Origin of the sequence: Bradyrhizobium sp. CCBAU 45384 (assembly GCF_028128665.1) — a bacterium.
Taxonomy (GTDB): domain Bacteria; phylum Pseudomonadota; class Alphaproteobacteria; order Rhizobiales; family Xanthobacteraceae; genus Bradyrhizobium; species Bradyrhizobium manausense.
Genome location: NZ_LBIZ01000100.1, coordinates 55,448 through 113,118, shown reverse-complemented (window position 1 = coordinate 113,118; position 57,671 = coordinate 55,448). Strand labels below are relative to the sequence as shown.

Genomic DNA, 57,671 nt, shown 5'->3' with positions numbered 1-57,671 from the left:
CCTTGTCGATCCACATCAGCGGCGTGTGCAGCTCGAAGGCACGCGCCATGCCGAGCGAGAGCGCTGATTGCATGGCCCGAATGGTCTCGTCGCGGCAGTCGGGATAGCCGGAATAGTCTGTCTCGCACATGCCGCCGACGATGTGGGTGATGCCGCGCCGATAGGCCAGCGCCGCGGCGAAGGTCAGAAACACCAGATTGCGGCCGGGCACAAAGGTGTTGGGCAGGCCGTCGGCGCCCATCGCGATCGCAACGTCCCGGGTCAGCGCGGTCTCGGACACGGCCGCCAGCGTCGGGATCGACAGGGTGTGGCTCTCGCCCAGTTTTGCCGCCCAATCGGCGCGAAGGTCCTTGATGCCCTCGAACAGCCGGTCACGGCAGTCGAGCTCGACGGCGTGGCGCTGACCGTACTCGAACCCCAGCGTCTCCACGCGCGCAAAGCGGCTCAGCGCCCAGGCAAGGCAGGTGGTGGAATCCTGGCCGCCGGAGAACAGCACGAGGGCGGTTTGGGATGAAAATGTGTCGCTCATGGGCCGCGCTTTAGCACTTGCGGGGCGTGTCAGCCAATCGGTGGAAATCGGCCTGTTCCGCCCCGCCGCGCTGGGAACGGCGGCGCGCTTTTGGCATAAGGATTTGGACCCAGGAGACTGCCCCCGCAATGACCCCTTCCCGCGACATTTCCCGCCTGATCGAGATCATGGCGGCGCTGCGCACGCCGGTGACCGGCTGCCCCTGGGACCTCGAGCAGGATTTTTCGACGATCGCGCCCTACACGATCGAGGAAGCCTATGAGGTGGTCGACGCCATCGAGCGCAACGATCTCGACGATCTCCGCGAGGAGCTCGGCGACCTCCTGTTGCAGGTGGTGTTCCACGCCCAGATGGCCTCTGAGCAGAACGCGTTCTCCTTTGGAGACGTCGTCGAGGCCATCACGCGAAAAATGATCCGGCGCCATCCCCATGTGTTCGCCGACAAGGACGGCAATCTCGCCCCGCATCACGTCAAGGAAGTCTGGGACCGCATCAAGGCCGAGGAGAAAGCCGAGCGCGCCGCGCGCCGGCCGCCGGAAGCTGCGCCGAAACACAAATCGCTGCTTTCGGGCGTGAAAGCCGGCCAGCCGGCCTTGACCCGCGCCATGGAGCTGCAGCGCAAGGCCTCCACGGTCGGCTTCGACTGGAACGATCCGCGCGCGGTGCTGCAAAAGATTCGCGAGGAAGCGGACGAGATCGAGGCCGCTCTCGATCGCAACGACAAGCAGGAGATCGCGGAAGAGACCGGCGACCTCATGTTCGCCCTCGTCAACCTCGCCCGCCACGTCGACGCCGATCCGGAAGCCGCGCTGCGCGCGACCAATGCGAAATTCGAAAAGCGCTTTGCCTATATCGAGCGGGCGCTGGAAGCGCAGGGGCGCACGCTGGAGCAGGCATCGCTGGCGGAGATGGATGCGCTGTGGAATGCGGCGAAGATGGCTACCTGACGCGAGGACATCAAGTGGAGATCAGACAGGACAATCCGAAGGCACCTCACGTTGCTGACTTGTTGGCGCATCATCTGGAAGAGCTGCGCAGCGTCATGGGCGAGCATGCGCAGGCGCTCGACGCGAGCGGTCTCTCGGCTCCATCAGTGACGTTCTGGACGGCCTGGCAAGGCGACGTGCTGGCCGGCTTCGGGGCTCTGAAGCAGCTGGACGCGAGGCACGGCGAAGTGAAGTCGATGCGTGCCGCGCCTGCCGCACGCCGGACCGGAGCCGGGCGCTCGATTCTGAACCACATCATTGCCGAAGCCCGCAAGCGCGGATATGCGCGTCTCAGCCTGGAGACGGGCACGGCGCCGCTGCACGCGCCCGCCGTCGCGCTTTACCGCAGCGCCGGCTTCGTCTCGTGTGCGCCGTTCGCCGACTATCAGGCGAGCCCGCACAACCAGTTCATGAGCCTCGACCTGTCGAGGTGATGTTCGGTGCGTAGCCCGGATGGAGCGCAGCGCAATCCGGGGTCTCTCCGTGTCGTGATATCCCGGATTTCGCTGCGCTCCATCCGGGCTACGTCCGACTCACGCCGACAGGCGTGGCACCGCATCAAACCTGTTCACCACGATGTCGCGCTTCGTCTCATCCACGCGCACGGTCATGTCGAAGCGGCCGTCGTGCAGCTCCTTGGCCAGCACCTCGGAATTGCGGTGCAGCCAGCTGATTCCGGCGCCGTCGGCGGCGTCGATGGAGAGATCGAGCGTGGTGCGCTTGGCGGCGAGCCGTTCTTCGATCGCGGCGAGCAGCGCGTCGATCCCCTCGCCTGACACGGCCGAGACCAGCATCGCGGGATGATCTTCCGGCCGGCGCGCGGCGATATTCAGAAGCTCTTCCCGCTGCTCTGCGTCGTAGCGGTCGATCTTGTTCCAGACCTCGATGATGCGGCCTGAGTCATCAGGATTGATGCCGAGCTGGCGCAGCACCGCGTCGACGTCGCTCTGCTGGGCCTCGGCGTCTTCATGCGAGATGTCGCGGACGTGCAGGATGACATCGGCCTCCAGCACCTCCTCCAGCGTGGCGCGGAAGGCGGCGACGAGCTGCGTCGGCAAATTGGAGATGAAGCCGACCGTGTCCGACAGCATGGCCTTGCCGCCATGCGGCAGGTTGAGCGCACGCAGGGTCGGATCGAGCGTGGCGAACAGCATGTCGGCAGCCTGCACGTCGGCACGCGTCAGGCGGTTGAACAGCGTCGACTTGCCGGCATTGGTGTAGCCGACCAGCGCAACGACCCGATACGGCACGCGCTGGCGGCCGGCGCGATGCAGGCGGCGCGTCGCCTGCACCTTCTTCAGCTCGTTTTCGAGCTTGGTGATGCGCTCCTGGATCAGGCGGCGGTCGGCCTCGATCTGGGTCTCGCCGGGGCCGCCCATGAAGCCGAAGCCGCCACGCTGGCGTTCGAGATGGGTCCAGGATCGCACCAGGCGCGAGCGCTGATAATTGAGATGGGCGAGCTCGACCTGGAGCGCGCCCTCCTTGGTCTTGGCGCGGCGGCCGAAGATTTCGAGAATGAGCCCGGTGCGGTCGAGCACCTTGGCGTGCAATTCCTTCTCGAGATTGCGCTGCTGGATCGGTGCCAGCGCGCAATCCATCACCACGAGCTCGATGTCGAGGCTCTTGGCGAGCGCGGCGATCTCCTCGACCTTGCCCTTGCCGATATAGGTCGCAGGCCGGATCTGGCTGATCGGCGCGATGATGGCATCGGCAATGACGAGGTCGATCGCACGCGCGAGGCCTGCGGCTTCATCGAGCCGGGCCTCCGCGTCACGCTGAACATGACTCTCCGATTGCGCGTCGGCACTTCCCGCGCGCGCTCGCAAATAGGGGCCGACGACAAGCACCCGCCCCGTTTGTTTAGCCCCGGCCGACCGCGGACGGTCGGCCTCCCCGTCAAAATTGCGGGGTTCCAATCAGATCACTCTCAAGCCGGCTGATCCTCGCCGCCTTCGAACAGCTGGATCGGAGCGCCTGGCATGATGGTCGAGATCGCGTGCTTGTAGACCAGCTGCGAATGACCGTCGCGCCGAAGCAGCAAACAGAAATTGTCGAACCAGGTCACGATGCCCTGGAGCTTCACTCCGTTGACCAGAAAGATCGTCAGTGGCGTTTTGGTTTTGCGAACGTGATTGAGGAAGGTGTCCTGTAGGTTTTGTGCGCGGTCTGCCGCCATTGTTTTTTTCTCGCTTTGAGTTTCTTTTTATTGCACCGGAAGCGACCCTGTTTTCAAATTGGGCCTTCCTCCGGTTGCCGCTCCTCATGAGATCCCCCTCGGAGGAACGGCTGGTCGATTAGAGGACAGGTGGACATTTTAGGCAAGCCGCTTCACGCGGCACGACGCGCCCTATTTCTCCGAAAAACTACGGAAATAGATGATTTTTCCCAGATATCGGCCGCGGCGTCGAGCTTAGCCGACCCCGAGCGCCTTCAACTTCCGGTGTAGCGCCGACCGTTCCATGCCAACAAACTCGGCCGTGCGAGAAATATTTCCTGAGAAACGGCTGATCTGGGCAATCAAATAGTCGCGCTCGAACACTTCACGTGCCTCGCGCAGCGGCAGGCCCATGATGTGCTCGCCATTGTTGCTGGTCGGCATCGCCGGCACCATCGAGCCAACGTCCTGGGGCAGCATGTCGGCGGTGATGATCACCTCCGGCCCGCCCGCGGCCAGAATCATGACTCGCTCAACGTTGTTGCGGAGCTGACGCACATTGCCCGGCCAGACATGCGATTGCAGCACCGCCATCGCGTCCTGACCGATCTGCCGCTTCGGCAGGCCGCTGCCGGCCGAGATCTGCTCCATGAAATAGTCGATCAATTCAGGAATGTCCTCGCGCCGTTCCGACAGCGCGGGCACGCGAATCGGCACCACCGAGAGCCGGTGATAGAGGTCCTCGCGGAAATGGCCGGCCGCGATCTCCTCTTCGAGGTTGCGCGCAGTCGAGGAGATGATGCGGACGTCGACCTGCACCTTGGCGGTGCCGCCGACGCGCTGGAACGACTGCTCGACCAGCACGCGCAGAATCTTGTTCTGGGTCTCGCGCGGCATGTCCGCGATCTCGTCGATGAACAGCGTGCCGCCATGGGCCTCTTCCAGCGCACCGGGCTTGCGCGGATGCTCGCCGTTGGACTGTTCGACGCCGAACAGCTCGTGCTCCATGCGCTCCGGCGTGATCGCCGCGGCGTTGATGACCACGAAGGGGCCGTCGGCGCGGCCCGAGGCCATATGCAGCGTGCGCGCGGTCAATTCCTTGCCGGCGCCGGCGGGGCCGACGATCAGGATGCGGCTGTTGGCCTTGGCGGCGCGCTCGATGGTCTGGCGCAGCTGGTTCATGCTCGGCGAGCGGCCGACCAGCGAGCTTGCGCTCGGCGCGAGCTGCTTCAGCTCCTTGACCTCGCGCTTGAGGCGCGAGTTTTCCAGCGCCCTGGTGGCGACCAGAATGAGACGGTCGGCCTTGAAAGGCTTCTCGATGAAATCATAGGCGCCGCGCTTGATTGCGGCGACGGCGGTCTCGATGTTGCCGTGACCGGAGATCATCACCACTGGCAGATCGGCATTGTCCTTCTTGACCTGCTCCAGGAGCTGCAAGCCGTCGAGCTTGGAGCCCTGCAGCCAGATGTCGAGGAACACCAGATGCGGCCGCCGGTTGGCGATCTCGGCCAGCGCCGAGTCGCTGTCGCGCGCGGTCCGCGTGACAAAACCCTCGTCTTCGAGGATTCCCGCAACGAGATCCCGAATATCGGCCTCATCATCGACAATCAGAATTTCACTTGCCATGGGTCGCGCCTGTCTTCTCAGCTGCCTGTTGAGGCTTCGATTTTCGTTGAATCATTGGTCTTTTCAGCCGGCTCTTTGGTTTCGGCCGCCGGCTCTTTTGTTGCCTGCGCCGTAGCAGAGTCCTTGGCGGAATTTGGGGCCGTTTCCCTGATTTCGGGCGTGGTTGCGCCCTTGGCGGTGTCCGTCACCGCTGCCCCGGGCTCGGCACCTTCGGCCTTCTTGGCCTGTCCGGAGATCGCAAAGCGCATGCGCATCCAGGCGCCGCGCTGGCCTTCGCGGAAGTCGGAGGCGTCCTTCAGCTCGATGCGGCCGCCATGGTCTTCCAGCACGCGGCCGACGATGGCAAGGCCAAGGCCGGTGCCCTTGGCGCGCGTCGTCACATAGGGCTCGAGCAGCCGCGAGCGCGCAACCTTGGGCAGGCCGATGCCGTTGTCGATGACGTCGATCAAGACGTCGTCGCCCTCGCGCGACACCACGACGTCGATGCGGCCTTTGCCGAGCTCTTCCGGCGGGACCTGCTCGATCGCCTCGGTGGCGTTTTTGACGATGTTGGTGACCGCCTGCGAGATCAGCCGGCGGTCGAACTGGGCGCGCAGCGGATCTTCTTTGAACTCGGCCTCGATATCGAGCTCGGGATGGGCGACCTTCATCAGGAACACGGCCTGCCGCACGGTGTCGGCGACATCCTCGCCTTCCATCACGGGTTTTGGCATCCGCGCAAAGCGCGAGAATTCGTCGACCATGCGCCTGATGTCGTCGACCTGGCGCACGATGGTGTCGGTGCATTGGTCGAAGATCTGCTTGTCCTTGGCCTCGGTGATGTCCTTGCCGAACTTGCGGCGGATGCGCTCGGCCGAGAGCTGGATCGGTGTCAGCGGGTTCTTGATCTCGTGGGCGATGCGGCGGGCGACATCGCCCCAGGCCGAGGTGCGCTGCGCCGAGACCAGCTCGGTGATGTCGTCGAGCGTGATGATGTAGCTGTCGTGCGGCTGGTTCTTCTCGGCGCTGACTCGGACCGAGAGATTGCGCTCGGTGCCGTCGCGCGTGATCGTGATCTGGCCCTGCACCAGGCGCTGGGTGCCTTCCCGCGACGCCTTCATCATCTCGTCGAGCTCGGGCAGCACGTCGGAGAGCGGATGGCCGAGCGTCTCGGCCTCGGAATGCCCGATCAGCTTCTCGGCGGAGCGGTTGAGGATGCCGACGCTGCCCGAGGTGTCGACGCCGATGATGCCGGCGCTGGCCGAGGACAGCACCGCCTCGATGAAGCGGCGGCGGCTGTCGATGAGGTCGCTGGCATTGACGAGCTCGTCGCGCTGGCTGCGCAATTCCTGCGTCATCTTGTTGAACGTCTCACCAAGCTGGGCGAGATCGCCTTCCGATTGATGCACGGGCACCTTCACATGGAGATCGCCGGTCGACACGGTGTGAGCCGCATTCATCAGCCGCCTGATCGGTGCCACCAGCGAGTTGGCGAAGTTGAGGCCGATCAGCACGGAAGCCATCAGGATGGTCAGCGCGATCACCGCGAACATCAGCGCGAACGCGACTTGGATGCCGAGCCGGCGCGACTCGATCTGGGCATATTCGGCGACGCTGATCTCCGTCTGGTTGACCTGACTGACCACGTTCGGGTCGAGCGGACGGGCGACATACAGGAACGTATCGTTGAAGGCGCGCAGGCGGATCACGGCAGCGACGGAGCTCGCGTCCGGAAGGATCGCGATTTCCGGCTCGGTCTCTTTGACGTTGCTGAGGAATTCCGGCGCGGGCGGCGAATAGGTCAGCCGCATGCCGGTGTCGGCGGACTCCAGGATGTTGGTGCTCTTGTCGATGATCATCGCGCCCGGCAAGTTGCGGGACGCGGCGCTGGCCGTCAGAATTTCGCGGAACGACCGCCGATCCTGATCATAGAGCGGCCGCGCGTGAGCTATGTCGTTGGCCATTCCAAGAATGTCGCCCTGGATCAGCTGGGCATGGTCGTTCATGTAGGCCCGCGCGATCGTCAGCGAGTTCTGGATCACTTCCTTGGTGGGCCCCGAGAACAGCCGGTCGAGACCGCGCTCGATGGTGACGTTGGCGACGACGGCGACCAGCACCGCCGGCAGCACGGCAACGATCGAGAACAGGCTGACGATCTGGACATGAAGGCGCGCCGCCGCCCGTCCCCGCCGCCGGGCCAGGATCAGCTGCCAGAGCTCGCGGACGATGATGCCGACCAGCAGCAAAATCGTGCCGGCATTGATCAGGTAGAACGAGCGCACCACTTCCGGCGTCGGCTCGATCTTGGCCAGACCGGTCAGGACCAGGAAAGTCAGGAGCGCCGAGAGCAGCGCCAGGGCCACCGCAAATGGTGCCAGCCAGCGTCGCGCGGACCAGCGCCGGGGCTCTTCGGCTGGGGCCGTGTCAAAGGATGCGGCCGAGGTGTCTGCGCTGGTCATTCCGGCAATGGTGCTGAAAACGTGGGTCCGCTCTGGGCGGAGACTGATGTATTCCTACCACATTGTTGCTGAGACGCGACAGTGTCAAATAGCCACGCGATCTCAGCGGCTTACCGAATTCAACTTCTTCTTTTAGCCACGATTTCCCAAAACGGAAGGTCGGGATTCGAGAGCTTCTCGCTGTCGGTGCCCCGCGCCGGTAGCTGCGGTGGAACGGGGTCCGTCCGTGGTCCGCAACGGCGCCGCGGACCGGCGGCCCGCGCAGTCAATACCCCGGTGACCCCGGAGGACATCCCCGCTTCGGTGATGTCAGCTGATCGCCCCGGCGCTGCCAGCTCAATCCTGCTTGCGCCGATCGAGGCGTTTTCGCTGAGCCCTCATGCGCCTGATCTCCTCGTTCAGCTCGTCGGTCTTTGCCTCGAGCCGCTGATCCCTGGATACTCGCTGATCGGCGCCGCGCAGCTTCTCGATCGTCTTTTCGACCGAGAGTTTGTTGATTTCAGCCATGACTTTCTCCATCCGGCGATGCAGCTCAGATTTTTGTGCCGAACATGGCACTCGCCGCCTTCATCGCGGACTCGCCCATGGTCTTGGCCTGGTCGGTGAGCGTGCGCATCTGGTCCTGGAAGAAGTCGGACTGAACCTTGAGGGCTTCCTGCACGTCCTGGACCTGGATCAGCTTCTCGCCGAGATCGAACGTCGCGGAGACGTTATGCTGCATCCGGGCGCAGATCTCTTTTGCCTGGCCCGAAATCGGCAGGGGCGAAGAGCTGAGCCCCTTCTCCAGCAGATCGAAATATTCCGCATTCGCCTTGCGCAAACGTCCGAGCGTCTCTCCGAGCATCGTTCGGATTGTTTCTGCGGACGGGTTGAAGTCAGCCATGCGTCACTCCCTTGGTTATGCGGCAAGTCCGCCGAAGCAGGCGCCGAAATAGCCGGCATAGAGCGCGGGGACCTCGAGGTTCATCGAATGCCCGACGCCGGGCACGATCACGAGACGGCAATCCGGCATCGCCGCAGTCATGGCACGAAGATCGGCCGGCGCGATCCAGCCGTCCCGTTCGCCCCACAACACCAGATGCGGGTGGCGCAGCTCCGGCATGCGCCGTTCCAGCTCGCGGCTCTCTTTTTCCCGCGTCAGATTCACCGGCGTTCCAATCCAGATGCCTTCGGAGACGCTGAAGGTCTGCTCGATGATGCGATCGAACAGCGCCTGGATGTCTCCCAGACCTTGGCGAAATTGCGGGATCATGTTTGGCGCCATACTCTCCGGCACGAACAGCGAGGAAGCCGCGGTCGCCATGATCGTCCGCGTCAATTCCTTGCTCGCCATCATCGCCCGAAACAGGCCGATCTGATCGGCATTGAAGGCCATGCCGAGCGGCGTCACCGGATCGAGCGCGAACACGCGGCCAAAGCGCTGCGGCTGGGCCAGCAGCATGCGCGCGGCAATGATGCCGCCGGTCGAATGCGTGGCAAGATGGCAATAGCCGATGCCCAGCGTATCGAGCGCGGCGAGCATGTCGTCGGCATGCTGCTGCATGGAGTAATTGGAATAATCCGCCGTCGCCCTGGGACGGTCGCTGTCGCCGCAGCCGCGCCAGTCGATGCCGATGACGCGAAGACCCGATGGAAACAGCGGCGCGGCGAGCTCGATCCAGTCCTTGCTGGCGAGATTGCCGTGGATGAAGACGACGGTGACGTCGCCCTGCCCCCACTCCCGCCAGCCAAGCTGGACTGCACCCGCCTGCACCCGCGGCATCAGATCATCCTATTTGTTCAACCCTGCCGTCGGCGCCGCGCCAGGCGGGGTCGGCGCCACGGGGATGGCCGAGGCGACGGCGCCCTTGATCATGCGGTCGGTGCCGAGTGGCGATGACGTATCCACTCGTCCCCTGGTCACGAAGTCGACGACATCGGCCGAATACTCCACCGGATTGTCGGTGTGGATGAAGTGTCCGGTCTCCGGGTAGATCTTGAGCATCGGCCGGTTTCCGACATTGGTCATGCGCGTCATGAAGGGCGTGATGACGTCGCGTCCGAGATCGGTCAGCCCGTTGAAAGCGGGCGTCGGGATGAACGGCTCCTTGTCGCCGAACGCCAGGAAAATCGGCGCCTTGATCTGCGTGACCCGCTCGTAAAGGTTCTTCGGATCATCCTGCTGGAGCTCTGATCCGATCGTGTAGATATCGAAGATGAAGACGTTGCACCATTGCTCGAGCTCTTTCGGATTGCCCTTGGTGAGCCCGACGCGCTGTTCGGTGTGGAAGCGGGCATATTCGCTGTCGCTGAAGAAGTAGCCACTCTTCGCCGCCGACACCACGCCGGTGTCGGGATCACGCTTCTTGAAGTAGAAGAAGTCGCGAATGCCCTGCTCGTCACGGGCCTTCTCCGCGGCCAGAATTCCGGTCTGGTCCCAGATCTGCTTCCATTTGTCGAAATCGCGGCCGAGACCAGCCTGGAACAAAGGTGCCTTCTTGTCCTTCGCGATCGTGATGTCGCGCGGATATTCCTCGAGGCCCGACGGCGCTTCCAGCGCCAGGCCCTGCACCGCGTCCGGCCAGGTCAGCGCATAGCCCACGACGAACTGGCCCCCGAGCGAGTGGCCGAGATAATAGGCCTTCTTGACGCCGAGCTGGTTGACGACCAGATCGTAGATGGTCTCGCGCATATCCTGCATGGTGCGCGCCGGGCTCTTGTCGAGATTGCCCGGCCCCGACATGCCGTAGCCCGGCAAGTCAGGCACGATCACGCGCAGGCCGCTTCGCAGCGCGTATTGCATGATGTTGCCGTAGTGCCCGCCGAAGGCGCCCTTGCCATGGATGATGACGAGGACCTTCGGGTCCTTGTCGGTGCCGGCATACTCATCCATGTAGCCGATCTGCCAGGTATTGCCGATCTTGTCCTTGGCGTTGGCGTATTTGACCGGATAGGGATAGGTGACGAAGTCCTTCCAGAAGGATTTGCCCGGATCGATCTTCTCGGCGACTCCAGGAACACGATAATTCTTGTCGACGAACAGCTGGGCACGATCGAGCGCCGCCACGTCGTCCATGAAGGCGACGAATTTCGGATCGTTCTTGCGCTGGTTGATGATCGGAAATACGCCGTAATGGGCGACCGGACTTTCCTGCGCGATCAGGTCCGCGCCCGGCACGCGATCGACCGCCTTCTGAGCCAGCTTGAAATTCAGCCAGAGGTCATTGGTGATGTGCATCACCAGCGTGCGCGCCTGAATACGGCCGAGATACGGATTGATGTTGTGGGTCTCGCCGACCCGGTTGCGCAAGACGAGATCGACGGCGTCATAGAGCTTGGCACGATTGGTGACGTTCAGGCCCGCCTTCTCGTTCGGCGGATCCCAGTAGAAGATTTCAGGCTGTACCGCGGCCCAGTTCTGGGTCGTGCGATAGGCAAAATCGTAACCCGTCATGCCGAGGATCGACCAGCCGAAAGCGACGCCCGGCACCGGATGTTTCTCCTTGGGCAGGTTGTAATAGTCGCCCTTGGTCGCCTGCCAGACCGGATCGCCCTGGATCGCGGCAGTCATCATCTGGAAGGTCCAGTTGCCGACGGGGTCGTCGCCATCGGACTGCGTGGTGCCGCCGATCGGCATGATCGCGCTGACATATTCCGGATGCATCACGCCCCAGACATAGGTCTGCGTGCCGCCCATGGAGACACCGGTCACGAGCGCAACGCGCGCGACCTTCAGCTCGTCGCGGAGCAGGCGATAGTTTGCCTGCACCATGTCGTAGTAGCTGTATTGCGGAAACTTGATGCCGAGACCCTCGGACGGCTTGCTGGCGCCCCAGGTGCCGAGCGGATCGACCATAATGACGTAATAGCGATCGGTGTCGATCGGCCGGCCCGGTCCGATGATCGGGACGCCGCCCGAGAGTGGCGCCCCTTTGACCCACTGCTCATACATGTCGGTGGAGTCGCCGGAATAGTAGGAATTGACGACGACGGCATTGGTAATTTCGCCCTGCGCATTGCGCCGCGCGTTGCCGATCGCGATGTAGCTGGTGTGCAGCTTGCCCGCACCGAGCGATTCCAGCGTGACGCCGCCCTCGCCGCCGAGCTCAAATTTCGAGGGATCGGACAGATCATACTTGCCGCCAATCTTGAAGTTGGCGATCTCGTAGGTCTTTTTCAAACCATCATGTTGCACTTGCGACGAACGCCGCGTGAAAGGTTGTGCAACTGCGAGCGATGTGCCGACGAGCAGCAGGATGAGGCCGACGAGGCTGCGCCTTACGAATCCAGTCCCGATCATGATGGAGCCTCCCTTGCATTTTGACGGGACGCTAGACAGCTCGATCGGGCGAGCTTTGATCTAACTCAATGGAATGCGGCCCGTCGGATGAAGGATCGCGCAGTCGAAAACTGCTGGCGAACGCAATGCCCTTCCTCAGTCATGGCTCGTACCGGATCCGCTATGAGATTGATGGACCGGCAGACGCCCCCGCCTATGTGCTGGTGAATGGGCTTACGCAATATGCCGAGCTGTGGGCGGCCTACCGTGATGCGCTGCTGGCCCGGCATTTTCGCGTCGCCACATTCGACCTGCTCGGCCAGGGCGTCTCGGACAAGCCGGCGCTATTCATCAATCAGGACGATCATGTCGCCGTGCTCCACCGACTGATCGGCACGCTCGGCGACGGACCCGTGTTCCTCAGCGGTATCAGCTTCGGCGGTCTGATTGCGCTGCGCTATGCCATCGAACACGGCAAGCGTCTCTCCGGGCTGGTGCCGATGAGCTGTTTTGCCGAGCTGTCGCCGCAGCTGCTTTTGATCGGCAACGCGCTGCGTACCGGTCTCATCCTCGGCGGCACCAGCTACCTGCAGGACCTGCTGTTGCCAATGAACCTGTCTGACCGGTGGCTGAAGCCGCTGCTGGACAAGCTCGACGGCGTCAAGCGACAGGGTTGGCTCGTCAACGACGTCTATGCCCTGCAAAACCTGATGGAGTCCTTTCTGGACTTCCATCCGATCACCTCGCAGCTCTCGTCCATCGCCGTCCCGACTATGATCCTGAATGGCGAATTCGACTTCCTGACTCCCCGCTGCCTGCACGAGACGCTCCGCGTCGAAATCCCCGACAGTGCGCTGGTGATCATTCCGGAGGCCTATCACGCCTTCACCCTCGAGAAGGGGGCGCTCACCGCAGACCTGCTCGCGCGCTTTGCCGAGGACGTGCTGGCCGGGCGCTGGCAGGGCAACAAGGCCGTCTTGATCGCGGCCGGCGAGCCCGGCGGCGAGCTCTCGCCGTTTCCGGCCGGCTACGACCACCTGCGCGCGATTCCCGTGCAGAGGCCCTCGCCATGAGCGGCTTCCTCGGCCCGCTCGATGCTGACGGTCGGGTGCCGCCGCAGCAGCAGACGCGCGTGGCTGCCTTCCTGATCTCGGCGCATGGAGCGCTCGCGCGGCAGTTTGCTCTGGCGCTGCCGTTGCGGATCGAGGCTGCCTGGCAGACCGAATTGAACGCGCAGTTCTATCGCGAGTCCGAGATCGTCTCGTTGCTGCAGCGCGCGACCATTTGGGTGCCGGATATCGCCCTGGGCTACATGGCCGCTTCGTGGGAGGCGGCCTGGCTTCCTCCACCAACCGGATTGACTGGGGATCGCAGCCTTGCGCCATCAGTCAATCTCGCCACGCTTGCGCACGCCGTTCACGCCGCCATTCGCCCGGCAGCGCTGCTGCCGACCGAGGCCAGTCCGGCCGATCCCTTCGTCCTGGCGCTGCGGCGCATCGAGTTCGAGAGCGGTCGTTTGCTCCAGGCGCAAATCCTGTTCCTGAAAGGGCCTGAGCTCTTGCCCTTCCGCGATGCCGTCAGCGCGGCGCTGGAGCAGCGGCACAATGAGGTGCGCAGGCTCTGGCGCGAGATGCTGGCAAGCATCGGCATCGACCCACGCGAATGATCGGAAGCCTTGACGCAGATCAACGATGGCAATCTGTCGTCCCGGAACATCAGTCCATCACCATGTCCGCTTCCGCCGATCGGAGTTCCATCGATGAAGGCCGTTTCCATCGAAGAAGCAGTTGCGATGATCCCCGCCGGTGCAAGCCTCATGGTCGGAGGATTCATGGGCGTTGGAACGCCGGAACGCCTGCTCGACGAACTCGTGCGGCAGAAGAAGACCGGGCTGACCCTGATTTGCAATGATGCGGCCACCCCGGGAAAGGGTGTCGGCAAGCTGTTCGATGCGGCGCTGGTCGCTCGCTTGACCGCCACCCATATCGGCCTCAATCCCAAGGCGCAGCAACAGATGCTGGCGAACCAGATTGCCGTCGATCTCGTCCCGCAGGGTACCTTCGTCGAGCGCATTCGCGCAGGCGGATGCGGTCTCGGCGGGGTTCTGACCCCCACGGGGGTCGGCACGTTGGTTGCTGAAGGCAAGCGTGAGATCGAGGTCCACGGTAAGCCATTCCTGCTGGAGACCGCGCTGCGAGCGCAGTTCGCGCTGGTGCATGCATTCCTCGCCGACTATCTCGGCAACCTCGCCTACGCGCTGACGTCGCGCAATTTCAATCCCGTCATGGCGATGGCTGCCGACACGGTCATCGTCACCGCGGAGAACATCGTGCCCGTCGGCGTCATCGCACCCGATCACGTCGTGACCCCGGCACCGCTCGTCGACTACCTCATCACCAACGGGTGACACATGGACCCGCAGATCATCATCGCCCGGCGCGTCGCCAAGGAGCTGAGAAGCGGCAATCTCGTCAATCTCGGCATCGGAATCCCGACCCTGGTCGCAAACTACGTCCCATCCGATCTCAAAGTCTTCTTCCAATCAGAGAACGGGTTGATCGGCACCGGCCCAATTCCGGAGCAAGGCATGGAGCACCCGACGCTCACCGATGCCGGCGGCCGTCCGATCAGTGCGCTGCCGGGCGCGGCCACCTTCGACAGCGCGATGTCGTTCGGGCTGATCCGCGGCGGCCATGTCGACGTGACCGTGCTCGGAGGCCTCCAGGTAGATAGCTCCGGCCATCTCGCCAACTGGATGATCCCGGGCAAGATGGTGCCCGGCATGGGCGGCGCGATGGATCTCGTGACGGGTGCCAAGCGCGTCGTCGTCGCCATGCAGCATGCGGCCAAGGGCAAGTCCAAGATCGTCGCCAAATGCACGCTGCCGCTGACCTCGGCGCGGCCCGTGGATCTGGTCGTCACCGACATGGCGGTGATCGGCTTTCCCGGCGGCAAGGCCACTCTGCTGGAAACCGCGCCCGGCGTCACCGTCGGTGAGGTCCTGGCGGTGACCGAAGCCGAGCTGGCGATCCCTGAAACCGTGCCGGAGATGAAGATCTGACGAGGCCAGGCCATGCGGATATTCAGCGATTTCGACGACATCAAATCCGCCATCGGGACCGAGATCGGTGTCAGCGACTGGGTCGAGGTGTCGCAGGATCGCATCAACCAGTTCGCGGCGGCGACCTGCGACGAGCAGTGGATCCATGTCGATCAGGAACGCGCGGCTAAGGAAATGCCTGGCGGCAAGACCATCGCCCACGGCCTGCTCTCGCTGGCGCTCGCGCCCCTCTTCATCCGCTCCGTGATCGGCCTGAAAGGCTTGCGCAACACGCTGAATTACGGCGCCGATCGCATCCGTTATCTGGCACCGGTTCCGGCCGGCTCAAAGCTGCGCGGCCGCGTCACCGTTGCGGAAGCCGAGGACGTGCCGCCGGACGGCCTGCGCGTCAACTATCACCTCGTCATTGAGATCGAGGGCGGCAAGAGGCCCGCCTGCGTCGCTGAGCTCATCGCCTTGCATTATCGTTGAGCGCGTTCAATCGATGATGTGATAGCCACCATCGATATAGAGCACCCCGCCGGTGATCAGCTTGGCGCCGTCGAGCGCGAGGAAAGCGGTGGCATTGCCGACATCGTCGATGCTGACGAGGCTGCGCGATGGCGCCTTTGACTGCGCCTTGTCCATCAGCTCGTCGAATTCAGGAATGCCGGAGGCAGCACGGGTCGCCAGCGGTCCCGGCGAGATTGCGTGGACGCGGATGCCCTTCGGACCCAGCTCGGCCGCGATGTAGCGGACGGAGGCTTCGAGCGCGGCTTTGGCGACGCCCATCACGTTGTAATTCTCCACCACCATCTGGCTGCCGTAATAGGTCATGGTGAACAGCGTGCCGCCGTTCTTCATCAAGGGTTCGGCGAGATGGGCCATCCGCATGAACGACCAGCACGAGACGTCCATGGTCTTGAGGAAGCCGTCGCGACCGACGTCGACGACGCGGCCATGCAGCGCCTCCTTGGGCGAGAAGGCGATGGAATGGAGCAGGAAATCGAGCTGGCCCCACTCGGTCGCGATGCGCTCGAATACCGCCTCGGTCTGGCCCTCGACCATCACGTCCATCGGCATGAAGATCGGCGCCTCCAGCGCCTGGGCCAGCGGCTCGACATGCTTCTTGGCGCGGTCGTTCAAATAAGTCACGGCGAGATCCGCACCGAGCGCGCGGAACGCTCGCGCGCATCCCCAGGCGATCGACTGGTCGTTGGCGATGCCGACGATCAGCCCCTTCTTCCCCTTGAGCGCCACCTTGCTGTCCGGAAATACGGGGATCATGACACCCTCTCAGATCTTGTGTTGTGCGATTGGCCGTTCATCAGCAGCGACAGCGTGTGCTGGGCGATCATCAGCTCCTCGTCGGTCGGAACGACATAGACGGGAATGCGGCTGTCGGCATGGGAGATGAGGCGCGCATGGCGGGCATTCTCGCCTGCATCGAGCACCGCGCCGAGCCATTCGAGCCTGGCAGCAACGCGCGCGCGGATCGATGCGGAGTTCTCGCCGATACCGGCGGTGAACACGAAGGCATCAAGCCCTTGCAGCGCCGCAGCAAGCATTCCGGTGTTGAGGGCGATGCGGTAGACGAAATAGTCGATCGCGAGCCTTGCTTGCGGATCGTTGCTGGCCTCCAGCTCGCGCATGTCGTTGCTGATGCCGGAAAGGCCCTTCAGGCCACATTCGCGGTAGAGGAAGTCCTGCACTTTCGCTGGCGGCATGCCCTTCTCGGAGATCAGATAAATCAGCACGCCGGGATCGATCTGTCCGGGTCGCGTTCCCATCGGCAGGCCGTCCAGCGCCGTGAAGCCCATGGTGCTCTCGACGCTGCGGCCCTCCTTGAGCGCGCACATCGAGGCGCCGCTGCCGAGATGGGCGACGATCACGCGCTGCTTGGCGATCGCGGGCGCGACATTCGGCAGCGTTCGGGCGATGTACTCGTAGGACAGGCCGTGGAATCCGTAGCGCCTGACGCCCTCGGCGTGAAGCTGATGCGGAATGGCATAGTGATCTGCGACGGCATCATGGTTGCGGTGAAAGGCGGTGTCGAAGCATGCCACCTGCGGCAGCTCCGGAAAATTCGCCAGCAATGAGCGGATCGGTGCGAGATTGTGCGGCTGGTGCAGCGGCGCCAGAGAAACAAATCGTTCGAGACGGGACACGACGCCATGGTCGATCAGGACCGGCTTTGAATAGTCCGGGCCGCCATGCACGACGCGGTGACCGACCGCGATGGGCGTGACCTGGAGCTCGTTGCGCAGCCAGTCTCCGGCAACGGCCATTGCCGAGGGAACGTCGGGCACGGCCTCGATCGGATAGGCGCGATCGGCCAGGGACTGCCCGCCGGCGTCGCCGGCGCGCAGGCGTGGCCGGCTGCCGATGCCGTCCATCTGCCCCTTGATCTGCCGGCGCAGCCTGGCCTCGCCTTCGATCGAGTAGACCTGAAACTTGACGCTTGAGGAGCCGGCATTGACGACGAGGATGGTGTCCATGGCGGTCACGCGGCGACTGTCGGCGCGTGCTGGCGCCGGGCTGATGCGTAAAGCGCTGCGACCGCGCAGGACGCCATGCGCGCGCGCGGCGAGTCCGCGCGCGAGGTCAGTACGACCGGCACCCGTGCGCCCAGCACGATGCCGGCGCCATCGGCCTTGGCGAAATAAGCGAGGTTCTTGGCCAGCATGTTGCCGGCTTCGAGGTCCGGAACCATCAGGATCTGGGCTCGTCCCGCGACCTCGGAGACGATGCCCTTGATCCGCGCGGCCTCCGGGTCGATGGCGTTGTCGAATGCCAGCGGGCCGTCGAGCATGCCGTCGGTGATCTGGCCACGATCGGCCATCTTGCAGAGCGCCGCGGCCTCGATCGTGGACGGGATCTTCGAGGTGACCGTTTCGACTGCCGACAGGATTGCAACCCGCGGCGTCTTGCCGAAGCCGGCCTGGTTGTAGAGATCGATCGCGTTCTGGATGATGTCGCGCTTGGCATCGAGATCGGGGAAGATGTTGATCGCGGCATCGGTCACGAAAATCGTCTCGGCGTAGGCAGGCACGTCCATGACGAAGACATGGCTGATGCGCCTGTCGGTGCGCAGGCCGCCCGTCTTCGCCGTGACGGCGCGCATCAGTTCGTCCGTATGCAGGCTGCCCTTCATCAGCAGCTCGCCCCTGGCGGCATGGATCAGCTCGACACCCTTGGCCGCCGCATCCTCGCTGTGCGCGGCGTCGACGATCTCGAATCCGGACACGTCGAGGTCGAATTTTGCGGCCGTGTCCCTGATCTTCTTTTCGGGCCCGACCAGGATCGGCCGGATGATGCCCGCGCTGGCGCTGTCGACGGCACCGCGGAGCGAGGTCTCGTCGCAGGGGTGCACGACGATGGTCGGTGTCGCCGGCACCGCCTGCGCCGCCGCGATCAGCCGGTCGTACTTGCTGCCGGTCTTGTGCATCGTATTGGCCGACATCATGTCGCTCCCGTTTCCGCCAATCCGCGCTACGACGCCCGGGCCTGCGAGTCGAAAGGGGCGACGTTCGACATTGTCTCGCCCTCCCCGTCGAGGCCAAACAGCCCGGCAACACGGCTCAAGCGATTGGCGCGCTCGCCCGTGATCTCCTCGCTCGCCGACAACACCTCGCGCATCGCCGCGAAGGCCGCGCGCCGCTGGTTCATATCGGCGGGCAACAGGCTTGGGATGGCCGCCAACGCGCCCTCCCGGTCCAGCAGCAGCATGAAGAACTGCTCGCGCACCAGCATCTTGAATTCGGACAGCGTCATCCGGGGGCCGGCATGGTCGCGCCTGACCTGACGGAGCGCCTCGATGCTGCGCTCGTCCACCATGCCGCGCGCGGAGCCGACATAGAGCAGCGCGCGGATGGAGGCTTCACGGAGACCACCCTCGCCGATCTTCGCCTTCAATTCCGCAATGCGCTTTTCGAGCATGGCGCGATGCTCGTCCGACATCTCGCGGCGGCGCGACGGCACGGAATTGGGATCGATGCCGACCGCGGCCTGCAGCGCAGGTGAGCCATAGACGTTGAGGAAGATGGTCTCGCTGAGCGCCTCCTGGGTGTCGCGCCAGCTATCGAGCGCGTGCACGATCTGCTTCGAGATCTGCTCCTGGAAGGCCAGGAACGGATTGTCCTTCGACACCGGCCGGCGCTTCTCCTCGACACGATCGGCGGCCGCTTTCACCGTGGACATCCAGGGATTCTGGCTGCTGAACGCCTCGTACTGCATCCGCAACGGATGCATGTTGCGCGCCCAATCCGCCACCTGCGGCGTCACCATCTTCTTGACCCAGGGCTGCACGAATTTCTGATAGGCCGCCAGATTGAGCTCGGAGATGCGCTTGGCGGCCGCGAACCGCCGCTCGTCCTCGGGGGAATTGCCGCCCATCGCCCTGATGTCGTCGAGCGTTCGTGCCTCGCAGCGCATCACCCATTGCCCGGCCGCAAGATCGGCATTGAGCGTCTCGTCGCCCCTCGCCTCGAACGTCGCCTCGTAAAGCCCGGGGGGCAGCACGTCGATCAGGTCGATATTGCTGGAGAACTCGGCGTGCTCCTTCTTGGCGACGCCGCCGGACACGAAGATGCCGAGATGGCCGATGCTGTCGTGAACGGTGTAGACGATGGTCTGGCCATAGGCCCTGATCTCGTCGACATCGGCATAACAGTCGAGAATCCAGTCCAGCGCCTGCTGCGGCGGGGTGACATTGTCGCCCTTGGAGCAGAACACCACGATCGGCGAACGGATGTTGCGCAGATCGACCTTCTGGCCATCGGACATCTCGATGCGGCCGGCCGCGAGATTGTTGCCGATGAAGAGCTCGTCGACGATGAACTGGATCTCTTCCGCATTGAGGTTGACGTGGCCCCCCCACCAGCGCTCGAAATCGAGATAGCGCTCGGCCTCGGTGTCGACCTTGGAATAGACGTTGTATTGCTTGGTCCAGAGCGTGTTCGAGGGGTTCTGGTTCTCGAAATTCTGCACCAGCCAGGCGCCGTCGAACTTGCCGGCGCCGAGATCGCTGGCGAGCGCGGTGAGCCAGCTTCCGCCCAACAGGCCACCCGAATAGCGCATCGGATATTTGCCGTGGACGCCTGCCCAATACGCGAGCGGCGCGCCGGCAATGATCAGCGGACCGAACAGTTCCGGCCGCAGCGATGCCAGGATCATGACCGCCCAGCCGGCCTGACAATTGCCGATGACGCATGGCTTGCCGTCGGCCTCGGGGTGACGGTTGATGACAGTTTCAAGAAACTTCGCTTCCGCCCGCGCGATGCGCTCGATCGTCTGGCCCGGCATGGGTTCGGGCAGGAACCCGATGAAATAACAGGGATGCCCGGCCTTCATCGCGACGCCGATCTCGCTGTCCGCCTTGAAGCCGCCGATGCCGGGGCCATGGCCTGCGCGCGGATCGACCACGACGAATGGTCGCCGGGTCATGTCGATCGTGACGTCCTTGGGCGGGATGATGCGCACCAGCGCGTAATTGACGGGCTCATCCAGCGTGCGACCGTCGGTGATTAATTCGGCAGCATATTGCAGCACATGCGGTGCGGTCTGCGCGACATGCTCGCGATATTGGTCGCCGCGCTGGCGCATGATGTCCAGGAACAGCACGCTGCGCTGGCCGGCATCGACCAGATATTCCACGGCCGAGGCGACCAGCCCTGACATGGGACCATCAGGCAGCTTCAAATGTTCCATTGCCATGTTCGACCTCGTCGTGGGTGCGAGGTCATTCAAGGCGAGCCGCCACGGCTCACGTTGACATAGGTCAACGGTGGGCGACTTGCGCGCGCCGCCGCTACGCGGAACCCTGTGAAGAAGAGGCAAGAAGACCGAGGTCGACGGCGGGAACGGATTGCAGCCTTTCCGGCTTAACCGGAATGGACAGATTCTTCCTCGCAACGATGGTTTCGGCGGTGTTGCTGCTGATCGTGGCCTCTGACCTCCTGGTCAACGGGCCAAGCAGGCAGGACCCGACCGTGGAGATGGCCAATATCCAGCCAGTCGCAGCGCGCCTGCTCAGATAGGCGCGAGGTGGCGTGCTGCGACGGCATGACGACAATTCGAATGTTCTAGCGGAACATATCAGCCCTATCAGGACTTCTGTCCTCCGCGCCTGCCACGAACAGCCAGCGCGATCCGGACAGGCTCAGCTCCGCTGTGGTAGGGGAGCTGAGCCACTCCTGCGCATATGCGCTCGGCGTTTGTCGCTGGGACTAGCCCCCGCTCCTGTACACCTGGATATCGAGATCCCGGATCTTCTTCCGCAGCGTGTTGCGGTTGAGGCCGAGCAGATCGGCGGCGCGGATCTGGTTGCCGCGGGTCGCGGCGAGCGCGGCCGTGAGCAGCGGTACCTCGATCTCCTTGAGGATGCGGTGATAGAGGCCGGGCGGCGGCACGCCGTTCGGGAAGCCCTGGAAGTGCGATGAGAGATAGGCTTCCACCGCGCCGCCAAGATTGTCGACACCTTGCTGGACCGCGGCCCCCGGACTGACCGAAGGCGGCGCCAGCTCGCCGTCGATGACGGAGGCGGTGATCACGTCCTGCGGGTAGAGCGCGGCGAGGCGACGGGCGAGGTTCTCCAGCTCGCGCACGTTACCGGGCCAGCGGTGCTGCTTCATCCGCTCCAGCGCCAGCGCATCGAGCTTCTTCGGCGGCAAGCCGTCCTTCTCGGCCAGCGCGAAGAAGTGACGCACGAGATCCGGAAGATCCTCGATGCGCTCGCGCAAGGGCGGCAGCCGCAGCGGCACGACGTTGAGGCGGAAGAACAGGTCCTCGCGGAACAGGCCCTGCTGGATCAAGACGCGCAGATCCTTGTTGGAGGCCGCAACGATGCGCACGTCGGTCTTGATCGGGGTGCGGCCGCCCACCGTGGTGTATTCGCCCTGCTGCAGCACGCGCAGCAGGCGGGTCTGTGCCTCCATCGGCATGTCGCCGATCTCGTCGAGGAACAGCGTGCCGCCTTCGGCCTGCTCGAAGCGGCCGGACGCACGCGTGTTGGCACCGGTGAAGGCGCCGCGCTCATGGCCGAACAGCTCGGATTCGATGAGGTCGCGCGGGATCGCCGCCATGTTGACCGCGACGAACGGGCCGTTGCGGCGCTTGCCGTAATCGTGCAATGCGCGCGCCACCAGCTCCTTGCCGGTGCCGGACTCGCCCGTGATCATCACGGTGAGGTCGGTCTGCATCAGACGCGCGAGCACGCGGTAGATTTCCTGCATCGCCGGCGAGCGGCCGACCAGCGGGATCGCCTCCATCTCTGCGTCATCGTCCGGCGACGAGACGCGTTCCTTCGGCTCGGCCAGCGCGCGGCCGACGATCGCGATCAGCTCCTTCAGGTCGAAGGGCTTTGGCAGATATTCATAGGCACCGCGCTCGGAGGCACGGATCGCCGTCATGAAGGTGTTTTGCGCGCTCATGACGATGACCGGCAAATTCGGCCGCATCTTCTTGATCCGCGGCAACAGGTCGAAGGCGTTTTCGTCCGGCATCACCACGTCGGTGATGACGAGATCGCCCTCCCCCTGGCTGACCCAGCGCCATAGCGTCGCGGCGTTGCCGGTCAGCCTGACTTCATACCCGGCCCGGGAAAGTGCCTGGTTGAGAACCGTGCGGATGGCGGTGTCGTCATCAGCGACGAGAATGCTACCTGCGGGCATTGTTAATCCTCATTTTGCCCCCTGTGATGCAGACGACGACTTCCCGGCAGAGCCGTCGCGACTGCTGTGATCTGTGTGTTTGACCGATGTCGAGTACATCGGCATCAGCACGCGGAAGGTGGTCTTGCGCGGCTGAGACTCGCATTCGATGATGCCGCCGTGATCGCCGACGATCTTGGCGACCAGAGCAAGACCGAGGCCAGAGCCGGTCTGCTTGGTGGTCACGAACGGGTCGAACAAATTGGGCAGAAGATCGTCCGGCACGCCTGGTCCATTGTCCCGCACGCAGAATTCGAGCGGCAGGGATACCCGGGATTTTTGACCGGGAACTGACAGGCGCACGCCGGGGCGGAACGCGGTGGTAAGCTGAATCTCGGCGTCGGGGACGTCGATCAAGGCTTCCGCGGCATTCTTCACCAGATTGAGGAACACCTGAATCAGCTGGTCCTGGTTGGCCAGCACCGGGGGGAGCGAAGGATCATAGTCCTCGATGAGGCGGATGTTGCGGGCAAAGCCCGACTGCGCCAGCCGCTTCACGTGATCGAGCACGGAGTGGATGTTGACGGGACCGCGCACCACGGGGCGCTCGTCGCCGAACACTTCCATGCGATCGACCAGCGTGACAATGCGGTCGGCCTCGTCGCAGATCAGGCGGGTCAACATGCGGTCTTCGGAGGATGCCTGCTGCTCCAGGAGCTGCGCCGCGCCGCGGATGCCGGAGAGCGGATTCTTGATTTCATGCGCGAGCATCGCTGCTAGCGCTATCACCGAGCGCGCAGCGCTGCGGTGGGTGAGCTGGCGGTCCATCTTGTCGGCGATGGAGCGCTCCTGGAGCATCACGACGATATGGCCGGGCCGCTCGGTGAGCGGGGCGACATGCAGATCGACCTGGCGATCGCCGCCCATGCGCGGCGTGCCCAGATCGACCTTGTATTCGTTGACCGGCGAGTTCGACGACCGCACCTGGTCGATCAGCGCCAGCAAGGGGCTGCCGAACGGCACCAGCTCTTTCAGCGACTGCCGCTTCAGGAACTGCGTCGAGATATCGAAGAAGGCTTCGGTCGCAATATTGGCGGCGACGATCTTGCCGTCCGGCCCGATCAACAGCACGGGATTGGGCAAGGCATCGAGGATCGCCTCGCTGTCGGCGGGTTTGCGATGGTCCGCGGCTGAGCTCATGCAGCAGCGCTCCATGCAAAATCGTCGAAGGCATCCTGTAGCGATCGGTGGACCAGGCCCGGATCCTCGGAGGTCAAGATCTTCTGGCGCCAGGCCTTCAGCGTCGGGGCTGGCGCACCGCTGGCGTCGGCCGCGACATCGAGCGCCCAGCCAAGATGTTTGCGCGCATGCTTGAGCCCGACCCGCAGGCCATAGAGTGCGCAGACGCCCTCATAAAGCGTGCGGACATAGTGCAGCTGCGTCGCGAGCGAGGGCGTGGCTTCAGCCGCCCCACCCTTCAGCCGTCGCCCGATTTCGCCGGGCAGCCAGGGCTGGCCGTTGGCGCCGCGACCGATCATCACGGCATCGGCGCCGGAGGCCTCGAGCGCCGCGAGGGCCTTGTCGTAAGAGGTGATGTCGCCATTGACGACGAGCGGAATCGAGATGGCCTCGCGCACGGCGCGGATCGCATCCCAATCGGCCTCGCCCTTGTAGAACTGGCAACGGGTGCGGCCGTGAACGGTGACGAGCCTGACGCCGGCGGCCTCCGCGCGCCGCGCTAGCTCCGGCGCGTTGCGGGTGCGATCGTCCCAGCCGAGCCGCATCTTCAGCGTCACCGGCACTTTCACCGCTGATATCGTCGCCTCGATCAGGCCGACGGCGTGATCGAGATCGCGCATCAGGGCCGAGCCTGATTGGCCGCCGGTGACGTGACGGGCCGGACAGCCCATGTTGATATCGATGATGTCGGCGCCCTCGGCCTCGGCAATCCGGGCGCCCTCCGCCATCCAATGCGCCTCGCAGCCGGCGAGCTGGACCACATGGGGCCCAACCCCGGTCGCTTCGCAGCGCAACCGCGACATCCGGTGACCATTGGCGAGCTCGTCACTGGCCGTCATTTCGGAGACGACCAGGCCGGCCCCCAGCTCAGCGGCCAGACGGCGGACGGGTGAGTCCGTCACTCCCGACATCGGTGCCAGGAAGACCGGACTGGCGATTTCAATATCGCCTATTTTCAACGGCTTAGAGCCTGATACTGCCGAGCCGGTCACGGGGGTCTCGTTGCCTGGGCAGCGCCTCATCGCGCCTGCCATGATCTATCTTGCGCACAATTCTTGTGCAGTCAAGCGCCATGCCTACAGTTTAGACAGTTCTGCAGATCTTTCAAGTGCAGTGCAGCAAAATGCTGAATCCCACAATCCCGGGAAACCCCCTTTTTTTGCGGGCCTGCCGTGCTAGAGGCATGCCGGCAATCACCTCACTCCGACTCTTCCCTTAGCAGTTGAATATTTGAGTCCTATGGCGAAATCACAGCGCACCGCAGTCGTTCTCGTCGCGGCCGGACGTGGCCTGCGCGCAGGCGCCGGTGGCCCCAAGCAATATCAAGAGATCGGCGGCGTGCCCGTGATCTACCGCGCCATGGAGGCGTTCAGCACCCATCCCGAAGTATCAGCCGTGCAGCCGGTGGTGAACCCTGATGACAGCGCCATGTTCACGGCGGCGGTCGCAGGCCTCAAGCACGAGGCACCGGCCAATGGCGGCGCGACGCGCCAGGCTTCGGTGCTGGCGGGTCTCGAAGCGCTGGCGCAGCACCAGCCCGACATCGTCCTGATTCATGACGCCGCGCGTCCGTTCGTCTCGGCGGGCGTGATCTCGCGCGCGATCGAGGCGGCCAGCCGCACCGGCGCGGCCATCCCCGTCGTCCCCGTCACCGATACCATCAAGGTCACGAGCGCTGACGGCGATGTCGAGGACACGCCGGACCGCGCGCGTTTGCGAGTAGCCCAGACGCCGCAATCCTTTCGTTTCGATGTCATCCTCGAGGCGCATCGTCGCGCGGCCAAGGACGGACGATCTGATTTCACCGATGATGCCGCGATCGCCGAATGGGCGGGATTGACGGTTGCGACCTTTGAAGGCGATGTTGCCAATATGAAGCTGACCACACCCGAGGATTTCGTGCGCGAGGAAGCGCGCCTGGCCAGCCTGCTCGGTGATATCAGGACCGGCACCGGCTACGACGTGCACGCCTTCGGCGAAGGCGACCATGTCATGCTCTGCGGCGTGCGCGTGCCGCACACGAAAGGCTTTCTGGCTCATTCCGACGGTGACGTCGGCCTGCATGCCCTGGTCGATGCGATTCTCGGCGCGCTCGCCGACGGCGACATTGGTTCGCACTTCCCGCCGAGCGATGCGAAGTGGAAGGGCGCCTCCTCCGACCAGTTCCTGAAATACGCCATCGAGCGCGTCACCGCGCGCGGCGGCCGTATCGCCAATCTCGAGGTCACCATGATCTGCGAGCGACCGAAGATCGGCCCGCTGCGTGACGTCATGCGCGCGCGCATCGCCGAGATCTCAGGCGTCGACATCTCCCGCGTCGCGGTGAAGGCAACCACCAGCGAGCGGCTCGGCTTCACCGGCCGCGAGGAAGGCATCGCGGCCACCGCGAGCGCCACCGTCCGCCTGCCCTGGAGCGCGTAGGATCATGGGAGGCAGCGACGCACGCGCCCTCTCCCGCTCGCTGCTCGATTTGTGCCGGATGCGCAAGCTGACGATCGCGACCGCCGAGTCCTGTACCGGCGGCCTCGTCGCCGGCGCACTCACCGACATCCCCGGCTCGTCCGACGTCATTGACCGCGGCTTCGTCACCTATTCCAACGACGCCAAGCGCGCGATGCTGGGCGTCGAGGCCAGCACGCTTGCCAATTTCGGCGCGGTCAGCAAGGAGACCGCGACCGCAATGGCAGTCGGTGCGCTTGAACGGGCGGACGTCGATCTTGCCGTTGCGATCACCGGCATCGCGGGTCCCGGCGGCGCCACGCCGGGCAAGCCGGTCGGCCTCGTGCATTTCGCCGCTGCCGCGCGCGACGGCCGCATCATCCATCGCGAGCAGCGCTTCGGCGCGATCGGCCGCACCGCGGTGCGCCAGCGTTCGGTGGTCGAAGCGCTGCGCATGCTGATGGAGCTCGCCCGTGGCCCGCAAGTCGCGGCCAAGCCGCAACGCGCCGCCGCGAGCCGCCTGCGTCCCCGCGTGACGCGCACGCCGCGCCGGCATGCGGCAAAGCGCAGGCCGCCACGATCACCGAGGGGATAGCAAGTCCCGCAGACCGGATGAAGCGCAGCGCAATCCGGGACTTTTATGTTCGCGGAGGGAATCCCGGATTGCGCTGCGCTCCATCCGGGCTACAAGCAAACTACGACGACGCCAGCTTCGGCCGGCCATAGATCGCATCCGCCCTTTTTTCGAATGCGGTTGAAAACCGCGCAAACGCGGCGTCAAACATCGAGCCCATCAGCATTGCCAGCATGCGACTCTTGAATTCATAGGCGAGGAAGAAGCCGACGTCGCAGAATTCATTGCCGTTCTGCTGGCCCTTCGGCTCGAAGGTCCAGCGGTTTTCGAGATTACTGAACGGGCCTTGCAGATATTCGACCAGGATTTTCAGATTGGCGCGGTCGAGCGTCACGCGGCTGGTGAAGGATTCCTTGACCAGCTTGAACGACACCGTCATGTCGGCGACCAGCACCTCGGTGCCGTCAGGCTTGGCCATGCGCTGGCGGATCTTCAGTGCGCTGCACAGGGGCACGAATTCCGGGTAACGCTCGACGTCGGCGACCAGATCAAACATCTCGGATGCGCTGTGATTGACACGGCGCTTGCTCGAAAATCGGGGCATATCGGTTCAGCGCGCGGTCGCAGCCCGCGCGGCCTTCAGTCTCGCAAAGTCCTCGCCGGCGTGATGCGACGAGCGGGTCAGCGGGCTCGCCGACACCATCAGGAAGCCCTTGGTATAGGCAACCTTTTCGTAAGAGCTGAACTCGTCGGGCGGCACGTAGCGCATCACGGCGTGATGCTTGCGGGTCGGCTGGAGATATTGCCCGATGGTCAGGAAATCGACGTCGGCCGAGCGCAGATCGTCCATCACCTGCTGCACCTCGTGGCGCTCCTCGCCGAGGCCGACCATGATGCCGGACTTGGTGAAGATGGCGGGATCGAGCTCCTTGACCCGCTGCAGCAGCCGGATCGAGTGGAAATAGCGCGCACCCGGCCGCACCGTGAGATAGCGCGACGGCACGGTCTCGAGATTGTGGTTGAAGACGTCGGGCCGCGCGGCCACGACGACTTCGAGCGCCCCCTCCTTGCGCAGGAAGTCCGGCGTCAGGATCTCGATCGTCGTCGAGGGACAGGCAGCGCGGATTGCGCGGATGGTCTGGGCAAAGTGCTCGGCGCCGCCGTCGGCGAGATCGTCGCGGTCGACGGAGGTGATGACCACGTGAGCGAGACCCAGCTTGGCGACAGCCTCGGCGACGTTCTGCGGCTCGGCCGCATCCAGCGCGTTGGGCAGGCCGGTCTTGACATTGCAGAAGGCGCAGGCCCGGGTGCAGGTGTCACCCATGATCATGAAGGTCGCGTGCTTCTTGTCCCAGCACTCGCCGATGTTCGGGCAGCCCGCCTCCTCGCACACCGTGTGCAGGCCGTTGGCGCGCACGATATTGCGGGTGTCGGCATAGCCGCGGGTGTTGGGCGCGCGCACGCGGATCCAGTCCGGCTTCGGCGGCGAAGCGGAATCAGGACGATTCACCTTCTCGGGGTGGCGCGGGCGCAGCGGGTTCGTGATGGTATCGACAATAACGACCATGATCTGTCCGGTCTGTTCAGGTCCTACCTAGTCGGTCTGGCTGCTTGCCGCAACCCGGCTCGCGCCGCTTCAGGGAACATGGCAGATATGGGCAATATCCTGCTCAGTTCTCAGGCGATTCTCACCTCGAATGGCTCCAGTCTCGAAGTCTTCCACACCCCGGCTCGGCAAGGCCCTGAAGCGCAGCTTTTTCGACCGCGACGTCCGCGAGGTCGCGTCCGACCTGATCGGGGCGACCATGCTGGTCGACGGCGTCGGCGGGATCATCGTCGAGGTCGAGGCCTATCATCATACCGAGCCGGCGGCACATTCCTACAATGGCCCGACCCCGCGGAACCAGATCATGTTCGGTCCGCCCGGCTTTGCCTATGTCTACCGCTCCTACGGCATCCACTGGTGCGTCAACTTCGTCTGCGAGGCGGAAGGCTCGGCTTCCGCCGTGCTGATCCGCGCGCTGGAGCCGACGCATGGTTTGGCTGCGATGCGTCGCCGCCGCCATCTCCAGGAGGTGCACGCGCTGTGCTCGGGCCCAGGCAAACTGACCGAGGCCCTCGGCATCACCATCGCGCACAACGCCCTGCCCCTGGACCGGCCGCCGATCGCGCTGCATGCACGGACGGAGGATGTCGAGGTCGCAACCGGCATCCGGATCGGCATCACCAAAGCTGTCGATCTGCCCTGGCGCTATGGTGTCAGGGGCTCGAAATTCCTCAGCAAGCCGTTCCCGAAGTAACTGTCATTCCGGGATGGTCCGAAGGACCAGACCTCAGGTGCACGATTGCGCACCGGGGAATCTCGAGATTCCGGGTTCGGCTCTCCGAGCCGCCCCGGAATGACGTTACCGGGTTCACGACGCCTGCTTCAGCCGCTCCAGCGCCTCGAGCAGCTTGGCCTTGCGGGCCAGCGCCGCCTCGCGCTTTTCGCGCTCTTCCTCGACGACCTCCTCGGCCGCGTTGGCAACGAATTTTTCGTTGGCGAGCTTGGACTCGGCACGCTTGATGTCGGCGTCCGCCTTGCCGATTTCCTTGTCGAGACGGGTCCGTTCGGCGGCGAAATCGACCACGCCCTTCAGCGGCAGCGCCGCCACTTCGCCGCGCACCAGCAACTGAACCGCGCCGTCAGGCGCGCGATCGGCGAAGGAGATGTCAGACAGCCGCGCCATACGCTTGATGACGTCGGTCCAGCGCGGCGCGCGATCCCTGGTCTCGGCCGAGGCGCCCGCGAGCACCAGGGCAGTGAGCGTCGCCGGTGCGATGTTCATCTCGGCGCGGACCGAGCGGATCTGCGTGATCAGGTCGATCACCCAGCCGATCTCCGCTTCCGCCTTGGGATCGGTGAAGTCGGCATGGTCGAAGATCGGCATCACGAATGCCGGCGAGATCAGCGGATCGGTGGGACCTGCCGCCGCTGCCAGAATCGCCAATTGCTCCGGCGAGGGAGCGGCTGGCTTCAGCGGCCACTCCGCCAGCGCCAGCAGGCCGTCGCGCTTGGCCGTCACCTCCCACAGTTCTTCGGTGATGAAGGGCATGAAGGGGTGCAGCAGCTTCAGAATCTCGTCGCGCGCCCAGGCGACCATGGCGCGGGTCTCATTCTTGGCCGGGCTATCGGGACCGAGCAGCACGGGTTTTGCGAGCTCGACATACCAGTCGCAATAGACGTTCCAGACGAAGCGGTAGATGCTGCCTGCGGCGTCGTTGAAGCGATAGGCTTCAATGGCCTCGGTCACCTCGCGTGTGGTGTGCGCGGTCTCATGCGCGATCCAGCGATTCAGCGTTTCCTTGGCCTTGGCCGGCTCGAACCCTTCGGGCACGGCGCAATGGTTCATCTCGGCGAAGCGCGAGGCGTTCCAGAGCTTGGTCGCGAAATTGCGATAGCCCTCCACGCGGCTGGTGGCGAGCTTGATGTCGCGCCCCTGCGCGGCCATCGCAGCCAGCGTGAAGCGCAGCGCATCGGCGCCATATTCGTCGATCAGGTTGAGCGGATCGATGACATTGCCCTTCGACTTCGACATCTTGGCGCCCTTCTCGTCGCGGACGAGCGCGTGGATGTAGATCGTCGAGAACGGGATCTCCTTCATGAAGTGAAGGCCCATCATCATCATCCGGGCCACCCAGAAGAAGATGATGTCGAAGCCGGTCACCAGCGCGTTGGTCGGGTAGTAGCGCTGAACTTCGGGCGCGTCCTCGGGCCAGCCGAGCGTCGAGAACGGCCACAGCGCCGAGGAGAACCAGGTATCGAGCACGTCCTCATCGCGCGTGATGAAGCCCTCGCGCTTGTTGCGGTCGAGCGCCATCTCGCGGCCCTGCTCGGCCGTGATCACCTCCTGCTCGACGTAATAGCCGAGCGCGTGGCTGACCGCCTCCTCCTCGGTCTCCGCGACGAACACCTTGCCGTCGGGGCCGTACCAGGCCGGGATCTGATGGCCCCACCAGAGCTGGCGCGAGATGCACCAGGGCTGGATGTTCTCCATCCACTCGTAATAGGTCTTTTCCCAGTTCTTCGGCACGAAGGTCGTCTCGCCCGACCGCACCGCCGCGATTGCGGGTTTTGCCAGCGTCTTGGCGTCGACATACCACTGGTCGGTGAGATAAGGCTCGATCACGCTGCCCGACCGATCGCCGTGCGGGACCATGTGGGTGTGAGGCTCGATGCGTTCGACAAAGCCGAACGATTCCAGCCGCTCGACGATGCGCTTGCGCGCCACGAAGCGGTCGACCTTGTTGAACTCCTCGGCGAATTGCGTGGCGCCTTCCGGCAGGCCCTTCAGATAATCCTCGTTGTCGACGAGGTCGAGACAGCCTTCCTTGTCCAGCACGCTGATGCGGCGCAGGCCGTGGCGATTGCCGACCTCGAAATCGTTGAAGTCGTGCGCCGGCGTCACCTTCACGGCGCCCGAGCCCTTTTCCGGATCGGAATATTCGTCGGCGACGATCTTGATCTTGCGACCGACCAGCGGCAGGACCACGTTCCTGCCGATCAGCTTCTGATAGCGCTGGTCCTCGGGATGCACGGCCACGCCAGTGTCGCCGAGCATGGTCTCGGGACGCGTCGTGGCAACCACGATAAAGGTCGAGCGATCCTCCGGGTCGAAGGTCTTGCCCTCGATCGGATAGCGCAGATACCAGAGGTGACCCTTCACCTCGATCTGCTGCACTTCGAGATCGGAGATCGCCGTGAGCAGCTTGGTGTCCCAGTTCACCAGCCGCTTGTCCTTGTAGATCAGGCCTTCGCGGTGCAGCTCCACGAACACCTTGATGACGGCCTTGGACAGACCCTCGTCCATGGTGAAGCGCTCACGCGACCAGTCGCAGGAGGCGCCGAGGCGCTTGAGCTGGTTGATGATGGTGTCGCCGCTCTCGGCCTTCCACTGCCAGACCCGCTCCAGAAACTTCTCGCGACCCATCTCGCGGCGACCGGGCTGCTGGCGCTCCATCAGCTGGCGCTCGACCACCATCTGGGTGGCGATGCCGGCATGGTCGGTGCCGGGCTGCCACAGCACGTCGCGACCGCGCATGCGCTCGAACCGGCACAGAATGTCCTGGAGCGTGTTGTTGAGGGCGTGGCCCATGTGCAGCGAGCCCGTCACGTTCGGCGGCGGGATCACGATGGTAAAGGGCACCGCGTCGCGGCGGTCGGGACGGCCGGCCTTGAAGGCAAGGCTGTCCTCCCACACCACAGACATGCGGGCTTCGATATCGGCGGGCTGGTAATTTTTCTCGATCATGGGGCTGCTAGAAAGCCGCGCGCGGGGCTCAAGTCAACGGAAAGCTCAGCGGCAAAAGGGCTTTCCGGCCCGTTCGGAAGCCCTGATATAGCGCTCAAGCGGGGCTTAATCAGGGCTTGGCTTGGAAGAGCTTGGTTTGGAAGAGCTTGGCTTGGATGAGCCTGGCTTGGCCCTCAGCGGCCGCCGCGCGAGACCCGCTCGATTTCAGCCTTGACGATGCGTTCGACCAGGCCCGGCAGATTGTCGTCGAGCCAGGATTTCAGCATCGGACGCAGCATCTCCTTGACCAGGTCCTCCAGCGTCCGCGCATTGCTGCTGAGCACCGTGTGGGCCAGCGAGTTGAAGGCGGATTCGACCGCCGAGACGGTCGACTGGGCCAGAATCGGCTGCTGCGGCGGCAGCGGCGGCGCGTCATAATCGACCGGCGCGTAGGACGGCGGAGGCGCCGGACGCGGCGGCGGCGCCTCGGCGAATTCGAGATCGTCGCGCGGCTCGACCTTGCGGAAGCTTGGCGGCGGCGGCGCCGGTGTCGGCGCGGGATCCATCGCCATCTCGTCGGTCAGCTCGAGCACGTCGGGCTCGGGCTCCGGTTCGGGCTCGGGTTCAGGAGCCCGCACTTCGGGCGCCTCCGTGGCCTCGTCGAGCCCTGCCAGCAGTGCGTCGATATCGTCCTGGCTGTTGGGCCCGGCATCAGCGGCGGGCGCAGGCGGCGGAGGTGGCGCGGGCTTGGCAGCCGGCGGCGGCGCCGGCTTTTCGGCAGCAGGCTTTGCAGGAGCGATCTTGGATGGAGGAATGTCAGCCATCGGCTTTGCTGCAGGCGCAGGTGCAGGCTTTGCAGCCTCTGCGGGCGGCGGCTTCGCCTCGTCATCGGCAATGATGCGCCGGATCGAGGCCAGAATCTCCTCCATGGAGGGTTCTGTGACCTTTGCAGGCTGCGTCATCTCCGACTCCACATCATCAACGCCCTCGCATGCGTTGTTTTACACCAAGCACGACGGCATTGGCCGGTTCCGGATGCGTCGTCCGACATTTTCGTCGCGACAGCCAGACTTGTCCCCAGATCACGACTCAACATGAGGCGGCGCGCCCCTGCCCCGTCACTCAAGCGCCACGCACGCAACATCGGATGCGGGCCGAATCGATCGGCAGCATCTTGGCAAGGCTATGTCAGGGATTTTGACGATTGCAAGCAAGGCACCGGTCGGTCTCGGCAGTTTGCGAGGCCGACCGGAGAACTACGGCAATCAGCGTCCGTCAGGCGTGCGCACGCCGACCCAGCTGTCGCGGACCTGCTGGTAGTGCACGCTCGGATCGTAGACGGTGGTGTTGAGGCCGAGCACCTGCGGTGCAAGGCGGCCAACGGAGGCGAGCACGTTGTAGGATGCGACGACCCGATCGTGCTGTGCGGTGACCAGCGCGACGCGCGCATTGACCAGCGCCTGCTGGGCGTTGAGGACGTCGAGGGTGGTGCGCTGACCGGCCTTGGCTTCCTCGCGCACACCGTTCAGCGCGATCTCGGACGCGGTGACCTGCGCCTGCGCGGACTGCACCTGCGCCTTGCCGGCCTGCAAAGTCCCCCAGAACTGCACCACGTTGGCGCGAACAGTGTCGCGAGTCTTTTCGAGGTTCAGACGTTGCTGCGCCAGGTTTTCCTTCGATTGGCGGATCAGCGAATATTCTGCGCCGCCCTGAAAGATCGGCACGGAGGCCGTCGCGATGGCTGACGCGGTGCTCGTTCGGAAGACCGTCAGCTGCTGCTGGTAGGCCGTGCTGGCAGTCGCCGCGACCGTAACAGTCGGCAGCAACGCGCCTTCGTTGATCTTGACCTGGAGATAGTTGACGTCGATGCCGTACATCGCAGCCGTGACGTCGGGATGTTGGGTCAGGCTGAGCTCGACGGCCGAGGCGAGCGTTGGCGGCAGGAATCGGTCGACCGGGGAGCCCGGCGCCAGATTCGTCGGCTCGTTGCCGATGATCCGGCGGAAATTCGCGCGCGTCGTCGTGAGCGTCGATTCCGCGGTCAACGCTTGAGTCCTGCCGGCAGCCAGCTGCGCTTCGGACTGCGCGACGTCGGTGCGTGTCACTTCGCCCACGTTGAAGCGATCACGCGTCTGCTTCAGCGTCTGTTCGAGCACGCGCACGTTGCTGCGCTGGACTTCCAATGTCGCGGAGTCGCGCAGATAGTCCATATAGATCGTAGCTGCACTCAGAAGCACGGATTGGTCCATGCTGCGCAGTGCTTCGCGCGTACCGGAGACCTGGCTCTCCGCCGCGCGCGTCTTGTTGGCGGTCTGGTTGCCATTGTAGAGCGTCTGGCTGACGCTCACGCTGGCGGCGTTGGGCTGAAGCGGCGGGTCGCTATGGATCGCGAGGCCCTTCTGCGTCGGCTGGACGTCCTGGTATTGATAACCGCTGCTGAGGCTCAGATTGACCTTCGGGCGATAGCCCGACAGGGCCTGAGGCACGCCTTCGTCGGTCGAGCGCACCTGCGCACGCTGTGCGTTGAGCTGCGGATTGTTCTGATAGGCGCGCACGAGCGCAGCCTCGATCGTATCCGCCAATGCAGGCACCGGCCCGGCAAGCGCCATCAGCAGGACCGAAACCGCTGCTCCGGTGAAAAGCTTCACCCCATGCATCCCTGAAATTCCGTTCATTCTCACGCCAGGCTCGTGCCCGCGAGCCTGGTTACCGTATCCGAGTGGAGTCGTTGCCCCGCCGCAACATAAGACGCGGTCAAGCGCGACGGAACCACCTCCCGGTGGTTCTCAGTGGAAACTCTTCACGTGCAGCATCCCGGCCACACTTCTGATTCAGAACGGGATTTTACGGGGTTTCGGTCGTCAGAAGACGAAGGCAGGGGCCCGTTCCAGGCCGGGCAGCACCGGGGCAGCCGCGTCGAACAGCGGCCGGTAGCCGAACTCGCCGTGCGAGCGGGTCACGATCATGGCCCGAGAGGGCCTGGATTCGGCCGAGACCCCCACCAGGCGCCCGCCTTCTTTGAGCTGGCCAAACAGGCCGTCCGGCGTCACTTCGGTGGCGCCGTTGAGGACGATCACGTCATAGGGCGCGCCGGCCGGCTCGCCCTCGGTGCAGGCGGCAGCCTTGCAGGTCACATTGGTGAGCCCGAGCGCGGCGAAGGCGTCCTTGGCTTTGGCCACCAGAGCCGAATCGCTTTCCGTGGCTGTAACCTGGCGCGCGAGCCTCGCGGTCAGCGCCGCGAGATAGCCGGTCGCGCAGCCGACCACCAGTACGCTGTCGCCCTCGCCGATCTCGGCGGCCTGGAGCAGCTTGCCGGTGAGCTGCGGCTTGATCAGGAAGCGCTTGGCGCCGCTCTCGCTGACATCGAGATCGAGGTCGAGATAGGCCAGAGCCTGCCGGCCCGCCGGCACGAAGGCCTCGCGGGGAACCGTGAGCATGGCATCGAGAATGCGGCGATCGGTGACGTCATTGGTGCGCACCTGGCCATCGACCATTTTTTGGCGCGCGGTCGAGAAACCGGACATTTGCGGACCCTGCAAGGCGGACGATGCCGCGAAAGATGAATTTGGCGGCATCTTTGGAACAGGCTCCGCGAAAACGCAACACGTCCGTTGGCCGGTCAGCCAGCGGCTGCGCAACGTCAGCGCATAGAGGTGCGAAGGCTTATTCGATCGCGACCGCCAGACGGCCAATCAGGGCCGCCACTTCGTCCAGCCGCGCCGAATCGGGTGTCTCGACCGCGCGAGCGAGACAGGCAAGGCACTGATCGTCGCTCAATTCAGGGATATCAGCCGGCAGAATCGAGGGGGCCTGGTCGGCACGGTCGATCTGGATGTCGGGCATGGGAATCAGCTCCGTAAGGGTCCGGCCCAACGAAGCTCGATGTGAATTAAGTCGATTTGGTGCCGTCTGCGTTACGGTGTGCGTCTCGACGTACACATCCGCTTGAACACGATTCTGCGGGGCCTGGCCGTGCGACGGGTTGAGAGACCAATCGAGCAAGATCGCGCGCCACATCAATATGCGCCTGCAAATTATTGAAAGTAAGGCGGAATTTGGCTCCCCGGGCTGGATTCGAACCAGCGACCATCCGATTAACAGTCGGATGCTCTACCGCTGAGCTACCGAGGAAAAGGGCGAACCGTTCGTTCGCGCGCGCTGCGTATAACAAAGCCGATTGCGCTTGCAAAGGACGAATTCGTCATCATCCGCAAAGCATCGAGGTAGGGCTGATCGAGCCCTCCCCGCGGGCTTGTTAGGCCTCGGTCAGGCCGAGTTACTCGGCGACGAACGAGGTGGTCTTGGTGCCGGGGTCGTAGCGCAGCCGCAGCGCCGTAAACTTGCAGAGGTTGACGTTCTTCCAGAGGACAGACTCGTCATAGTTCTGCCAGTCGACGCGGATGTTCCAGACGCACCCCTCATCGTCATCGTCGAACTCGACATAGGTGCTCGCCTGGTTCTGCAAAACCTTGTCAAGTTCGTTGTCCCATTCGTCCAGGCCATCGTCAGGGGCATTGAAGCCGAGGAATTTGATGGCGTAGCCGGTCTCGTTGACGACGGTGACGTTGCGGGCATCGGCGGCGAAGGCTGCCGTGGCAGCGACAGACAGGCCAACGGCGATCAGCCCGGAGAGAAAATACTTCATATGAAATCCCCGATCGAAACAGGCCTCAGCGCCCGACGTCGATCGGCGCAGGCGCCGCGGCAACAAATGGCGTTGCCTCGAGAAATTCGTCCGGAGCGCAGTCGAAAGGCTCAACACGCAATCGAACCGCGCTCCGGAGCCGTGCGCGACGCGAGACGCGCACGGGACGTTCTTATCGTTCCGACTTCTCAGCAGCAATGAACCGGCATTCATAGATCGGCCGAGTTGGTTTTCTCCGGCGCAGGCACCGCCGCCGGCGTACCCGCCGCACCATTGGCCTTGCCGGTCACGGCGCCGACCAGCGCCTTCACGGGATCATCGCCGGGCGCAAAGCCGCTCTGGCGCAGGATCTCGTCGATCATCGGTCGCAGCGCGTGCACCTTGAGCAGCTCGCCGGCGAGCCCCTCGCCGAAGCCGACGCCGCCGCCCACAGCTCCGTTGCCATTGCCACCGAACGCGCCGCCGGTGTGAAGGATGCGGACGTCCTTGAGGTTGGCGATCGGCCTGACCATCTCCGCCAACGCCGAGGGCATCGTCTCGATCCGCTTCTTGGCGATCTCGAAATCGATGACGTTGGCGCCGAGCTTGTTCTGCGCCTCGTTCTTCATGGTGATGACGGCAGCCTCGGCCTCGCCGATGTTGCGCACGCCAACCGCCTTGATCTTGTTGGATTCAGCTTCGGCGGTCGCCAGCGTCTTGACGGCCTCGGCGCGGTCGAGCGAGGCCCTCTTCTCGGCTTCGGCCGCGACGATCAGCTCGGTCGATTTGCGTTCGGCCTCGGTGCGTGCGGCCAGCACCTGGGTCAGACGGGCACGGTCCGCGACCTCGACGGCGCGCGCGGTGACCACCTTTTCTTCGGCGGAAACGGCAAGCGCTTCGGCCGTCTTGGCCTCGGCGACAGCTTCCGAGGTCTGCTTGCTCTTGGCCGCGATCTGGATCTCGTTCTCCTGCGTGGCGATCTGGATCTCGCGCTGCGCGTCGGTCTTACGCTTGTTGATCGCAAGATCCGACTCGATGACTGCGGTCTCCTTGATTTGTTTCGCGCCCGCTTCCTTCTCGGCGACCGCCCGATCGGTGTCGATGCGGGCGTTCTCTTCCGTCAGGCGCGCGGTCTGGGTTGCGGTTGCGACCTCGGCGCGCGTGCTCGCAGTCTTGTTGGCGATGTCGCGCTCCTGCGACAGCTCGGCCTCCTTCTTGGTCCGCTCGATCCCCAGCGTCTGCTGGCGCGCTTCAAGATCCTTCTGGGCGATCGCGACTTCGTTGTCGCGCACAATGGCGTTGCGGTCACGGCGGCGGGTCTCGGTGATGGTCTTGAGCTGGGTCAGACCTTCGGCGTCGAAGAAGTTCTCGGGGTTGAAGAACTTCACGTCGGTCTGGTCGAGTTTTGTCAGTGACACCGACTCCAGTTCGAGGCCGTTGGATTTCACGTCGGACTCGACCGTTGCCTGCACGTGCTTGACGAAATCGCTGCGCTTTTCCTGCAATTCCAGGATGGTCATGGTCGCCGCCACCGAGCGCAGGCCGTCGACGAATTTCGCCTCGACCTGGTTGCGCAGGGCTTCGGCGTCATTGGTCAGCGCGCCCAAGGTCTGGCTCGCCAGCGCAATGCTCTCGTCGTCGGGGCGAACGCGGACGTAGAATTCGGCGACGATGTCGACGCGCAACCGGTCCTTGGTGATCAGGGACTCCCGCTCCTTGCGCTCGACCGTGAGCCTGAGCGTCTTCAGGTTGACGCTGGCATAGGAATGGAAGATCGGCAGGATCATGGCGCCGCCGTCGAGCACGACCTTCTTGCCGCCGAGGCCGGTGCGCACGAAGGCCTCGTCGCGCGTGGCGCGCTTGTAAAGGATGGTGAAGATGATGCCCAAAACGACGATCAGCGCGACGCCGATCATGGCCGGGACTGCGATGTCGAACATAACTTTCTCCGCTAATGGACTTGCTGGCTTAGAGTTGCTTTGGCCGGTTTGAGTTCATCGTCTGCCTTCACCGCGACGAAACGGGTGTCGACACGATCGACCAGGAGGACGAGGGTTCCCTGCGGCAGCGGCGCCGAGTCCGGCGCTGCAACCGCAAGCACGAAGTGGCGGTTGCCGTGGATATCGGCGACGCTGACGCGACCGGGCGGGCCCTGGTCGAGCGGGCCGACGACGACCTCACCGACGCGGCCGACGAGATCGCCGAGGCCGATAACGTAGCTTTCGTCCTTCGGAATGATCCGGGCGATACCCCGGCTCGCGCCGCGGACCAGCGGGACCGAGACCACGACCGCCGCCAGCGAAGCGATTGAAGCCGGCAAGGGCCCGGCCACCATCCGTGCGACGTCCTGGATCAGGAAGCCGGTGATCGAGAAGGCGCCCAGCGCCAGCAGCAGGAAGATCAAGAGCGGCACGCCGCCGACATTGATCCAGGAGATGGCGTTGATCACGCCATTGTCGCTGGAATGGCTGAAATCGATGCTGGTGCCGAGCATCTCGCTCAAGGAGGCCCCGACCAGCATCGTGACCACTTCGAGCGCGCCGACGATGAGGATCATGGCCGCCGCGATCGCAAACGGCCGGACCTCCGGCGCCATGACGTGTTCGAGCAATGCGCTCATGACACGATACTCTTCAGGAACGCGACTTCAACCGCGCGAGCCTTGCCGCAATCTCCTTGTCGCGATGCAGCGCGCTGAGCTCGTCGATGTCGCTGGAATACGGAATGCCCGCCGGCACGCCGGTGACGCGCGCCACCGCCCTGCCCGCACGCAGCGCCTTCGCCGCCGCGGCGCTGCCGCCGCGCTTACGCGGCGAATGCGAAGCGTGGTGGCTTGCTTCCGCCTCGCTCTTTGCGAGATCGCCGCGGCGCTGCTCGGCATCCTGCAGCGCCGAGAGCACGGCACGCAGCGATGTCACGCTACTCTCGATCTTCTCGTTGTTCTCGTCGATGGCGCGGGAGAGCACCTCGAACTGGGCCTCCAGATCCATCTGCCGGGCGATGCCGGCGCGGGCGAGATCGTCGCGGCCGCCTGTGATCGCGCCCTCGATCTTGGCGGCAAGATCGGTCATCTCGCGGTCGATCTCGGTGCGGCGGGCGTTGAGGCGGTATTCCTCGGCGCGGGCAGCGGCGAGTGCATCGCGCGCCTCGCTCTCGGCGCGCTCGATCTCGCGGATGGCCTGGCCCACGACTTTCAGCTTGTTGTTGCCTTCCGCCTGCTCGATCGCGTCATAGGCGATGCCGGCGATCAGACGTCCGACCCGGGACAGGAAATTCTCGGGAGCGGCTGCGATGGTATCCATAGCGTTCTCCTCCTCTGGCAGACTGTTCGGCGTGACGCCGTAGTGAACCTCGAAACCGTCGTCGGTGCGGATCAGGTGCGCGGGCACGCTCTGCCCCCAGCCCTCCGCGTAGCCGGCATAGTCGAAGGGGACGCTGAACCGCCCCTGCACGGTCGAAATCGAAATGGTGGCCGGGCCCTTGATCTTGGCGAGCTTGTCGTCGAGCGGCAGGCGGCGGCCTTGCGACGCGCGGTACTCGGCGCGGTCGCGCAGGCCCAGCGTCACCAGCCGCGACGGCAGCGCGGTCTCTTTGCGGATCGGCTCATAGGCATGGGCGTGCAGCAGGACGACGTTGGAGCCCACATTGTGGGTCCGCGCGACCTCATCCAGGATCTCCATCATGCGGTCATAGGCCTGGAACGTCGCCTCCATCGCGGCCTTGGCGGCCGGGTCAGGGGCAAGCCGGTATCGAAGCGCCGATGGCGCATTTCGGGGCGACGGGCTCATGGAAAGCACTAAAGCACCATTTTAGTGCTTTCCATGAGGGAAGCTCGATCAAATTCCGCTGATCCTGGTGCACTCTATGGGTTAGTCGCTGTCGCCTGGGGCCGCGTTCAAGGCGGCCCATCACTCCTACCTCACCGCCGATCAAGACTTCTTGCACGCGCTGGTTGCAATTTGAGACGAAATGCGAGGGAGCGATTGGCAACGCAGTTGGCAGCTCCGCCTCATGTCCCGGACACGCTGCAAGGTGAAACGTTGCGGCGCAGAGCCGGGGCGCGAGAACGAGGTTGACGCGCTCCACTCTCTCCACCGTCATTGCGAGGAGCCCTTCGCGACGAAGCAACCCAGAATCTTTCCGCGGAGGGATTCTGGATTGCTTCGCTACGCTCGCAATGACGGAGCGAGGGGCCTGCATGGCGCTCCGATAACTCGCATCTTACTCGCAGATATAGCTCCGCGTCCTGCGTCCACCATGGCTCACCCCACGTTCGTGACGATCGCGATACGCCCCTCTGACCGGGAAGAGGTGACGCATGAATACGCCAAAGCCGAATTTCGGTAACACGGAATATTTTCGCGCGCGCCGATTGACCCGCTGCTTGGGTGTTTTGCCCGCCGGGCAACGCAAGGGATGGTGTTTTATTCCGGACTGGGCCATCAATCCGTCACGGGACTATCCCCTCAAGCGTCCGCCGAGCGCGGTTCGAGACCGGGACACGATCGATGACTGCTCCGCATCAGGCGACCGGCTCTCGAGTGCGAACCGCCCGGCTGCTCTGGGCACTCGCCGTCAGGATCGCACGCGGGCCGGTGTTGGCACTGCTCATCTGCGCGGCGTGGTCGACGGCCGAGGCCGAGACCGCCAAGCTGAGGGTCGCGACCCGCATCGTGCCTCCCATGGTCGTCGAGAATAACGGCGTGCTGGGCGGCTTCAGCATCGAGCTCTGGAACAGCATCGGCAAGCGGCTCAATCGCGAGACCGAATATGTCGTGTTGCCCGACGTGAGCGAATTGCTCGATGCGGTGGCAAGCGGACGAGCCGATCTCGCCATCGCGGCAATCTCGATCACGTCGGAGCGCGAGGACAGGTTCGACTTCTCGCAGCCGATCATGAACTCGGGCCTGCAAATCCTGGTGCGCGGCACGGCCGTCAATGTCGAAGCCAATCCGCTCCGCGAGCTGATGCAATTGTTCTTCTCGCGCACCCTGCTGGTCTGGCTCGGCATTGCGCTGCTCCTGATCCTCGTGCCGGCGCACCTGATGTTCCTGGTCGAGCGCACGCATCACAGCGGCATCATTCCAACCCAAAAATATTTTCCGGGGATTTTCCATGCGATGTTCTGGGCGGCGGGCACGCTGGCCACCCAGGCCGATCAGATGCCGCGGCACTGGATAGCCCGGATCGTGGCCGTGCTGTGGATGTTCACGGGGGTGGTGTTCGTCGCGTTCTATACAGCCCAACTGACGGCTTCACTGACGGTGCAGCAGATCAAGGGGCCGATCAACGGCCAGCAGGATCTTGTCGGCAAGACAGTCGGCAGCACGCGCGGCAGCACGGCAACGGCCTATCTGAACGAGCTCAAGGCAGAGGTTCGCGAGTTCGAGAAGGTCGATGACCTCTACAAGGCGCTGCTGGACCAGCAGGTCGACGCCGTCGTGTTCGATGCACCCGCCCTGCTCTACTACACCACTCATGACGGCCGGGGATTGGCGCGGACTGTCGGCGACGTCTTTCACAAGGAAGATTACGGCATTGTCTTCCCAACCGGCAGTCCTTTGCGCAAGCAGGTCAACGAAGCCCTTCTGGGGCTGCGCGAGAACGACACCTATCTGCGGATCTACGAGGAATGGTTCGGTAAGCACTAAGGCGCGATGAGATCGGGTTGAATCGTCATGGGGCTGGCCGTCATGGCCGCCGGCAGACCAAATCGATCTCGATCAACGCATCGTAGGCAAGCCCGGTGACGCCGACACAGGTGCGGGCCGGAAGGCAACCGGGTGCAAAGTACGTGCGGTAAGTCTCGTTCATCATGGCGTAGTCTTCCTTGAAGCGAGTCAGGTACACGCGCGTCATCACCACGTGCTCGAGGCCGAGATCGAGACCGGCAAGAACCAGTTTCAAGTTCTCCATCACGGCACGGGTTTGCGCGACGATGCCGTCGGGCAGGACGCCCGGTGCGTGTGGCGTATCCGGCATCTGGCCGGTGACGAAGACAAAGCCGTCGGTTTCGACGGCGTGGCTGAAGGGCGCGACCGGCTTCGGTCCGCCGCTGATCATGTGGAATTTCACTCGAATGATCCCTGGGTTTTGGACGCGTCCCGAAACAGGCGCTTGCTGAGGATGGCGTGCACGCCCCAATTGCCGTCGACCACCTGCGTCACGCCGAAATCGACCGCGGCCGACATCAGCGCGATCGCCTCGTCCTCGCTGAGGCCCTTCACGTTCATCAGGAAACGCCGCATCTTGCGGAACGCATCCTTCATGGCGAGGTCGAGCGAGGATGTTGCATAGACCTCGCTCTGGCCCTGCGCGCCGAACTCGGCGAGATAATTGGGATGGCTGAAGCCGGTCAGAACCCAGTCGGTCGCGGTCTCGATCAGGGGATAAGAGAGATCGGCAAAGGGCCGGCCGGCGAGATCCGCCTTCTTGTGCAGGATCACCTCGAACGTCCCGGTCATCGAGCATTCAATCGCGGTGCCACTGAGCTCACCGTCGCCCTGTGTAGCGTGGGAATCCCCGACAGATAGCAGCGCGCCGGGAACGGACACCGGCAGATAAACCGTCGATCCCTTGCCCAGCCGCCAATTGTCGAGGTTGCCGCCGAAATAGGACGGCGGAACCGAGTCGACGAAGTCAACCTCGCGCGGTGCTACCGCGATCACGCCGAAATGCGGCCGCAGCGGAATACGGACGCCGTCGAGCACGGCATGCCGGCGCTTGATCGTAGCAGGTGCAACGGGAATGCCAGGATAGTCGTAGGTGGCGTGCACAACACCGAAGGGATCGGTCTGCGGTTCCCAGCGGTAGGAATAAAGCGCGCGGGCGTGCGGCTCCACGGCGTCGTCGAAGATCTCGTAGATGGTGACGATCTCGCGCGGCTTCGGGCCGCCGAGAAACTCGTTGTAGTGATAGCCCCACCACGCCGCCACCGAAGAGCCGAATATGCGACCCGCATGGTCCGGGCTACGACTTGCGCGAGGCACGATGTCGAGGATGCGCACCTCCAGCACGTCGCCGGGCTGCGCGTCCTTCACCGCAACGGGCCCGGTGCAGATGTGGACGCCAAACCCCTCGCCGGCGCCACGACCAAACACGCTGGCATCCATAGGCCCCGCGCCGCGGCGGTCGACGTTCTTCCTGGCGGCCGTCCAGCCAAACACGCTTTCGGCGCCGGGATCGCCTGCGATCATCATCTCCGGCGCGTCCGAGGCGTGCTGGGTCAGGGTCTCGATCGTGATGGTGTCGCCAGAAGCGATCTCGATCTGCGGCGGCAGCGAGCGGCTGAAGTAGCCCCAATGGACGCGACTGGCCTCGACCGGGAGATGATGATGCCGTTGCCCGGCGGGGCTCGCCTCCTCGGTGTCCGTGCGCAAGACATTGCTGCAGGCCTCCGCGCTCGCATGTACGCGCAGCTGCGCAAGCGCCTCTTGCGGCCAGCCGCGCTGACCGGCAAGACCGTGCTGCAACGTCGCGCGCTCGGCCTCCTGCTGGCGAAACTCGCGCGGCGCGAGGCCAAAGCGATGGCGGAAGGCGCGGCTGAAATGGGCGGAATCGCCGAAGCCATAGGCGTAGGCGATTTCCGAGATCGAGCGATGCGCTTCGGTCGGGCTCGACAGATCGGCCCAGGCGCGCTGGAGCCGTCGCTCGCGAACGTAATGGGTAAAGTTGTCGCCCACGGTTTCGAACAGCTTTTGCAGGTAGCGCTCGGAAATCCCCTCAGCCTGTGCGACGCGCACCGGCACCAGATCAGGATCGCCGAGACGGCGTTCGATGGTCTGGCAGATCCGGTGCAGCAGCGCGGCCTGCGTCGCACTCGATCCCGCGTCTGACGTCGCGGTGGCCTGCTGATGGGCAAGCGTCAGCAGGAGATCGACCAGCGACTGCGCGACCGCATTCCACTCGGCATCGCCGAGTGTGTCGAGCGTGCGCGCGGTCGCGTCCAGCAGGCGGGCGAAGACGTCAGCGAATCCGCCTGATGGAACGACACGGGGCTCGCCGAGCCGAGGTTTGCCGGAGAGGCGCCCATGCAGCGCCTCCGAGGTCACGGCCAGCACGATGGCGCGCATGTCGCGCTGGAACACGATGCTCCAGTCGCCGCTGCGCGGCAGCAGCACCAGATGGCCAACCGGAACGATGCGATGACCGGCCGTGCTTTTCAGCACCATGCCATCCTCGACCGGCATCAACGCGATCGGCGGATCGTCATTCGCTTGCGCGAGCGGTGCGACGCTCTGCGCGCCCGCCGCCATGCGCGTCAGCGCGACGCCTGTGGCATGACGATGCGAGGCGGTCGCGTGTCCGTCATAAAACGAGTTATTCGCCGCCGGTCGCAGGCCGACCGCAGCCAGCACGTCCCGCCAGGCTTCAGGGCGGTCGTCTTGCGCGTAGGACTCGCTCGTGAACGGGCGAAAACTCATCGGATCGACCCAGATTGCGGTCGATCGAAGCAACCTCTGTGCCAGACGCACGCGGTCATCCGTCGCAGCGACGGGCTGCAGATGAGGTTCGTTGGTCACCGCGATTGTCCTGCCAGTCGTTCCGGGGCTCGCGAAGCGAGAACCCGGAACCTCGAGATTCCGGGTTCGGTCCTGCGGACCGCCCCGGAATGACGGAGTATGGCCATCACTCGCACCGAAACATGTTCTTTCTGATCGTGCCGTGGACGCCCCAATTGGCATCGACGACCTGGGTGACGCCGAAATCGGCGCCCACCGACATCAGCGAGATCGCCTCGTCCTCGCTGAGACCATGCACGGTCATCAGGAACCGGCGCAGTTTCCGGAACGCATCGCGCATCGCGCGGTCGAGGCTTGAGTGGTTGGCAATCTCGGTTTGTGCGTCGGCACCGAGGGCTGCGAGATAGTTCGGATAGGTGAACCCATAAAATGACCAGGCGTGGTCGGTCTCGAGCATGGGATGGTCGAGGCCTTCGAGATGGGTGCCGGCCAGATCAGCCTTCTTGTGCAGGATGAACTCGAAATCGCCGGTCAGCGAGGTTTCGATCGCGGTGCCGCCGAGCTCACTGTCGCCTTGCGCGGCATGGGGATCGCCGACCGAGAAATAGGCGCCTGGCACCGCGACCGGATAGAACATGCGCGCGCCCTTGCCGATGCGCCAATCGTCGATATTGCCGCCGGTGTAGCTCGGCGGGATCGAGCTGACGAAATCGGCCTCCGACGGCGCGAGGCCCATGGTGCCGAAGTGCAGTCGCGCCGGCACCTTCACGCTCGCGAGGATGTTCTCGCGTTTCCTGATCGTGGCGTGGTCGACACGGACGCCGGGATAATCGATGGTCGGATGCACGATGCCGTCGGGGTCGGTCTGCGGGGTCCAGACGTAGTTGTAGACGGCTTTCGCGTAGGGCTCGCCTGAGGTGTCGAGCTCGAAGATGGTGACAACCTCGCGCGGCTTCGGCTCCTCGATCAGGTCGTGATAGTGAAAGCCCCAATTCGCCGCAACATTGGAGCCGAAGCAGCGGCCGGCATGGCAGGCGCTGCAGCTCGGCCGCGGCCTGATATCGAGGATGCGCACCTCTAGAATATCGCCGGGTTCGGCGCCCTCGATTGCCACCGGACCTGTGAGGAGATGCACGCCGATCCCCTCGCCTGCGCCGCGGATGAACGGGCCTTCGGTCGGGCCTGAGCCGCGGCGCGCCACCGCCTTGTGCTCGCGCGTCCACTGGAACACGCTCTCGGCGCCGGGATCGCCCGCGATCATCCGCTCGTAATCGTCATTGGCGTGATGGGTGAGCGTCTCGATGGTGGCGCGATCGCCCGAACGCAGTGTCAGCACCGGCGTAACTTTCTTGGAGAAATAGCCCCAGTGGACGGTTCTGGGCGAAACCGGCAGCGTGAAATGCTTCATGAGGTGGCCTCTTCGGGAGTCTTGAACGTCGCGGATGCGGGACTCATCGCACCGCCTCCGGGGTCCTGTCGGCTTCCATCACGCTTAGGAAACGTGCGGTCAGCGGATTGCGCGGGTTGGAGAGCACCTCGTGCGCCGGCCCCTCTTCGATGATCGCACCGCCGCTCAGGAAAGCGACGCGGTCGGCGACCTCATCGGCGAAGCGGATCTGGTGGGTCGAGATGATCATGGTGAGGCCATCGTCGATGGCGAGACGGCGGATCACCTCCAGCACCTCGTTGACGAGCTCGGGGTCGAGCGCCGAGGTCGGCTCGTCCAGCAGCAGCACGCTCGGGTTCGGCGCCAGCGCGCGCGCAATGGCGACGCGCTGCTGCTGGCCACCGGAGAGATGCCGCGGCAGTGCGTCGGCACGATGCGAGAGACCGACGCGGTCGAGCAGCTCGGTGGCGCGGCGATCGGCGTCGATCCCGGTCATGCCGTGCACCCAGCGCAGCGGTCCCGCGATGTTTTCCCGCGCCGACAGATGGGCGAACAAATTGAATTGCTGGAACACCATGCCGACGCCGACGTTCGCGCGTTCGTTGGCGATGGCGCGCGGCGTCAAGGGCTTGCCGTCGTCGGCAAAGCCGAGGCGGCGGCCACCGACGCGGACGGAGCCGTTGTCCCAGTTTTCGAGATGGTTGATGCAGCGGAGCAGCGTGCTCTTGCCGGAGCCGCTGGGCCCGAGCAGCGCGACCACCTCGCCGACGCGGACCGTGAGGTCGAGGCCGTCGAGCACTTTCTGCCTGCCGTAGCTCTTGGTGAGACCCTTGGCCTCCACCGCGATATTGTTGCGCGCGATCGTGGCGGCGCGGCGGGCGCGCTGTTCGCGGGTCAAGGCCAGCGGTGGCGTGTCCGCAAGCTCGGCCGGCGCCGGTTCGGGATCGGCCAAGGCGGTCTCGGCGAACGTAAGCTTGGTGGCGAGATCGACGCGCCTCCACGGCAGGTAATCGGCGAGCTTGCGCTCACGGCTGCTTGTGCGGTCGAGATCGAGCAGCCATTCGACGAACAGCTGGATGCCGCTAATGGTCGCTGTCAACACAAGATAGAGCAGCCCCGAGGCGAAGAAGATCGAGAAGAAGTCGAAGGTCGAGGACGCCAGCTGCGTCGAGCGCAGCGTCAGCTCCTGCACCGCGACGACGGAGGCAAGCGAGGAATTCTTCAGCGCGCTGACGGCCTCGTTGCCAAAGGCCGGAATCATGGTGCGGATCGCCTGCGGCGCGATCACGCGCCACATCAGTACCCGCGGGGTCATGCCGAGTGCCTGGCCTGCCGTCACCTGCCCGCGATCGACGCCGAGCACGCCGGCACGCAGCATCTCCGCGATGAACGGTGCTTCGTTGCAGGCGAGCGCGAGACCTGCGGCCAGCACCGCCGGCAGCTTGATGCCGATATGCGGCAGCGCGTCGTAGGCGAACACCATCTGGAGGATCAGCGGCGTGCCGCGGAAGATCACGGTGTAGCCCCGCGCGATCGCCGCAAGCACCCAGAAGCGCGAGAGCTGCATGCCGGCGAGGATCAATCCGAGGATCGATCCGCCGCCGAGCCCGAGGGCGGTCACCTCGAGGGTGAGCTCGATGCCCTCGAGCAGATACGGCATGCTCAGGTAATGGAGGAACAGCGACATCAATCGGCCGTCAGGACGTCCGGCTCCTTGAAGTTGTTCACATCGAGCTCATGCTTCTTCAGGAGCTCCATGTGAATGCCGGCCTTCTGCACCTCGATCAGCGCAGCGAGCACCGCGTCGCGGAACTTCGGCTTGTCCTTCGGGACGGCGATGCCGACCGAGTACGGGATCGTCACCGCGATCGCTTTCTCCAGCTTGTCCGGATAGGCCTTGACCGCGCTGTCGACGGTATTGACGTCGTTGACATAGGTGTCGGCGCGACCGGCGAGGATCGCCTGGATGCAGTTGGCGTTGTTGTCGTAGAGCTGGACCGTCGGCTCCGCCTTGCCTGCCTTCTTGCACTCGGGCATCAGTGCCTGAACCAGCGGCACCTCGACAAAACCGGTGTTTTCGGCCGCGGCCGCGCCGCACATCGACATGTTGATGCCGTTGATGCCCTTCGGATTGCCCTTGGCGACCAGCACGCCGTCGAACACCTTTGAGTAGGTAATGAAGTCGGCCGCCTTGGCGCGCTCCTTGGTGGCGTAGATGTCGGAGATCACGATGTCGGCCTGCCCTGCGGACAGCGTCGTCAGGAGCGCCGCGAACACCACCGGCTTGTAGGTCAGCTTGAAGCCGAGGCATTCGCCGATGGCTTCGCCGAGATCGATGTCGAAGCCGATATATTTGCTGGGATCCTTCGGATCGATCGTCTCATAGCCCGGCGTGTGCGGGTTGATGGCGTTGACGAGCGTCTTGCCCTTCCAGTCCGGATATTTCTCCTGGAGAGCGGCGCAGGTAGTGGGCGCCGCGGCCTGTGCGCTCGACGGTGCCGCGGCAACGAGGCCGACCGCGATGGCGGCGCCGAGCGCGGCCGTGCGCGACGGCAATGCGCGCGACATCCCCCGCCGCATGTGGTGCAATCTTTGGGGCAAAACCCGTCTGTCCATCTCATGCTCCTTCGAATTGTCATGGCGTTGGCCATGTTCCAGATCTCGGGAGGGAGCCTAGGTGGAGGGCGAGCCGAAAAGCTTGTCCGCGGGCGTACAAAAAATTGGATGGAAGCGGCCCGCGATTTGGGCAGTCGGCTGCACAAAAACTGTTCGCGCGGGAGGCGCACGACGGCACGCAATTCCGAATTCGGAAGAACCAAATGGTCTCGTCCTGCGCAATAGCCCACGCAACCTGGAAATCATCTGGTTAGATCATTTGACAGAGATATGCCGATACCTCGCCCAGATACGGCGCGGGCGAACATATCTGCGGTCGGAATCCACAGCACTCCACAGCCTGTCCGCAGCATATCCACAGGCCGACCATGCCGGATTCGCGAGGCCACACGAGCACTTGCTGCGCACAAACCCACAGGGAGTGCGTCAGCCGCCGGCCTGGTCGAACACGCTGCGGCAAGCCTCGCTCAAGCTGGAGCGGTTACGACGCAGACAGGCCGTGATGGCCCGGACGTTGGGGATTTCGCCGGCACAGAGCCGGTAGACGTCGGGCGTGCAGGCCCGGCGCTGCTCCGGTGTGCCCTGCTGCGCATTCGCAGCTGATGCAAACAACGTCAGGAACAGGCCGACTGTGGAGGCGCGACGCGCCCGGCTTCTCACACCCGCAAACCGCAAGAACCTCGCCTTCATGACCAGTCTCCTGTCTGCCCTGCCGGACCGGCCGCTGTTGGCCGGTGCGGGCAAAGAGGTAGGAGGAATAAATCGCGGGGGATGTGATTTCTTGCACACTGGCGGCCGCCTGGAACTTCCTAGAGGTCCCCGGATTTACTGGGGGTTCGGGGATCTTCAGAAATCGGTAACCAAACGGACCTCGATCGCCCGATCGTTAAAATCCGAACGATCGGGTCAATCGGCCAACAAACCGGCTTTGCGACAGTCCGCCATCCGCGTTCCGGAGGGTGTGATGAGCGAAGCCGAATTCAATTTGATGCTGGATGCCGTCCGGGACGCCATGATTCACGACACTTTCGCGCCTGCGGCGCTGGAGGACTTCGTGCCCCGCCCGTGGAGCTTCGACGCAGCGCTTAAGAAGCCGCTCAAGGCCGCGAATGACAATGAGGGCGCATGGCCCCTGCTGCCCTTTCCGGATGGCTGGTACGCCGCCTCCTGAAAACCTGCTGAAACCTCCTAGCCAAACCTGACGGCAGGCCACGGGTCTGCGATCAATTCTTGACGCTGTCCTTGTCATCCTGCGGCGCCCTGTCGGGCACATCAGGCGGGAAGATGCTGTCATAGATCGCGCGCGCCTCGGCAATAAGGCGAGCCCGCTCAAGCTCGGATTTCGGGATAAACCGGACGATCTCGCCCACGTGTGCTCCAGCGCTCGATTGATAGGACTGCATGCCTTCGCAGATGCGAAGTTTATGCCATCGGGCCTGAATCGAGGGTTTCCAGCAAGCCCCGGGCAATTCCGGTGGGCGCGGCTCGTGCAGTTGCTGTCCGCGCCCTTGGCGGACCGAACGGAATCACGATTTAGGCTGAAACATCAGAAGTTTGGTGATGGAGGCCACGACCAGAATTGAACTGGTGTACACGGTTTTGCAGACCGTTGCGTAACCACTCCGCCACGTGGCCCCGTAAGGGCGGACCAATATAGGGGATCAGGGGGTTAGGCAACCCCGGCCGGGCGCTTACGCCTTCTCACCGCGAGGCAATCAACCGCAGAATTGGGATCAGCCCAGGTCAGGACCGTTTGCCGCGGCGGAAGTCGCGCCGGCGGCCTTTGGGTTCCGGCTTTGGCGCGAGTTCAGGCATCTCGGCCTGGACTTCGCGATAACGCGTCAACAGCCGTTCAAAACTGGCGTTCAACGTCTCGGCGATGTCGGGGCGCCGCTCGAGCCCCGCGAGCAGCGTCGCCGCTGCCTCGATGGTCGACAGCCCGTCCTTGCGTGGCTCGCGACGCAGGCGACCGTAGCGCGATGGGTGCTTGGGGTTGAGGATCACGCGCTGGCATTTCAGCATCCAGGGATTGCGCCACCACAGCGCCTTGGCCTGGCTCCAGGTGCCGTCGAGCAGCACCACGCCTTCGAGCTTGCCAAAAATGGCACGCTGGTTCTCCGCGACCTCGCCCTTGCGGTTGAGCGCGACGATCTCGCCCTCGACGTCGAGGTCCGCGGCGCGCGCCGAACCGAGATAGAGCACAGCCCAGTGCGAGGCGTTCTCGACCGGACGGCCAAGCGCCTTGGACAGGCTCGGCCAGGACAGGCCGACCTTCACAGTCGCGTCTTCAAAGTGCCTGGCAAGCAGCCGCGCCGTGCCGAGCGCCCTGTCCTGCTCCTGCGGATGCTGCAGGATCAGGAGCGAGAGCTTGTTCTCGATCGGCGTGACAGTGTCGCAGATGCAGAGCGGCATCGGCTTCTGGCAGTGCGGGCATTCGGGGACAGGCTCAGGCGCTGCGGCCGTGGTCTCGGCTGGGTTCGACATGACCGCCGCTATACGCTCGGTACAGCCGTTCAACAACCTATTCCGCCGGCGCCGGCAGCGCACGCGGCTCGGACCGCCGACGCAGGCGGTCAATCAAGAGGTAAATCACCGGCGTGGTGTAGAGGGTGAGGACCTGCGAGACGAACAGGCCGCCGATGATGGTGATGCCGAGCGGACGGCGCAGCTCCGTGCCCGGCCCGGTCGCGACCACGAGCGGAATGCCAGCGAACAGCGCGGCCATGGTCGTCATCAGAATCGGACGGAAGCGCGCCTGGCAGGCCTCGAAGATCGCCTCCGCCGAGGACAGGCCGCGCTGGCGCTCGGCATCGAGCGCGAAGTCGACCATCATGATGCCGTTCTTCTTGACGATGCCGATCAACAGGATGATGCCGACGAAGGCGATCACCGTCAGCGGCGTATTGGTGATCTGCAGCGCCAGCAGCGCGCCGAGGCCGGCCGAAGGCAGTGTCGAGATGATCGTGAGCGGATGGGCGAGGCTCTCATAGAGCACCCCGAGCACGATATACATCGCCACCAGCGCGCCGAGGATCAAGAGCGGCTGCCGACTGCTGGTCCTGGCAAATTCGCCGGCATTGCCGTCAAAGCTGCCGCGGATGCCCTCGGGCATGTGCAATTCGTCGACCGCACGCTGGATGTTCCGCGTGGCAGCCTCGAGCACGACGTCAGGCAAGGTGTTGAACGATACCGTGGTCGATGGCACCGATTGCGAATGATAGACCGCGAGCGCGGCAAGCCCGCGCGTCGCGCGGACCACGGCCGACAGCGGCACCTGCACGCCACCAGCGCCGGCGACGTAGATGCGATCGAGATTGGACGGGTCGACCTGGAATTTCGGATCGATCTCCAGCACCGTCATGTACTGGTTGCGCTGAGTGTAGATGATCGAGATCTGGCGCTGCGAGAAGGCGTTGTTCAGGGCGTTGTCGATGTCCTGCACCCTGACGCCCAGCGCCGCGGCCTTCTGGCGATCAATGTTCAATGTCAGCTGGAGCCCGCCGGGATCGCGGTCGCTGGAGATGTCGGTGATGCCCTCCACCGTCTCCATCCGCTTGGCCACGATCGGCGCCCATTTCTGCAGCAGATCGAGGTCGGTGCTGGAGAGCGTATATTGGAAGTTGGAATCGCTCTGCCGCCCGCCGGCGCGCACGTCCTGGGCGGCGAACATGAACAGACGAATGCCGGGCACGGGATACAATGCCTTCCTGAGACGGTCGATCACGATCTGGGTCGAGACGTGATCGCGCTCTTCCGGCGGCTTCAGGCTGATGAACATGGTGCCACGATTCGAGGTCGCCGAACCGGGGCCCCCGACGCCACTGCCGACGGTCGACCCGATGCCGGCGACGGCCGGATCCTGCATCACGATGTCGGCGAGCCGCTGCTGCAGGCTCAGCATCGACTGGAACGAGATGTCGGCCGAGGCGCGCGTCGCGCCGATGACGAAGCCGGAATCGTCGACCGGGAAATCGGATTTGGGAACCTTGATGTAGAGCGTTACGGTTAGACCGATGGTGGCAAAGAAGACCAGCAGCGTCAGCAGCGGGAATTCGAGCACGGCGCGCAAGCTGCGGGCATAAAAGGCGACGATACGCGATAGCAAACCTTCAATGACGCGATCGAACAGCGTCGCGGTCTCCGACGTTGTCTGCCGGATATAATGGGCGCAGATCATCGGCGTCACCGTCAGCGACACCAGGGTCGAGACCACGATTGCGAAGGTCAGCGTCAATGAGAATTCACGCAGCAGGCGTCCCTGAATCCCGTTCATGAAAAGGAGCGGTGTGAACGCCGCGATCAGCGACAGGCTGATGGAAACCACGGTGAAGCCGATCTGTTTGGCGCCCTCGAGCGCCGCCCGCATCGGCCGCATGCCATGCTCGAGGTTGCGGAACATGTTCTCGATCATGACGATGGCGTCGTCGACGACGAAGCCGACCGAGATCGCCAGCGCCATAAGCGACAGATTGTCGATCGAGAAGCCGGCGACCCACATGCCGGCACAGGTGCCGGCCAGCGCCAGCGGCACCGAGATGCCGGCGGCGATCGTCGGCGTGATCCGACGCAGGAACACGAACACCACGACCATCACCAGGCCGGCGGTCGCAAGCAGCGTCCACTGCATATCCATCACGCTGGCGCGGATCGTGGTGGTCCGATCGACCAGCGTAGACACGTCAACGCCGGCCGGAATCCATTGCCTCAGCTCGGGAATCAGCGCCTTGACCCGGTCGACGGTGTCGATGACGTTGGCGTCCCCCTGCTTGGTGATCTGGATCAGCACCGCCGGCTGCTTGTTGAACCAGGCGATCGAGCGCGCGTTGCGGACGCTGTCCTCGATATCGGCGACGTCGGAGAGCCGGACGAAATTGCCGTTCGAGCTCTTGACCACGATGTCCCGGAATTCCTGCGCCGTGCGCATCTGCCGGTTCAGCGACAGCGTCTCGCTCTGGCGCTCGCCGTTGAAGATGCCGACGGGGCCAAGCGGGTTGGCGTTGATGATAGCGGTACGCACGTCGTCGGTGGCGATCCCCGCATTCGACAGCGCCACCGGGTTGAGCTGAATCCGAACCGCCGGCTGGTCGGCGCCCGATACCGTCACGTCGCCGACACCGGGTACCTGCGAGATGCGCTGCGCCAGCACGGTATCGGCGACGTCGTAAATCGCGCTCGCCGATAGCGTCTTGGAGGTCAGCGCCAGCACGAAGACCGGCGCGCCGGCCGTGTTCGCTTTCCGGAAGCGCGGCAGCGCCGGCAGGTCGCTGGGCAGGTCGACGAGGGCCGCGTTGATCGCGGCCTGCACATCGCGCGCCGCCTTGTCGATGTTGCGGCCGATGTCGAACTGGAGCTGGATGTTCGCGACGCCGAGCGACGACGTCGAGGTGATCTGGTTGATGCCGGCGATTTCACCGAGCCGCCGTTCAAGCGGCGCGGCGACGGTGGCCGCCATCACCGACGGGTCGGCGCCGGGACGGCTCGCCGAGACGAAGATGGCGGGGAAGTCGACGTTGGGGACGGAAGCGACGGGAAGGAACTCGTAGGCGACCGCTCCCAGCAGGAACAGCCCGATCGACAGCAGCGTGGTCGCGACGGGACGGCGGATGAACGGTTCCGAGAGCGATGCCATCACTGCATCCCCTCGGTCGCGCCGGCCGTGGGCGCCTCGGGCTCGGGCGGCGGCAGCGCCTGCTCGAGGCGGCGATTGATGCGGTCGAGCGCGAGGTAGATCACGGGCGTGGTGTAGAGCGTCAGCAGCTGGCTCAGGAGCAGGCCGCCGATGATGGAGATGCCGAGCGGAAAGCGCAGCTCCGCGCCGGTGCCGCTCTCGATCGCCAGCGGCAGCGCCCCGAACAGCGCCGCGAGCGTCGTCATCATGATCGGCCGGAAGCGCAACAGGCAGGCCTGCACGATGGCTTCATGGGCCGGCATGCCCTGCCCGCGCTCGGCCTCCAGCGCGAAGTCGATCATCATGATCGCGTTCTTCTTGACGATGCCCATCAAGAGGATGATGCCGATCAGGCCGATCACCGAGAGGTCCTGCCCAAACAGCATCAGCGCCAGGATGGCGCCGACGCCGGCCGATGGCAGCGTCGAGAGGATCGTGATCGGGTGGATGTAGCTCTCATAGAGCACGCCCAGCACGATGTAGATCGTGATCACGGCGGCGAGCAGCAGCCAGGGCTGGCCGGCCAGCGCCTTGGCGAATTCGGCGGCATCGCCAGCATAGACGCCGACGATGCTGTTGGGCATCTCGATCCGGGTCTCGATCGCTTTCACCGCCTCGACGGCATCGCCGAGCGCGGCGCCCGGGGCGAGGTTGAAGCTGAGCGAGATCGCCGGGAATTGCGCCTGGTGCGAGATCGCCAGCGGCGCCGTGGTGCGCTTCAAGGTCGCCACCGCATCGAGCGGCACTTGCGCGTTGGGCGCGCCGGCGGTCGCGCTGGCGCCGCCCGGCAGATACAGCTTTGACAGGATCGAGGGATCGCGCTGGTACATCGGCAGCGCCTCCAGCACCACGCGGTACTGGTTGGCCTGGCCATAGATGGTCGAGATCTGCCTTTGTGCAAAAGCATCGTTGAGCGTGTCGGTGATGGCCTGCAGGCTGACGCCGAGCTGGCCGGCGCGGGTGCGGTCGACCTCGAGCTGCGCGCGCAGGCCGCCCTCCTGGGCTTCCGAGGAGACGTCGCGGAACAAGGGATCGCGCCGCATTTCATCGACGAGCTTGCGTGCCCATTCCGACACCAGCGCCGCGTCGGTGCCGGTCAGCGTGTACTGGTATTGCGAGCGGCTCGACTGGGTCGAGATCTGCACGTCCTGCACCGGCTGGAAATAGACGGTCATGCCGGGAATGCCGGAGACCTTGTCCTTCAACCGGGCAATGACCGCTCCGATATCGTCGCGTCGCTCGCCACGCGGCTTCAGCGTCATGACGAGGCGCCCGACATTGGTGGTCGGATTGACCGAACCCGCGCCAATCACCGAGACGACGCCTGTGACGTCGGGATCGGCCTTGATGGCGTCGGCGGCATCGGCCTGCCGCTTCTGCATCTCGGCGAAGGAGACATCCGGGCCGGCCTCTGTCACCGCGGTGATCGAGGCGGTGTCCTGCAGCGGCAAGAACCCCTTTGGCGCGACGACATACAGGACGAGTGTTGCGGCCAGCGTCACGAAGGTCACCACCAGCGTGGTGCGCTGATGCCGCAACACCACGAGCAACGTGCGGTGATAGAATTCGACGGTGCGATCGATGAAGCGGCTGATGGCGGCGAGGCCCGGCACCGCCAGCTCCTCATGGGTGTGCTTGAGCAGGCGCGAGCACATCATCGGCGTCAGCGTCAGCGAGACCACCGCCGAGGTCACGACCGCAATCGTCAGCGTCAGCGCGAATTCGCGGAACATGCGTCCCACAAGACCCGACATGAACAAAAGCGGGATGAACACCGCGATCAGCGACACCGTCAGCGAGATCACTGTGAAGCCGATTTCACTGGCGCCCCTCAGCGAGGCTTGCATCGCGTTGTCGCCATTCTCCATGTGGCGGACGATGTTCTCGATCATCACGATGGCATCGTCGACCACGAAGCCGGTGCCGATCGTCAGCGCCATCAGCGAAAGATTGTCGAGGCTGAAGCCGGCAAAATACATGATGCCGAAGCTCGTGATCAGCGACAGCGGCAGCGCCACGCCCGCGATCAGTGTTGCGCGCAGCGAGCGCAGGAACAGCAGCACCACCAGCGTCACCAGCACGACGGCAAGCACGAGCGTAAACTGCACGTCGTGGACCGAGGCGCGAATGGTGACGGTGCGGTCTGAGACGATGGTCAGTTTTACGCCGGCCGGAATGGCACGCTGCACCTTCGGAATCTCGGCGCGGATCTGGCTGACGACGTCAATGACATTGGCGCCGGGCTGGCGCTGGATGTCGATGATGACGGCCGGCGTGCCCTGGTACCAGCCGCCGGTGCGGTCGTTCTCGAGCCCGTCGACGATCTGCGCGACGTCGCCGATCGTCACCGGCGAGCCGTTGCGATAGGCGATGATGATGGGACGGTAAGCCTCGGCGGCGGCGATCTGGTCGTTGGCCGCGATGATGTAGGACTGCTGGGCACCGTCGAGCGAGCCCTTTGGCCCGGAGACATTGGCGTTTGCGATGGCTGCGCGCAAGTCCTCCATGGCGATGCCGTAGGCGGCAAGCCGCGCCAGATCGGCCTGGATGCGCACGGCCGGCTTCAGCCCGCCGAGCACGGAGACGCGGCCGACGCCGGAGATCTGGCTGAGGCGTTGGGCCAGCAGCGTGTCGGCGATGTCGCTCATCGCCCGCAGCGAGATCGTGTCCGAGCGCAGCGCCAGCGTCATGACCGGCGCATCCGCCGGGTT

50 protein-coding genes and 2 tRNA genes (2 of these 52 running past the window's edge) are annotated in these 57,671 nt (G+C 64.4%); 13 read left to right on the top strand and 39 right to left on the bottom strand.

Going from position 1 to position 57,671, the window contains the following annotated elements; genetic code table 11:
• A protein-coding gene (gene queC, locus XH80_RS12220; RefSeq protein ID WP_271598804.1) for a 7-cyano-7-deazaguanine synthase QueC crosses the window boundary here: on the bottom strand, positions 1-529 show its 5' portion. 185 nt of this gene lie to the left of the window's left edge; 529 of the gene's 714 nt are visible here — the first part of the coding sequence; it begins with the start codon at positions 527-529; its stop codon lies off the left edge, out of view.
• A gap of 128 nt (positions 530-657) precedes the next feature.
• On the opposite strand from queC, the gene mazG reads away from it, so the two are divergent.
• Entirely contained in the window at positions 658-1,476 is an 819-nt protein-coding gene (mazG, locus tag XH80_RS12215; RefSeq protein WP_271598803.1) for a nucleoside triphosphate pyrophosphohydrolase, read from the top strand.
• 14 nt (positions 1,477-1,490) lie between these two features.
• The gene (locus XH80_RS12210) at positions 1,491-1,949 is read left to right on the top strand and encodes a GNAT family N-acetyltransferase (RefSeq protein ID WP_271598802.1); all 459 of its coding nucleotides are present in this window, start codon (positions 1,491-1,493) and stop codon (positions 1,947-1,949) included.
• A 99-nt stretch (positions 1,950-2,048) separates the two neighbouring features.
• On the opposite strand, the gene hflX is transcribed toward XH80_RS12210, so the two are convergent.
• The 8 genes from hflX to XH80_RS12170 all read right to left on the bottom strand — a co-directional run bounded on the left by hflX (position 2,049) and on the right by XH80_RS12170 (position 12,013).
• Positions 2,049-3,431, bottom strand: coding sequence for a GTPase HflX (hflX, locus tag XH80_RS12205; protein WP_271598801.1), 1,383 nt, complete (start codon positions 3,429-3,431; stop codon positions 2,049-2,051).
• 11 nt (positions 3,432-3,442) lie between these two features.
• Positions 3,443-3,691, bottom strand: coding sequence for an RNA chaperone Hfq (gene hfq, locus XH80_RS12200; RefSeq protein ID WP_007591126.1), 249 nt, complete (start codon positions 3,689-3,691; stop codon positions 3,443-3,445).
• Positions 3,692-3,925: 234 nt separating this feature from the next.
• Entirely contained in the window at positions 3,926-5,296 is a 1,371-nt protein-coding gene (gene ntrX / locus XH80_RS12195) for a nitrogen assimilation response regulator NtrX (RefSeq protein WP_057754991.1), read from the bottom strand.
• A gap of 17 nt (positions 5,297-5,313) precedes the next feature.
• Positions 5,314-7,734 carry a sensor histidine kinase gene (locus XH80_RS12190; RefSeq protein ID WP_271598800.1) on the bottom strand — a complete coding sequence of 807 codons (2,421 nt, stop codon included), beginning with the start codon at positions 7,732-7,734 and terminating at the stop codon, positions 5,314-5,316.
• A gap of 336 nt (positions 7,735-8,070) precedes the next feature.
• On the bottom strand, positions 8,071-8,241 hold the full coding sequence (locus XH80_RS12185; protein WP_271598799.1) for a hypothetical protein: 171 nt from the start codon (positions 8,239-8,241) through the stop codon (positions 8,071-8,073).
• Positions 8,242-8,266: 25 nt separating this feature from the next.
• Positions 8,267-8,617 carry a phasin gene (locus XH80_RS12180; RefSeq protein ID WP_271598798.1) on the bottom strand — a complete coding sequence of 117 codons (351 nt, stop codon included), beginning with the start codon at positions 8,615-8,617 and terminating at the stop codon, positions 8,267-8,269.
• Positions 8,618-8,632: 15 nt separating this feature from the next.
• Positions 8,633-9,496, bottom strand: coding sequence for an alpha/beta fold hydrolase (locus XH80_RS12175; RefSeq protein ID WP_271598797.1), 864 nt, complete (start codon positions 9,494-9,496; stop codon positions 8,633-8,635).
• A 9-nt stretch (positions 9,497-9,505) separates the two neighbouring features.
• A complete protein-coding gene (locus tag XH80_RS12170) occupies positions 9,506-12,013 on the bottom strand; it encodes an alpha/beta hydrolase (protein WP_271598796.1) in 2,508 nt (835 codons plus the stop codon).
• 125 nt (positions 12,014-12,138) lie between these two features.
• Between XH80_RS12170 and XH80_RS12165 the strand changes: the two genes are divergently transcribed.
• The 5 genes from XH80_RS12165 (at position 12,139) to XH80_RS12145 (ending at position 15,524) form a co-directional block, all read left to right on the top strand.
• The gene (locus XH80_RS12165) at positions 12,139-13,065 is read left to right on the top strand and encodes an alpha/beta fold hydrolase (RefSeq protein WP_271598795.1); all 927 of its coding nucleotides are present in this window, start codon (positions 12,139-12,141) and stop codon (positions 13,063-13,065) included.
• Positions 13,062-13,658 (top strand): hypothetical protein, encoded by a 597-nt coding sequence (locus XH80_RS12160; protein ID WP_271598794.1) that lies wholly within the window; start codon positions 13,062-13,064, stop codon positions 13,656-13,658. Before XH80_RS12165 ends, XH80_RS12160 begins: the two co-directional genes overlap by 4 nt.
• A 93-nt stretch (positions 13,659-13,751) precedes the next feature.
• Positions 13,752-14,399 (top strand): CoA transferase subunit A, encoded by a 648-nt coding sequence (locus XH80_RS12155; RefSeq protein ID WP_220006516.1) that lies wholly within the window; start codon positions 13,752-13,754, stop codon positions 14,397-14,399.
• Between the two features lie 3 nt (positions 14,400-14,402).
• Positions 14,403-15,053: a 3-oxoacid CoA-transferase subunit B gene (locus XH80_RS12150; RefSeq protein WP_271598793.1), complete on the top strand. Its 651-nt coding sequence runs from the start codon at positions 14,403-14,405 to the stop codon at positions 15,051-15,053.
• Positions 15,054-15,065: 12 nt separating this feature from the next.
• Positions 15,066-15,524 carry a MaoC family dehydratase gene (locus XH80_RS12145; protein ID WP_057754968.1) on the top strand — a complete coding sequence of 153 codons (459 nt, stop codon included), beginning with the start codon at positions 15,066-15,068 and terminating at the stop codon, positions 15,522-15,524.
• A 6-nt stretch (positions 15,525-15,530) separates the two neighbouring features.
• Here XH80_RS12145 and fabI read toward each other — a convergent pair whose 3' ends face one another.
• Genes fabI through XH80_RS12125 form a run of 4 tightly spaced genes read right to left on the bottom strand, consistent with a single transcriptional unit; the run spans position 15,531 to position 20,747 of the window.
• The gene (fabI, locus tag XH80_RS12140) at positions 15,531-16,319 is read right to left on the bottom strand and encodes an enoyl-ACP reductase FabI (protein WP_271598792.1); all 789 of its coding nucleotides are present in this window, start codon (positions 16,317-16,319) and stop codon (positions 15,531-15,533) included.
• Positions 16,316-17,530 (bottom strand): acetate/propionate family kinase, encoded by a 1,215-nt coding sequence (locus XH80_RS12135; protein ID WP_271598791.1) that lies wholly within the window; start codon positions 17,528-17,530, stop codon positions 16,316-16,318. The genes fabI and XH80_RS12135 overlap by 4 nt, the downstream gene beginning before the upstream one ends.
• A gap of 5 nt (positions 17,531-17,535) precedes the next feature.
• Positions 17,536-18,498: a phosphate acetyltransferase gene (locus tag XH80_RS12130; RefSeq protein WP_442868570.1), complete on the bottom strand. Its 963-nt coding sequence runs from the start codon at positions 18,496-18,498 to the stop codon at positions 17,536-17,538.
• Between the two features lie 26 nt (positions 18,499-18,524).
• Positions 18,525-20,747 (bottom strand): DUF3141 domain-containing protein, encoded by a 2,223-nt coding sequence (locus tag XH80_RS12125; protein WP_271598789.1) that lies wholly within the window; start codon positions 20,745-20,747, stop codon positions 18,525-18,527.
• A 176-nt stretch (positions 20,748-20,923) separates the two neighbouring features.
• Here XH80_RS12125 and XH80_RS12120 point away from each other — a divergent pair, with 176 nt between their 5' ends.
• The gene (locus XH80_RS12120) at positions 20,924-21,070 is read left to right on the top strand and encodes a hypothetical protein (protein ID WP_271598788.1); all 147 of its coding nucleotides are present in this window, start codon (positions 20,924-20,926) and stop codon (positions 21,068-21,070) included.
• Between the two features lie 189 nt (positions 21,071-21,259).
• On the opposite strand, the gene ntrC is transcribed toward XH80_RS12120, so the two are convergent.
• From ntrC to dusB, 3 genes are read right to left on the bottom strand one after another with little or no spacing between them, the layout of a single operon-like run.
• Positions 21,260-22,702, bottom strand: a complete 1,443-nt coding sequence (gene ntrC / locus XH80_RS12115) for a nitrogen regulation protein NR(I) (RefSeq protein ID WP_271598787.1) — start codon at positions 22,700-22,702, stop codon at positions 21,260-21,262.
• A gap of 9 nt (positions 22,703-22,711) precedes the next feature.
• Entirely contained in the window at positions 22,712-23,881 is a 1,170-nt protein-coding gene (locus XH80_RS12110) for a two-component system sensor histidine kinase NtrB (protein ID WP_220006843.1), read from the bottom strand.
• Positions 23,878-24,879 carry a tRNA dihydrouridine synthase DusB gene (gene dusB / locus XH80_RS12105; RefSeq protein WP_271598834.1) on the bottom strand — a complete coding sequence of 334 codons (1,002 nt, stop codon included), beginning with the start codon at positions 24,877-24,879 and terminating at the stop codon, positions 23,878-23,880. The genes XH80_RS12110 and dusB overlap by 4 nt, the downstream gene beginning before the upstream one ends.
• Before the next feature lie 280 nt (positions 24,880-25,159).
• On the opposite strand from dusB, the gene XH80_RS12100 reads away from it, so the two are divergent.
• Both XH80_RS12100 and XH80_RS12095 read left to right on the top strand, forming a co-directional pair.
• The gene (locus XH80_RS12100) at positions 25,160-26,341 is read left to right on the top strand and encodes a bifunctional 2-C-methyl-D-erythritol 4-phosphate cytidylyltransferase/2-C-methyl-D-erythritol 2,4-cyclodiphosphate synthase (RefSeq protein WP_271598786.1); all 1,182 of its coding nucleotides are present in this window, start codon (positions 25,160-25,162) and stop codon (positions 26,339-26,341) included.
• 4 nt (positions 26,342-26,345) lie between these two features.
• A complete protein-coding gene (locus XH80_RS12095) occupies positions 26,346-26,954 on the top strand; it encodes a CinA family protein (protein WP_271598785.1) in 609 nt (202 codons plus the stop codon).
• A gap of 100 nt (positions 26,955-27,054) precedes the next feature.
• On the opposite strand, the gene XH80_RS12090 is transcribed toward XH80_RS12095, so the two are convergent.
• Positions 27,055-27,537 carry a type II toxin-antitoxin system RatA family toxin gene (locus XH80_RS12090; RefSeq protein ID WP_271598784.1) on the bottom strand — a complete coding sequence of 161 codons (483 nt, stop codon included), beginning with the start codon at positions 27,535-27,537 and terminating at the stop codon, positions 27,055-27,057.
• Between the two features lie 6 nt (positions 27,538-27,543).
• The gene (lipA, locus tag XH80_RS12085; protein ID WP_220006839.1) at positions 27,544-28,500 is read right to left on the bottom strand and encodes a lipoyl synthase; all 957 of its coding nucleotides are present in this window, start codon (positions 28,498-28,500) and stop codon (positions 27,544-27,546) included.
• Between the two features lie 130 nt (positions 28,501-28,630).
• Here lipA and XH80_RS12080 point away from each other — a divergent pair, with 130 nt between their 5' ends.
• Positions 28,631-29,233, top strand: coding sequence for a DNA-3-methyladenine glycosylase (locus XH80_RS12080; RefSeq protein WP_057754944.1), 603 nt, complete (start codon positions 28,631-28,633; stop codon positions 29,231-29,233).
• A 114-nt stretch (positions 29,234-29,347) separates the two neighbouring features.
• On the opposite strand, the gene XH80_RS12075 is transcribed toward XH80_RS12080, so the two are convergent.
• From XH80_RS12075 to XH80_RS12030, 10 genes are all read right to left on the bottom strand, one after another.
• Complete coding sequence (locus tag XH80_RS12075; RefSeq protein ID WP_271598783.1) at positions 29,348-32,224, bottom strand: valine--tRNA ligase; 2,877 nt, start codon at positions 32,222-32,224, stop codon at positions 29,348-29,350.
• A 173-nt stretch (positions 32,225-32,397) separates the two neighbouring features.
• Positions 32,398-33,165 (bottom strand): PopZ family protein, encoded by a 768-nt coding sequence (locus XH80_RS12070; RefSeq protein WP_271598782.1) that lies wholly within the window; start codon positions 33,163-33,165, stop codon positions 32,398-32,400.
• 303 nt (positions 33,166-33,468) lie between these two features.
• Positions 33,469-34,860 (bottom strand): TolC family outer membrane protein, encoded by a 1,392-nt coding sequence (locus tag XH80_RS12065; protein WP_271598833.1) that lies wholly within the window; start codon positions 34,858-34,860, stop codon positions 33,469-33,471.
• A gap of 204 nt (positions 34,861-35,064) precedes the next feature.
• On the bottom strand, positions 35,065-35,727 hold the full coding sequence (locus XH80_RS12060; protein ID WP_271598781.1) for a protein-L-isoaspartate O-methyltransferase family protein: 663 nt from the start codon (positions 35,725-35,727) through the stop codon (positions 35,065-35,067).
• 139 nt (positions 35,728-35,866) lie between these two features.
• A complete protein-coding gene (locus tag XH80_RS12055) occupies positions 35,867-36,046 on the bottom strand; it encodes a hypothetical protein (protein WP_057754932.1) in 180 nt (59 codons plus the stop codon).
• Positions 36,047-36,259: 213 nt separating this feature from the next.
• Positions 36,260-36,334: transfer RNA gene (locus XH80_RS12050), tRNA-Asn, on the bottom strand.
• A 145-nt stretch (positions 36,335-36,479) separates the two neighbouring features.
• Complete coding sequence (locus tag XH80_RS12045; protein WP_271598780.1) at positions 36,480-36,848, bottom strand: hypothetical protein; 369 nt, start codon at positions 36,846-36,848, stop codon at positions 36,480-36,482.
• 209 nt (positions 36,849-37,057) lie between these two features.
• Complete coding sequence (locus XH80_RS12040) at positions 37,058-38,767, bottom strand: flotillin family protein (protein WP_271598779.1); 1,710 nt, start codon at positions 38,765-38,767, stop codon at positions 37,058-37,060.
• An 11-nt stretch (positions 38,768-38,778) separates the two neighbouring features.
• Positions 38,779-39,447 (bottom strand): OB-fold-containig protein, encoded by a 669-nt coding sequence (locus XH80_RS12035; protein ID WP_271598778.1) that lies wholly within the window; start codon positions 39,445-39,447, stop codon positions 38,779-38,781.
• A 13-nt stretch (positions 39,448-39,460) separates the two neighbouring features.
• Positions 39,461-40,624, bottom strand: coding sequence for a PspA/IM30 family protein (locus tag XH80_RS12030; RefSeq protein ID WP_271598777.1), 1,164 nt, complete (start codon positions 40,622-40,624; stop codon positions 39,461-39,463).
• 711 nt (positions 40,625-41,335) lie between these two features.
• On the opposite strand from XH80_RS12030, the gene XH80_RS12025 reads away from it, so the two are divergent.
• Positions 41,336-42,478: a transporter substrate-binding domain-containing protein gene (locus tag XH80_RS12025; protein ID WP_271598776.1), complete on the top strand. Its 1,143-nt coding sequence runs from the start codon at positions 41,336-41,338 to the stop codon at positions 42,476-42,478.
• Positions 42,479-42,518: 40 nt separating this feature from the next.
• Here the strand turns inward: XH80_RS12025 and XH80_RS12020 are convergent, their stop codons facing one another.
• The 6 genes from XH80_RS12020 to XH80_RS11995 all read right to left on the bottom strand — a co-directional run bounded on the left by XH80_RS12020 (position 42,519) and on the right by XH80_RS11995 (position 49,982).
• Entirely contained in the window at positions 42,519-42,902 is a 384-nt protein-coding gene (locus XH80_RS12020) for a RidA family protein (RefSeq protein WP_271598775.1), read from the bottom strand.
• On the bottom strand, positions 42,899-45,250 hold the full coding sequence (locus tag XH80_RS12015) for an acetamidase/formamidase family protein (protein ID WP_271598832.1): 2,352 nt from the start codon (positions 45,248-45,250) through the stop codon (positions 42,899-42,901). The genes XH80_RS12020 and XH80_RS12015 overlap by 4 nt, the downstream gene beginning before the upstream one ends.
• A gap of 205 nt (positions 45,251-45,455) precedes the next feature.
• A complete protein-coding gene (locus XH80_RS12010) occupies positions 45,456-46,697 on the bottom strand; it encodes an acetamidase/formamidase family protein (protein WP_271598774.1) in 1,242 nt (413 codons plus the stop codon).
• 43 nt (positions 46,698-46,740) lie between these two features.
• A complete protein-coding gene (locus XH80_RS12005) occupies positions 46,741-48,363 on the bottom strand; it encodes an amino acid ABC transporter permease/ATP-binding protein (protein WP_271598773.1) in 1,623 nt (540 codons plus the stop codon).
• Complete coding sequence (locus XH80_RS12000; RefSeq protein WP_271598831.1) at positions 48,363-49,256, bottom strand: ABC transporter substrate-binding protein; 894 nt, start codon at positions 49,254-49,256, stop codon at positions 48,363-48,365. The genes XH80_RS12005 and XH80_RS12000 overlap by 1 nt, the downstream gene beginning before the upstream one ends.
• 462 nt (positions 49,257-49,718) lie before the next feature.
• On the bottom strand, positions 49,719-49,982 hold the full coding sequence (locus XH80_RS11995) for a hypothetical protein (RefSeq protein ID WP_057756641.1): 264 nt from the start codon (positions 49,980-49,982) through the stop codon (positions 49,719-49,721).
• Between the two features lie 274 nt (positions 49,983-50,256).
• On the opposite strand from XH80_RS11995, the gene XH80_RS11990 reads away from it, so the two are divergent.
• Positions 50,257-50,463, top strand: a complete 207-nt coding sequence (locus tag XH80_RS11990; protein ID WP_271598772.1) for a hypothetical protein — start codon at positions 50,257-50,259, stop codon at positions 50,461-50,463.
• 52 nt (positions 50,464-50,515) lie between these two features.
• On the opposite strand, the gene XH80_RS11985 is transcribed toward XH80_RS11990, so the two are convergent.
• The 5 genes from XH80_RS11985 to XH80_RS11965 all read right to left on the bottom strand — a co-directional run.
• Complete coding sequence (locus XH80_RS11985) at positions 50,516-50,662, bottom strand: hypothetical protein (RefSeq protein WP_167354006.1); 147 nt, start codon at positions 50,660-50,662, stop codon at positions 50,516-50,518.
• A 191-nt stretch (positions 50,663-50,853) separates the two neighbouring features.
• Positions 50,854-50,927: transfer RNA gene (locus XH80_RS11980), tRNA-Cys, on the bottom strand.
• 108 nt (positions 50,928-51,035) lie between these two features.
• Positions 51,036-51,776 carry a tRNA-uridine aminocarboxypropyltransferase gene (locus XH80_RS11975; protein WP_271598771.1) on the bottom strand — a complete coding sequence of 247 codons (741 nt, stop codon included), beginning with the start codon at positions 51,774-51,776 and terminating at the stop codon, positions 51,036-51,038.
• Between the two features lie 37 nt (positions 51,777-51,813).
• The gene (locus XH80_RS11970) at positions 51,814-54,921 is read right to left on the bottom strand and encodes an efflux RND transporter permease subunit (RefSeq protein WP_271598770.1); all 3,108 of its coding nucleotides are present in this window, start codon (positions 54,919-54,921) and stop codon (positions 51,814-51,816) included.
• Positions 54,921-57,671, bottom strand: the 3' portion of a protein-coding gene (locus XH80_RS11965; RefSeq protein ID WP_271598769.1) for an efflux RND transporter permease subunit. It continues 396 nt past the right edge of the window; only the last 2,751 of its 3,147 coding nucleotides appear in the window; its start codon lies off the right edge, out of view; it ends in the stop codon at positions 54,921-54,923. Before XH80_RS11965 ends, XH80_RS11970 begins: the two co-directional genes overlap by 1 nt.

Coding starts and splice junctions, on each gene's coding strand:
- XH80_RS12150 (WP_271598793.1), top strand. CDS start 14,403: ATGGACCCGCAGATCATCATCGCCCGGCGCGTCGCCAAGGAGCTGAGA.
- XH80_RS12180 (WP_271598798.1), bottom strand. CDS start 8,617: ATGGCTGACTTCAACCCGTCCGCAGAAACAATCCGAACGATGCTCGGA.
- XH80_RS12060 (WP_271598781.1), bottom strand. CDS start 35,727: ATGTCCGGTTTCTCGACCGCGCGCCAAAAAATGGTCGATGGCCAGGTG.
- XH80_RS11995 (WP_057756641.1), bottom strand. CDS start 49,982: ATGAAGGCGAGGTTCTTGCGGTTTGCGGGTGTGAGAAGCCGGGCGCGT.
- XH80_RS12025 (WP_271598776.1), top strand. CDS start 41,336: ATGACTGCTCCGCATCAGGCGACCGGCTCTCGAGTGCGAACCGCCCGG.
- XH80_RS12175 (WP_271598797.1), bottom strand. CDS start 9,496: ATGCCGCGGGTGCAGGCGGGTGCAGTCCAGCTTGGCTGGCGGGAGTGG.
- XH80_RS12075 (WP_271598783.1), bottom strand. CDS start 32,224: ATGATCGAGAAAAATTACCAGCCCGCCGATATCGAAGCCCGCATGTCT.
- XH80_RS12145 (WP_057754968.1), top strand. CDS start 15,066: ATGCGGATATTCAGCGATTTCGACGACATCAAATCCGCCATCGGGACC.
- XH80_RS12080 (WP_057754944.1), top strand. CDS start 28,631: ATGGCTCCAGTCTCGAAGTCTTCCACACCCCGGCTCGGCAAGGCCCTG.
- lipA (WP_220006839.1), bottom strand. CDS start 28,500: ATGGTCGTTATTGTCGATACCATCACGAACCCGCTGCGCCCGCGCCAC.
- XH80_RS12055 (WP_057754932.1), bottom strand. CDS start 36,046: ATGCCCGACATCCAGATCGACCGTGCCGACCAGGCCCCCTCGATTCTG.
- mazG (WP_271598803.1), top strand. CDS start 658: ATGACCCCTTCCCGCGACATTTCCCGCCTGATCGAGATCATGGCGGCG.
- ntrX (WP_057754991.1), bottom strand. CDS start 5,296: ATGGCAAGTGAAATTCTGATTGTCGATGATGAGGCCGATATTCGGGAT.
- XH80_RS11970 (WP_271598770.1), bottom strand. CDS start 54,921: ATGGCATCGCTCTCGGAACCGTTCATCCGCCGTCCCGTCGCGACCACG.
- XH80_RS12090 (WP_271598784.1), bottom strand. CDS start 27,537: ATGCCCCGATTTTCGAGCAAGCGCCGTGTCAATCACAGCGCATCCGAG.
- hfq (WP_007591126.1), bottom strand. CDS start 3,691: ATGGCGGCAGACCGCGCACAAAACCTACAGGACACCTTCCTCAATCAC.
- XH80_RS12125 (WP_271598789.1), bottom strand. CDS start 20,747: ATGGCAATGGAACATTTGAAGCTGCCTGATGGTCCCATGTCAGGGCTG.
- XH80_RS12185 (WP_271598799.1), bottom strand. CDS start 8,241: ATGGCTGAAATCAACAAACTCTCGGTCGAAAAGACGATCGAGAAGCTG.
- XH80_RS12155 (WP_220006516.1), top strand. CDS start 13,752: ATGAAGGCCGTTTCCATCGAAGAAGCAGTTGCGATGATCCCCGCCGGT.
- XH80_RS12190 (WP_271598800.1), bottom strand. CDS start 7,734: ATGACCAGCGCAGACACCTCGGCCGCATCCTTTGACACGGCCCCAGCC.
- XH80_RS12170 (WP_271598796.1), bottom strand. CDS start 12,013: ATGATCGGGACTGGATTCGTAAGGCGCAGCCTCGTCGGCCTCATCCTG.
- ntrC (WP_271598787.1), bottom strand. CDS start 22,702: ATGCCCGCAGGTAGCATTCTCGTCGCTGATGACGACACCGCCATCCGC.
- XH80_RS12045 (WP_271598780.1), bottom strand. CDS start 36,848: ATGAAGTATTTTCTCTCCGGGCTGATCGCCGTTGGCCTGTCTGTCGCT.
- XH80_RS12160 (WP_271598794.1), top strand. CDS start 13,062: ATGAGCGGCTTCCTCGGCCCGCTCGATGCTGACGGTCGGGTGCCGCCG.
- XH80_RS12035 (WP_271598778.1), bottom strand. CDS start 39,447: ATGAGCGCATTGCTCGAACACGTCATGGCGCCGGAGGTCCGGCCGTTT.
- XH80_RS12000 (WP_271598831.1), bottom strand. CDS start 49,256: ATGCGGCGGGGGATGTCGCGCGCATTGCCGTCGCGCACGGCCGCGCTC.
- XH80_RS12165 (WP_271598795.1), top strand. CDS start 12,139: ATGCCCTTCCTCAGTCATGGCTCGTACCGGATCCGCTATGAGATTGAT.
- XH80_RS12135 (WP_271598791.1), bottom strand. CDS start 17,530: ATGGACACCATCCTCGTCGTCAATGCCGGCTCCTCAAGCGTCAAGTTT.
- XH80_RS12065 (WP_271598833.1), bottom strand. CDS start 34,860: ATGCATGGGGTGAAGCTTTTCACCGGAGCAGCGGTTTCGGTCCTGCTG.
- fabI (WP_271598792.1), bottom strand. CDS start 16,319: ATGATCCCCGTATTTCCGGACAGCAAGGTGGCGCTCAAGGGGAAGAAG.
- XH80_RS12040 (WP_271598779.1), bottom strand. CDS start 38,767: ATGTTCGACATCGCAGTCCCGGCCATGATCGGCGTCGCGCTGATCGTC.
- XH80_RS12120 (WP_271598788.1), top strand. CDS start 20,924: ATGGACAGATTCTTCCTCGCAACGATGGTTTCGGCGGTGTTGCTGCTG.
- XH80_RS12070 (WP_271598782.1), bottom strand. CDS start 33,165: ATGACGCAGCCTGCAAAGGTCACAGAACCCTCCATGGAGGAGATTCTG.
- XH80_RS12015 (WP_271598832.1), bottom strand. CDS start 45,250: ATGAGTTTTCGCCCGTTCACGAGCGAGTCCTACGCGCAAGACGACCGC.
- XH80_RS11975 (WP_271598771.1), bottom strand. CDS start 51,776: ATGTCGAACCCAGCCGAGACCACGGCCGCAGCGCCTGAGCCTGTCCCC.
- XH80_RS12095 (WP_271598785.1), top strand. CDS start 26,346: ATGGGAGGCAGCGACGCACGCGCCCTCTCCCGCTCGCTGCTCGATTTG.
- XH80_RS12110 (WP_220006843.1), bottom strand. CDS start 23,881: ATGAGCTCAGCCGCGGACCATCGCAAACCCGCCGACAGCGAGGCGATC.
- XH80_RS12130 (WP_442868570.1), bottom strand. CDS start 18,498: ATGATGTCGGCCAATACGATGCACAAGACCGGCAGCAAGTACGACCGG.
- XH80_RS12005 (WP_271598773.1), bottom strand. CDS start 48,363: ATGTCGCTGTTCCTCCATTACCTGAGCATGCCGTATCTGCTCGAGGGC.
- XH80_RS12010 (WP_271598774.1), bottom strand. CDS start 46,697: ATGAAGCATTTCACGCTGCCGGTTTCGCCCAGAACCGTCCACTGGGGC.
- XH80_RS12100 (WP_271598786.1), top strand. CDS start 25,160: ATGGCGAAATCACAGCGCACCGCAGTCGTTCTCGTCGCGGCCGGACGT.
- XH80_RS11990 (WP_271598772.1), top strand. CDS start 50,257: ATGAGCGAAGCCGAATTCAATTTGATGCTGGATGCCGTCCGGGACGCC.